At 65.4% G+C, this 57,671-nt stretch carries 47 protein-coding genes and 1 pseudogene (1 of these 48 running past the window's edge); 27 read left to right on the plus strand and 21 right to left on the minus strand.

Annotation, left to right across the window (positions count from 1 at the left end; genetic code table 11):
* Positions 1-24 precede the first annotated feature (24 nt).
* A complete protein-coding gene (locus IPK69_09310) occupies positions 25-2,529 on the plus strand; it encodes a hypothetical protein (protein ID QQS08192.1) in 2,505 nt (834 codons plus the stop codon).
* Between the two features lie 164 nt (positions 2,530-2,693).
* Here IPK69_09310 and IPK69_09315 read toward each other — a convergent pair whose 3' ends face one another.
* Complete coding sequence (locus tag IPK69_09315; GenBank protein ID QQS08193.1) at positions 2,694-3,437, minus strand: hypothetical protein; 744 nt, start codon at positions 3,435-3,437, stop codon at positions 2,694-2,696.
* Positions 3,438-4,059: 622 nt separating this feature from the next.
* Between IPK69_09315 and IPK69_09320 the strand changes: the two genes are divergently transcribed.
* The 12 genes from IPK69_09320 (at position 4,060) to IPK69_09375 (ending at position 22,344) form a co-directional block, all read left to right on the plus strand.
* Positions 4,060-6,576, plus strand: a complete 2,517-nt coding sequence (locus IPK69_09320; GenBank protein ID QQS08194.1) for a hypothetical protein — start codon at positions 4,060-4,062, stop codon at positions 6,574-6,576.
* Positions 6,577-6,873: 297 nt separating this feature from the next.
* Complete coding sequence (locus tag IPK69_09325) at positions 6,874-7,902, plus strand: prepilin-type N-terminal cleavage/methylation domain-containing protein (GenBank protein QQS08195.1); 1,029 nt, start codon at positions 6,874-6,876, stop codon at positions 7,900-7,902.
* Between the two features lie 159 nt (positions 7,903-8,061).
* The gene (locus IPK69_09330) at positions 8,062-10,794 is read left to right on the plus strand and encodes a hypothetical protein (protein QQS08196.1); all 2,733 of its coding nucleotides are present in this window, start codon (positions 8,062-8,064) and stop codon (positions 10,792-10,794) included.
* 201 nt (positions 10,795-10,995) lie between these two features.
* Positions 10,996-13,794: a PQQ-dependent sugar dehydrogenase gene (locus tag IPK69_09335; protein QQS08197.1), complete on the plus strand. Its 2,799-nt coding sequence runs from the start codon at positions 10,996-10,998 to the stop codon at positions 13,792-13,794.
* Between the two features lie 175 nt (positions 13,795-13,969).
* Positions 13,970-15,754 carry an alkaline phosphatase family protein gene (locus tag IPK69_09340; GenBank protein QQS08198.1) on the plus strand — a complete coding sequence of 595 codons (1,785 nt, stop codon included), beginning with the start codon at positions 13,970-13,972 and terminating at the stop codon, positions 15,752-15,754.
* Between the two features lie 244 nt (positions 15,755-15,998).
* Entirely contained in the window at positions 15,999-17,375 is a 1,377-nt protein-coding gene (locus IPK69_09345; GenBank protein ID QQS08199.1) for a VCBS repeat-containing protein, read from the plus strand.
* Positions 17,376-17,574: 199 nt separating this feature from the next.
* Positions 17,575-18,612: a hypothetical protein gene (locus tag IPK69_09350; GenBank protein ID QQS08200.1), complete on the plus strand. Its 1,038-nt coding sequence runs from the start codon at positions 17,575-17,577 to the stop codon at positions 18,610-18,612.
* Positions 18,613-18,786: 174 nt separating this feature from the next.
* On the plus strand, positions 18,787-19,701 hold the full coding sequence (locus IPK69_09355) for a hypothetical protein (protein QQS08201.1): 915 nt from the start codon (positions 18,787-18,789) through the stop codon (positions 19,699-19,701).
* A gap of 138 nt (positions 19,702-19,839) precedes the next feature.
* Entirely contained in the window at positions 19,840-20,853 is a 1,014-nt protein-coding gene (locus IPK69_09360) for an NAD-dependent epimerase/dehydratase family protein (GenBank protein QQS08202.1), read from the plus strand.
* A 3-nt stretch (positions 20,854-20,856) separates the two neighbouring features.
* Positions 20,857-21,066 carry a hypothetical protein gene (locus tag IPK69_09365; GenBank protein QQS08203.1) on the plus strand — a complete coding sequence of 70 codons (210 nt, stop codon included), beginning with the start codon at positions 20,857-20,859 and terminating at the stop codon, positions 21,064-21,066.
* A 76-nt stretch (positions 21,067-21,142) separates the two neighbouring features.
* Positions 21,143-21,439: a hypothetical protein gene (locus IPK69_09370; protein QQS08204.1), complete on the plus strand. Its 297-nt coding sequence runs from the start codon at positions 21,143-21,145 to the stop codon at positions 21,437-21,439.
* A complete protein-coding gene (locus tag IPK69_09375; protein QQS08205.1) occupies positions 21,436-22,344 on the plus strand; it encodes a uracil-DNA glycosylase in 909 nt (302 codons plus the stop codon). Before IPK69_09370 ends, IPK69_09375 begins: the two co-directional genes overlap by 4 nt.
* Before the next feature lie 26 nt (positions 22,345-22,370).
* Here IPK69_09375 and IPK69_09380 read toward each other — a convergent pair whose 3' ends face one another.
* From IPK69_09380 to IPK69_09405, 6 genes are all read right to left on the minus strand, one after another.
* The gene (locus IPK69_09380) at positions 22,371-23,279 is read right to left on the minus strand and encodes a metallophosphoesterase (protein ID QQS08206.1); all 909 of its coding nucleotides are present in this window, start codon (positions 23,277-23,279) and stop codon (positions 22,371-22,373) included.
* Between the two features lie 119 nt (positions 23,280-23,398).
* The gene (locus IPK69_09385; protein QQS08207.1) at positions 23,399-24,316 is read right to left on the minus strand and encodes a serine/threonine protein kinase; all 918 of its coding nucleotides are present in this window, start codon (positions 24,314-24,316) and stop codon (positions 23,399-23,401) included.
* Between the two features lie 432 nt (positions 24,317-24,748).
* A complete protein-coding gene (locus IPK69_09390; protein QQS08208.1) occupies positions 24,749-25,363 on the minus strand; it encodes an N-acetylmuramoyl-L-alanine amidase in 615 nt (204 codons plus the stop codon).
* A gap of 262 nt (positions 25,364-25,625) precedes the next feature.
* Positions 25,626-25,799, minus strand: a complete 174-nt coding sequence (locus IPK69_09395; GenBank protein QQS08209.1) for a hypothetical protein — start codon at positions 25,797-25,799, stop codon at positions 25,626-25,628.
* A 245-nt stretch (positions 25,800-26,044) separates the two neighbouring features.
* On the minus strand, positions 26,045-26,554 hold the full coding sequence (locus IPK69_09400; protein QQS08210.1) for a tRNA (cytidine(34)-2'-O)-methyltransferase: 510 nt from the start codon (positions 26,552-26,554) through the stop codon (positions 26,045-26,047).
* 82 nt (positions 26,555-26,636) lie between these two features.
* Positions 26,637-27,983 (minus strand): hypothetical protein, encoded by a 1,347-nt coding sequence (locus IPK69_09405; protein QQS08211.1) that lies wholly within the window; start codon positions 27,981-27,983, stop codon positions 26,637-26,639.
* A gap of 282 nt (positions 27,984-28,265) precedes the next feature.
* On the opposite strand from IPK69_09405, the gene IPK69_09410 reads away from it, so the two are divergent.
* Both IPK69_09410 and IPK69_09415 read left to right on the plus strand, forming a co-directional pair.
* Positions 28,266-29,444 (plus strand): hypothetical protein, encoded by a 1,179-nt coding sequence (locus IPK69_09410; protein ID QQS08212.1) that lies wholly within the window; start codon positions 28,266-28,268, stop codon positions 29,442-29,444.
* Between the two features lie 75 nt (positions 29,445-29,519).
* Positions 29,520-29,801 carry a hypothetical protein gene (locus IPK69_09415; protein ID QQS08213.1) on the plus strand — a complete coding sequence of 94 codons (282 nt, stop codon included), beginning with the start codon at positions 29,520-29,522 and terminating at the stop codon, positions 29,799-29,801.
* Positions 29,802-30,558: 757 nt separating this feature from the next.
* Here the strand turns inward: IPK69_09415 and msrB are convergent.
* From msrB to IPK69_09430, 3 genes and pseudogenes are all read right to left on the minus strand, one after another.
* A pseudogene (gene msrB / locus IPK69_09420) lies at positions 30,559-31,165 on the minus strand (peptide-methionine (R)-S-oxide reductase MsrB).
* A 297-nt stretch (positions 31,166-31,462) separates the two neighbouring features.
* Positions 31,463-32,764, minus strand: coding sequence for a phosphoglycerate dehydrogenase (serA, locus tag IPK69_09425; GenBank protein QQS08214.1), 1,302 nt, complete (start codon positions 32,762-32,764; stop codon positions 31,463-31,465).
* A gap of 45 nt (positions 32,765-32,809) precedes the next feature.
* Entirely contained in the window at positions 32,810-33,766 is a 957-nt protein-coding gene (locus IPK69_09430; GenBank protein QQS10459.1) for an undecaprenyl-diphosphate phosphatase, read from the minus strand.
* Between the two features lie 220 nt (positions 33,767-33,986).
* Here IPK69_09430 and IPK69_09435 point away from each other — a divergent pair, with 220 nt between their 5' ends.
* Together IPK69_09435 and IPK69_09440 are read left to right on the plus strand one after the other, a co-directional pair.
* Positions 33,987-34,838 carry an RNA methyltransferase gene (locus tag IPK69_09435; GenBank protein QQS08215.1) on the plus strand — a complete coding sequence of 284 codons (852 nt, stop codon included), beginning with the start codon at positions 33,987-33,989 and terminating at the stop codon, positions 34,836-34,838.
* A gap of 230 nt (positions 34,839-35,068) precedes the next feature.
* Positions 35,069-35,434, plus strand: coding sequence for a hypothetical protein (locus tag IPK69_09440; protein ID QQS08216.1), 366 nt, complete (start codon positions 35,069-35,071; stop codon positions 35,432-35,434).
* A gap of 249 nt (positions 35,435-35,683) precedes the next feature.
* Here the strand turns inward: IPK69_09440 and IPK69_09445 are convergent, their stop codons facing one another.
* The gene (locus IPK69_09445) at positions 35,684-35,974 is read right to left on the minus strand and encodes a hypothetical protein (GenBank protein QQS08217.1); all 291 of its coding nucleotides are present in this window, start codon (positions 35,972-35,974) and stop codon (positions 35,684-35,686) included.
* Here IPK69_09445 and IPK69_09450 point away from each other — a divergent pair.
* On the plus strand, positions 35,973-36,257 hold the full coding sequence (locus IPK69_09450; GenBank protein ID QQS08218.1) for a hypothetical protein: 285 nt from the start codon (positions 35,973-35,975) through the stop codon (positions 36,255-36,257). The genes IPK69_09445 and IPK69_09450 overlap by 2 nt on opposite strands.
* A 135-nt stretch (positions 36,258-36,392) precedes the next feature.
* Here IPK69_09450 and IPK69_09455 read toward each other — a convergent pair whose 3' ends face one another.
* Positions 36,393-36,713 carry a hypothetical protein gene (locus tag IPK69_09455; GenBank protein QQS08219.1) on the minus strand — a complete coding sequence of 107 codons (321 nt, stop codon included), beginning with the start codon at positions 36,711-36,713 and terminating at the stop codon, positions 36,393-36,395.
* A gap of 186 nt (positions 36,714-36,899) precedes the next feature.
* Here IPK69_09455 and amrB point away from each other — a divergent pair, with 186 nt between their 5' ends.
* The gene (gene amrB / locus IPK69_09460) at positions 36,900-38,336 is read left to right on the plus strand and encodes an AmmeMemoRadiSam system protein B (protein QQS08220.1); all 1,437 of its coding nucleotides are present in this window, start codon (positions 36,900-36,902) and stop codon (positions 38,334-38,336) included.
* Between the two features lie 38 nt (positions 38,337-38,374).
* On the opposite strand, the gene IPK69_09465 is transcribed toward amrB, so the two are convergent.
* From IPK69_09465 to IPK69_09475, 3 genes are all read right to left on the minus strand, one after another.
* Positions 38,375-39,136, minus strand: a complete 762-nt coding sequence (locus tag IPK69_09465) for an HAD hydrolase family protein (GenBank protein QQS08221.1) — start codon at positions 39,134-39,136, stop codon at positions 38,375-38,377.
* Positions 39,137-39,138: 2 nt separating this feature from the next.
* Complete coding sequence (locus IPK69_09470; protein QQS08222.1) at positions 39,139-39,720, minus strand: hypothetical protein; 582 nt, start codon at positions 39,718-39,720, stop codon at positions 39,139-39,141.
* A 70-nt stretch (positions 39,721-39,790) separates the two neighbouring features.
* Entirely contained in the window at positions 39,791-41,146 is a 1,356-nt protein-coding gene (locus tag IPK69_09475; GenBank protein ID QQS08223.1) for a tRNA-dihydrouridine synthase, read from the minus strand.
* A gap of 271 nt (positions 41,147-41,417) precedes the next feature.
* Between IPK69_09475 and IPK69_09480 the strand changes: the two genes are divergently transcribed.
* From IPK69_09480 to IPK69_09500, 5 genes are all read left to right on the plus strand, one after another.
* Positions 41,418-42,644, plus strand: coding sequence for a DUF1573 domain-containing protein (locus IPK69_09480; protein QQS08224.1), 1,227 nt, complete (start codon positions 41,418-41,420; stop codon positions 42,642-42,644).
* Between the two features lie 140 nt (positions 42,645-42,784).
* Positions 42,785-43,369, plus strand: a complete 585-nt coding sequence (locus IPK69_09485) for a rhodanese-like domain-containing protein (GenBank protein ID QQS08225.1) — start codon at positions 42,785-42,787, stop codon at positions 43,367-43,369.
* Positions 43,370-43,395: 26 nt separating this feature from the next.
* Positions 43,396-43,911, plus strand: coding sequence for a DoxX family protein (locus IPK69_09490; GenBank protein ID QQS08226.1), 516 nt, complete (start codon positions 43,396-43,398; stop codon positions 43,909-43,911).
* Between the two features lie 146 nt (positions 43,912-44,057).
* A complete protein-coding gene (locus IPK69_09495) occupies positions 44,058-44,300 on the plus strand; it encodes a 30S ribosomal protein S18 (protein ID QQS08227.1) in 243 nt (80 codons plus the stop codon).
* Between the two features lie 27 nt (positions 44,301-44,327).
* Entirely contained in the window at positions 44,328-44,828 is a 501-nt protein-coding gene (locus IPK69_09500; GenBank protein ID QQS08228.1) for a hypothetical protein, read from the plus strand.
* Between the two features lie 62 nt (positions 44,829-44,890).
* On the opposite strand, the gene IPK69_09505 is transcribed toward IPK69_09500, so the two are convergent.
* Complete coding sequence (locus IPK69_09505) at positions 44,891-45,631, minus strand: RluA family pseudouridine synthase (protein ID QQS08229.1); 741 nt, start codon at positions 45,629-45,631, stop codon at positions 44,891-44,893.
* A gap of 69 nt (positions 45,632-45,700) precedes the next feature.
* Here IPK69_09505 and IPK69_09510 point away from each other — a divergent pair, with 69 nt between their 5' ends.
* Positions 45,701-46,987, plus strand: a complete 1,287-nt coding sequence (locus IPK69_09510) for a PD40 domain-containing protein (protein ID QQS08230.1) — start codon at positions 45,701-45,703, stop codon at positions 46,985-46,987.
* Positions 46,988-47,091: 104 nt separating this feature from the next.
* Here the strand turns inward: IPK69_09510 and IPK69_09515 are convergent, their stop codons facing one another.
* The 5 genes from IPK69_09515 to IPK69_09535 all read right to left on the minus strand — a co-directional run bounded on the left by IPK69_09515 (position 47,092) and on the right by IPK69_09535 (position 54,945).
* On the minus strand, positions 47,092-48,939 hold the full coding sequence (locus tag IPK69_09515; GenBank protein QQS08231.1) for a hypothetical protein: 1,848 nt from the start codon (positions 48,937-48,939) through the stop codon (positions 47,092-47,094).
* Positions 48,940-49,047: 108 nt separating this feature from the next.
* On the minus strand, positions 49,048-50,904 hold the full coding sequence (locus IPK69_09520; protein ID QQS08232.1) for a hypothetical protein: 1,857 nt from the start codon (positions 50,902-50,904) through the stop codon (positions 49,048-49,050).
* A 1,798-nt stretch (positions 50,905-52,702) separates the two neighbouring features.
* Positions 52,703-53,194 (minus strand): transcriptional repressor NrdR, encoded by a 492-nt coding sequence (nrdR, locus tag IPK69_09525; protein ID QQS08233.1) that lies wholly within the window; start codon positions 53,192-53,194, stop codon positions 52,703-52,705.
* A 42-nt stretch (positions 53,195-53,236) separates the two neighbouring features.
* Positions 53,237-54,592: a hypothetical protein gene (locus tag IPK69_09530; protein ID QQS08234.1), complete on the minus strand. Its 1,356-nt coding sequence runs from the start codon at positions 54,590-54,592 to the stop codon at positions 53,237-53,239.
* Entirely contained in the window at positions 54,589-54,945 is a 357-nt protein-coding gene (locus tag IPK69_09535) for a PadR family transcriptional regulator (protein QQS08235.1), read from the minus strand. The genes IPK69_09530 and IPK69_09535 overlap by 4 nt, the downstream gene beginning before the upstream one ends.
* Positions 54,946-55,415: 470 nt before the next feature.
* Between IPK69_09535 and IPK69_09540 the strand changes: the two genes are divergently transcribed.
* Both IPK69_09540 and thrS read left to right on the plus strand, forming a co-directional pair.
* Positions 55,416-55,649: a hypothetical protein gene (locus IPK69_09540; protein QQS08236.1), complete on the plus strand. Its 234-nt coding sequence runs from the start codon at positions 55,416-55,418 to the stop codon at positions 55,647-55,649.
* A gap of 112 nt (positions 55,650-55,761) precedes the next feature.
* Positions 55,762-57,671 carry the 5' portion of a threonine--tRNA ligase gene (gene thrS, locus IPK69_09545; protein QQS08237.1) on the plus strand. It continues 328 nt past the right edge of the window, so 1,910 of the gene's 2,238 nt are visible here — the first part of the coding sequence; it begins with the start codon at positions 55,762-55,764; the stop codon falls past the right edge of the window.

A 57,671-nucleotide genomic window follows, 5' to 3' on the forward strand; every position in this document is an offset into this window, starting at 1 on the left:
CCGATCCTTAAGGGAGATCCCCCGATGCGACTCCGCCCGTTCCCGATCCGGCCCGTCCTCGCGGTGCTGTCGATCCTGCTCTCGCTCGTCGCGCCCGCGATGGCCCAGGACGCCGGCCCGACCTGCACGGAGCGGTGGCGGCCGATGGCCGAGGTGCCCGGTGTCGCGGGCGTCGTGCGCGCCACCGTGTGGTGGGACCGCGACGGCGACGGGCCTGGGGAGCCGTGGGCGCTGGTGGGGGGCGTCTTCCACGGGGCGGGGGGCGTGCCCGCCGACGCCATCGCCGCGTGGGATCCGGCGACGGGCCGCTGGTCGGCGCTCGTCGCCGACACCGACCTGGATCCGCGCGGGGCGATCGACGGCGAGGTCGACGCGATCGCGATCGGCCCTTCGGGCGAGGTCTACGCGGGCGGGTACTTCGCGGTGCGGGGCGTGAGCGGCGTCTTCAACCTCGCGCGCTGGGATGGGACGCGCTGGACGGGCGTGGGCGGGTCGCCGAACTTCCGTGTCACGTCCCTGCACGTCTCTCCCGCGGGCGATCTCTACGCGTCGGGGACCTTCACCAGCATCGGCTCGGTCGCGTGCGCGGGGATCGCGCGCTTCGACGGGTCGACATGGTCCCGCTTGGGCTCGGGGCTGCCCCAGACGTTCAACTACATGGCCGCCATGCTCACGCTCGACGACGGCTCGCTCCTGGTCGGGGGCCGCTTCTCGAGCGTGGGCGGAGTCTCCGCCTTCAATCTCGCCCGATGGGACGGCGTGGCGTGGCACGCGATCCCGCAGGTCTCCATCGGACAGGTCTTCGGCCTCACGCGCCTCGAGAACGGCGACATCGCCGTCGCGCACTACGCCGGGGTTGGCCTGCTCCACAACGGGACCTGGTCGAGCCTCCCCGATCCACCCGTCACGACGACCCTGGGATTCACGGCGTATGGCGTGGCCGCAACAGGTGGGGAGGGGCTGGTCGCGGTGGGGATCGCCGAGGATCCTGTGAGCCCGTCATTCAGCCTGTCATGGATTCTCACCTGGGACGGCTCGGCCTGGTCGGGCGTGCAGACGGACCGGACTCCCTACGCCGTCGCCGCGACGCGCGTCGATGGTGGGGGCGTCGGCGGGGGTGAGGGGCACGTCCGCGTGGTCGCGGGCGGTTCGCTCCAGCGTGTGGACGACCGCGTTGCGTACGGGACCGTGCTCGTCGAGGACGGCGTCTCGCGCGCCATGGGCGAGGGCTTCTCCGGCGCGTTCGCCGCCGCCGTCGCGGCGCGGTGGGCCGGCTCGAGTCCCGGTTGGCTCGTGGCCGGCGGGGACGTGGTGGCCACCGAGTCGTTCGCGTCGAGCGGGATCGCGCTCTGGGATGGGAGCGCATGGCGCGGGCTTGAGAGTGGGGTGATCGGTCGCGCGACCGCGCTCGCCGAGGGGCCCGACGGCTCGATCTATGCCGGCGGCTTCTTCACCCGGACCGAGACCGGGCAGCACGAGGCCGTCCTCCGATACGACGGGTCCATGTGGTGGTCCCTCCCGGGCGGACCCGGGGTGGGCGGGGGCGGTCGTCGCGTAGAGGCGATCGCGGCCCTTCCAAACGGCGACCTTCTGGTGGGGGGCGCGTTCTCGACGGCCGCATCGGGAGAGACCGAGGCCTCGGTCGCGCGCTGGAACGGCTCGACGTGGGACTTTGTCGGCGGCGGCCTGCCCATCTCCACCCTCGCGTCGCGCGTGCACGATCTGGCCGTCCTCGATGGCACGCGAGTCGCGGCCGTTGGCCACTTCGACGACCCCGAGACCGCCGGTGGCACGGCTGTCGCCGCGATCCTGGAGGACGAGACCTGGGCGATCATCGCCCGCACGCTCACCTCGCGCGACGCGATCACGCCCTCGATCTCCGCCGCGGCCGCGCTCTTGAACGGCGACCTCGTCGTCGGCGGCGTGTTCGACTCGATCGAGGGCGTCCCGGCCGCAAACCTCGCCCGGTTCGACGGCGTCTCGTGGCACGCGATGGGCGAGGGGCTCCCCGCGATCTCTGTCGTGTCCCTTCTCACGCTGGAGAACGGCGACATCCTCGCGGGCGGGGGCGTGAGGGGCGGCTCCACCAGCGGGGGCGCCGTCGCGGCGCGCTGGAACGGCTCGGCGTGGCGGATGGTGGCGGGGGGTGGGGTCGCGACCACGGGGTGGCCGTACGGGTCCCCCGCGATCACCGCCCTGGCGCGCGTGCCATCGCCCACGGGCGACGGCGAGGACGACGTGATCGCCGTGGGGGCGTTCGCCACCCTCGACGGCGTCGCCACGCGCGACGTCGCCCGCCTCATCATGGACGCGAGCTCGTGCTGCCTCGCCGACATGGACGACGGGACGATGGCGGGGGCCCGCGACGGCGCGGTGACCGTGGACGATCTGGTCTATTACATCGCCCTCTTCGAGGCGGGCGCGACCCGGGCCGACGTCGACGACGGCTCCATGGCGGGCGTTCGCGACGGGGCGGTGACGATGGACGACCTCTTGTATTACCTCGCCCGCTTCAACGCGGGGTGCTGAAGAAGAGGGAATGGGGAATGGGCCATAGGCCATGGCGGATGGGGCATGACGCTGGTGGTGGTCGGCGTGGGGTGTGTGGTGGGGGGTGAGTGCGCGGGGTGTTGGGGTGTGTGGGTGTTCATTTGGGGCGGGCGCGGGGGGGTCGCGTCCGCGGGCGATTGTGTTCAGGCGGCGTGGCCCCTGATCGCGGGGGCGCCGGTCGCGCGGGCGGATGTGGTTCGAGAGTTTGTGCCGCGTCCGACCCCGAACTGGACGACGATCGGGGGGCTGTCGTCGCCGAGGTGCGTGCCCCGGGCGGGGCGCACGAGGTAGACGGCCCCGCCGTGCGCCGCCTCGGGCGGGATCGTCGTGTCGGTGAAGGTGATGCGGCGGCTCCTGGCCGTGGTCCCGGGGGTGGCGCCGACGACGATATAAGAAACCTCGCCCAGCGCGGGGATCTTCCTTCGGATCTCGAAGCGCACGCCGTCGCTGGTCGCGGCGTGGTCGGCGATGAAGGAGAGCGTGACGCTCCCGTCGCCGTTGAGGGCCGCCGAGAGATCGCGCGGCGTCGATGGAGGGATGGTCTCGCCGCGCGTGGTCCGGCTCGTGGGGAGCGCCGCGGCGGCGAGGACCGCGTCGGGATCGGAGGCGAGCGCCGCGTGGGCCTTGATCGCCTGGACCAGGACCAAAGCCCGCTCGCGCAGGGCGCGCTGGGCCTGGTTGGACTCGCTCGTCGCGGTGATTGCCGCGAGCCGGGCCGCCTCGGCGGCGTGCCTCGCCTCGATCGCCGCGTTGGTGAGCGATTGTAACTCCGCGACCTGCGATGGCGTGATCCCGATGGACCCCTGCGTCGCCGCCACCTCCCACACGGGCGCGTGCGTGCCGCAGAACTCGAGGGTCCCGTCCACCGACTTGGGGATGACGCGCATGGAACTTCCTTTCGCTCGCGCCCGAGTCGGGCGCGCGCCGCCGTGGGTCGTGCATCGGCGTGCCGGGGGCTCCACTTCAGTTGAATGGGAGGCAAGTCCAGTCGGAAGGCAAGAAACTCCCCGCGGCCCATCACCACCCCCACCCGCCCGGCTCGCGAGCCCTCCCGTCCAGTTCGTGAGCCCTCCCGTCCAGTTCGCGAACACGCCCGCCAGTTTCGGCCCCCCGCGTGGCCCGGTCGCGATTCCCCGTGCCACGATGGCCGGGGCACGGGGCGGGTTCGCCATGCCGCCCACAGCCCCGGGGCGCACGCCCCCAACGTGGGCCCCGGGCCCCTCGAATGAAAGAAACGCCGCCCGCAACCGTTCCCGGACGTCGTCCGTAGACTCTGTGGTCCACGCGAACGCCGATTTCGCCCGCGCGATTCTCGCGCCGGTTCCCGCTGACGAAACAACAATCCGCTCGACCACGCGGCCCTCCGCCCAACGAGTGATCCATCCCGCCCCGATCCCGCGCGAAAGGACCCCCGCGATGCGCCACGCCCGCCCGACTCGTTCGAACGCGTCCCCATCGACCTCGCTCGCGGGCCACGGTCTCTGTCTCGTGGGTCACAGGCTCTGTCTCGTGGGTCACAGGCTCCGCCTGGCGGGCGGCACGGTTCACATGAGGGCGATCGTCGCCGCGCTCGTCCTCGTGTCTCTCGTCCTCTCGCCCCGCGCCGTCGCGCAGTCGCCCTGCGGCGAGCCCGGCGGGTGGGAGAGCCTGAACACCCTCCCGGGGATCGACGGCCATGTCTCCGCCATGATCCGCTTCGACCCCGACGATGGCGGCCCGCGCGGCGCGTGTGTCGTGGTCGGCGGCGCGTTCACCGCGGCGAGAGACATCCTCGCGAGCAACATCGTCCTCTATGACCCGATGGACGACACCTTCGAGACGCTCGGGGCGGGGCTCAACGGGATGGTCTCCGACCTCGCCGTGCTCCAAGACGGGAATCTGCTCGCCGCGGGCTCGTTCACGCGCAGCGGGGATGCGACCACGCGATCGATGGCCGTGTGGGACGTGCGCACGCGCACGTGGAGCGAGTTCGCGGGCGGGGCCGACTCGGGTGTGGGCAGTGTCGAGCGTCTCGCGAACGGAGACATCGCGATCGGGGGAGGATTCACCCACGTCGGGATGGGGATCGACGCGGGCGGGCCGGGGGTGGGGGTCGAGGTGTTCCGCCGCGCGATCTTCGACGGCACGACGTGGCGTCATCTGGGCGATCGTGCGACCGACATGGCCCTCTCCATCACGGTGTGGGACCTCAAGGCGGCGCCGACGGGCGATCTCTACGCGAGGGTCCACGTGCGCAACGTCGTCGAGACTCCAAACTACCGGCTCTCGCGCTGGGACGGCATGGCGTGGCACGATCTCCCCGACGTGCCGTCGCTGACCTTCAACTCCACGATCGCCGTCACGCCCGACGGACGCCTCATCGTGCGCGGCGTCTTCACGACCCTCGTCACCACGCCCTCGGGGAATATCGCCATCTGGACGCCCACGGGTGTCGGGGACCAGGGCGCGTGGTCCACGCTCGGGAGCGGCCTCGAGGGCGGGTGCTTTGGGATCGCGGTGGACGACGCGGGCGCGATCCTCGCCGTGGGACTCAAGAACTCGGGCTCGGGAACCGTGAGGCCGAGCCTCTTCCGATGGGAAGAAGACGAGCCCGGCTCGGGCGCGGGCGAGTGGATCGTCGTGGCGCCCGAGATCGGCGGCACCACGCCCTACGAGATTCTCCCGTGGGACGACGGCGGGTTCTTTGTCGGTGAGTCGTTCACGACCTCGTCGAGACAGAGGATCGTCCGGTTCGGGCGCTTCGTCCCCACGGGCGGGAGCGAGGGGCAGGGGGCGTACATGAGCCTGGGCGGGGGAATCGTCGGGACGGTGTACGACACGATCACGCTGGAGAACAGCGACATCCTCGCGGGCGGAGACTTCGGCGAGGCGAACGGGGCGTTCGCCTATCTCGCGCGGCGGGTGAGCGCGACGGGAACGTGGGAGCGCGTCGGCGGAGCGCTCGACCAACAGGTGTTTGCCCTCACACGCGCCCTCGACGGGAGCGTGATCGTGGGCGGCGGGTTCCAGCACGCGGGCGCGATGTCCGCCAGGACCATCGCCCGGCTCGATCCAGTGACCAACGAGTGGTCCACCTTTGGAGACGTGCTCTCATCGAACGTGGCCGCGCTCGCGATCCTTCCCGATGGGAGCGTGCTCGCCACGGGTGGGCTCGCGCTCGGCGGACCGGCGGGCCTCACCAGGGTGGCGCGCTGGACCGGCACCGCGTGGGAGGGCGTGGGCGCGGGGATGAGCCAGTATCCCGGAGCGCTTGCGATCGATGCCCAGGGGAATCCGCTCCTGGGACAGCCGACCTCGAACAACGGCGGGGTGCCGAATCCCGCGATCGCGCGCCTGGAGGGCACGACGTGGACCGCGGTGGGCGGGATCACCGCCTCCCAGGTCAACGACCTCGCCCTCGCGCCCAACGGCGACATCCTCGCCGCCGGGTCCCTCACCATCCCCGGCGTCAGCGGCACGCAGGCGGTCGCGCGCTTCGACGGCACGGCGTGGAACGCCATCGGCGGCGGCGTCACTGGCACGGGCCAGGCCATCCTCGCGCGCGACAACGGCGATCTCATCCTCGGCGGGTCCACGCTCGTCGCGGGCGGGCCCACCACACCCGGCGGCGCGGTCGCGCTCGGAGGGCTTGCGTCCTTCAACGCCTCGGCCCCGTCCGGCATGAGCCCGTGGAGCACCCTCGGCACAGGCATTTCGTACGGCGTGTTTACGCTCACGCTCGATCGCGAAGGCAACCTCATCGCCGGCGGGACGTTCTCGATCGCGGGCGGCGTCATCTCGCCGAGCATGGCGCGATACCGGTTCGCGACCCCCGCGTGCTGCCCCGCCGATCTCGACGACGGGAGCGCCACCGGCACGCGCGACGCCGCCGTCACCATCGACGATCTCCTGTTCTTCATCGATCGATACGCGACCGGCGACGACGCGGCCGACCTCGACGACGGCTCGGGCGATGGCACGAGTGACGGGGCCGTCACCATCGACGACCTGCTCTTCTTCGTGACGCGCTTCGCCCAGGGGTGCTGAAGAGGGGCGGCATCCGTGTCAAGCCTCGCCGCGACCGGACGACGAGGCGATCGCTCTGTCGTCGCGTGACGCGGGTCTGCTCACGAGAACTTCACGAGCCACACACATCATGTTCGGATCACCCACGAACGCCGCGTGAAGATGCCGCGCAGGTCGTGCGCGGTGTGTTTGCGCAGTCTTCGAGGAACCATAAAGGAAGTCGGCGGGTGGATCTCTCTAGCGTTTGCCGCTCGAACGAAGAGATCAGCGATCGGTCTCTCCAAGAGCGTCACTCCAAGCAAGGGAGAAGCCTCGGACATGGACCGAAACCGCACTGTTTCACGACGAAACACCGCCTTCACGCTCATCGAACTCCTCGTGGTCATCGCGATCATCGCGCTGCTGATCGGGCTTCTCCTCCCCTCGCTCGCCGCGGCGCGCGAGGCGGCCCGCCAGGTCACCACGCTCTCGAACGCCCGCTCGGTGACGCAGGGCGTCGCGATCTACAACGCGTCGAACAAGGAGTACTTCCCCCCGCACTACGTCTACGCCTCGACCCAGAACGGCTTCGACTGGCAGTTCCAGGATCAGCAGACCTCCAACCCCAATCCGCAGAACGGGTACATCCACTGGAGCGGGGCGCTCTTCTCGGGTGATGGCGGCTCCCTTCCCGAGGGGGCGTTCTCCTGTCCCTCGGTGGCCAAGGGCGGCGCCCCGCGGACCAATCCGGGTCCCGATGCGTCCGACTGGGATCCGGGACAAGTCAACGACCAGGGCAACGCGTCGCCCTCGAACTTTCCCAAGGACCGCCAGGTGAAGCGCATCGCCTTCGGCGGGAACGCGGCCCTCTTCCCGCGGAACAAGTTCTACACCTCGCCGGGGAGCGCCCGACTCAATCGCCTCGTGAAGGACGCCGAGGTGATCAACGCCAGCAGCACGATTATGGTCAGCGAGTTCCACTCCGCGAATGGCTACGAGGGACTTCGCACCGACCAGGGCCTGGTCAAGAGCCACCGCCCGATCACGCCATTCTCGGGCATCTCCGCCGGCGCCGATGTCTACAGCGAGCCTGTGAACGGCGAACTCCCACGATTCCGATATCCCGACCAGGGCGACATCCTCAATGAGCGACTGATCCCTCCGGGCGCCATCGACGGCGGGACCGAGTTCGCGATCAACATGGTTGGACGCCACCACAAGGGCAAGAAGGACCAGTTCGGCGGCGGCGCGATCTTCGGCTACACCGACGGGCACGCCGAGTTCGACGTGCTCTGGAACACGATCCAGAACCGCCGCTGGGGCGATCGCTTCTACAGCCTGACGGGACCCAACAAGGTTCGTCCATGACTTCGACGCGTCGCGCGGGAAACCGCTCGACGCGATTTCGTTCGAGGCCGGTCAGTGGTTGAGTGGCAACGGGCGGCACAGGTGCCCGGGCGCAGTGGTTGCGCGCGGGATTGATGGACATGTGTGATCTGGACTTTGGATACCTTGGGAGAGGATCAAATGAGAAACGTGAAGACTTCGGCTCTGTTGGCGATCGCGGCGGGAACGTGCGCGGCGGTCGGTATGGCGAACGCGCAGACGGTGATCAACATCTCCGGCGCGACGCTCCTCGAGAACTACGTGAAGGCCCCGGCCTCCACCAACGACTTCATCGATTGCGACAACGACGGCGTCGCGGGCAGCCTCGGCAGCCTCTCGATCGACCAGCTCGCTCCCACCACCCCGGGCGTCAGCGACTGGGTCGTCCAGTATCGCTCGGTCGGTTCGGTCAACGGGTTCAACGAGCTCACCCGATTCGGCGATCCCACCTGCGCCACCGGTGATCACAACAACGCGGCCGGCATCCTCGGTCAGCCCACGACCTCCGGCGGCACGCCGTCCGGTGTGGCGAGCGCTGCCTACATGAACCGCACGCTGTATATCAACGGCGGCCTCGCCGTCGGCGCCTACGACTCGACCAACCCCGGTGGCGCGCCATTCACCAGCGCCGGCGATGTCATCTGCATCGACATCGCGCCCCTCGACGTCGCCACCAAGTGGGCGACCCGCAAGGTCGGCGGCACGTCCAACTGGGACAAGACGCCCCTCGCCGTCGGCTATGGCACCAACCCCGTCATCTCGGTCAACAAGACCGGTGGCGCTTCGGGCGCTGGGCTTTCCAACCAGCTCGTCGATCTCAACGGGCGCAACCACTTCGACCCCTCCAACCCCGGCCTCGCCGACTCCAACACCATCTTCGACAACGAACTCGCCTTCGCTCCCATCGCCCCGGTCGTGAACTTCGGCACGGGCATCACCCAGGTCAAGATGTCCGAACTCCAGCACCTCTTCAGCACCGGTCGCGCCATCACCGGCGAGAACCTCATCACCCACACGCGCGACGTCGGTTCGGGCACACGCAACGCCTTCATGAACTCCATCGGCGTCGACCCCTCCTTCGGGCGCGGCGAGAACATCGGGTCCATCATCACCTCCTCCTCACAGAGCCTCGTCGGCCCCAACTTCTTCCCTTCCAACAAGGGCTCCAACGGCCGGATGGAAGAGACCATCCGCAACACCCGCCTCGGCATCGGCTATGTCGGGACCGAGCGCGGCGTGACCGGCTCCGGCTCCGGCTCGTGGCTCTCCTCCGGCGCCCTCGAGATCGCCGACACCATGGGTGATATCTACGGGCAGACCACCTACATCCGCCCCACGACCTCCAAACTCGTCCACAACACCATCGGTGACGCGACCCATGGTGACGGCTGGCTGATCGGTGGCCAGGCCGTCCTTGCCACCATTGGCGATCCCCTCGCCGAGTCCATCGCCGACGGCGGCCTCGGCGCCTCCACCCCCCAGATGGCTAATCCCGCCGCGGCCTGCTACATGAACAACATCCGCCAGAGCATCGCGGCCTTCATCAGCGTTCCGACGGATCCCGAGAACTTCGGCATGCCCGGCGAGTTCGCCGCAACCCAGTTCTTCCTTATCTCCGCGCTCGATAACCTCCACGATCAGGTCAGCCCCACGACCATGGTCACCAACACCGGGTTTGCCTCGGGCGTTCAGGCCTACACGCTTGCCAACAACGTCCACAACAACGCGGCGTTCAACTCCTTCAACACCTCCTCGGCCGGCCGCGTGCCCACCCGCACCACCGGCGTCACCTACACCGACGGCGTCGTTGGTGGCGGCAACTACCTCAGCCAGGGTGGCGCCAACGTCGCCTACGGTGCGGTCCTCACCCTCCGCAACAAGATCGCCGGCGACTTCAACGGCAACGGCGCCCGCGACGCCGGCGACATCGCCGAGATGCTCAAGGCCTTCCGCCAGCGCAACGCCGGCCCGGCCTGGGTTGCCCCCGCCGGCTCCGGCCCCCTCGCCGGCGCTCCCGGAACCGATGCGATCATCGAAGTCCTCGGCGACCACAACGCCGACGGCAACTTCGATGCCGCCGATGTCCGCTACACCGCGGACGGCCTCTACCTCGTCGGTGGAAACCTCGACCGAAAGGCCGGGTTCACCGCCGTCGACACCGAGTGGAACACCCTCACGGGCTCCAGCAACTTCTTCGCCACGACCAAGGCCACCAGCGCACCCTACGCCGCCGGTGACGCCCGTGGCGACATCGCCAAGGCCTCGGGCGAGGTCGCTCGCGGCTGGGCTCCCGTCGGGTTCGACGGCGTCATCAACGCCTTCGACATCGACTACGTCTACGCCCAGTTCAAGAAGAACGCCAACATCCTCGATGGCGCGGCCAACTGGTCCAACCTCGACGAGGCCATCCACTTCGATCTCTCCGCCGACATCAACGGCGACCTCGTCGTCGACCAGGCCGACGTCTGCGAACTCGTCACCGGCATCCTCGGCACGAGCCTCGGCGACGTGAACCTCGACGGCACGGTTGACGGCCTCGACATCGGCATCATCAACTCCAACCTCGGCAACGCCGGCACCTGGGCCACCGGCGACGTCAGCGGCGATGGTCAGGTCACCAGCGACGACCTCGACATCGCCACCGGCGTCACCGACCCCTGCCTCGTCTGCGTCGCCGACGTCGACGACGGGACCGGCACAGGCACCCCCGACGGCGGCGTCACCATCGACGACCTCCTCTACTACCTCAACATCTTCAACCTCGGCAGCATCGCGGCCGACGTCGATGACGGCAGCGGCACCGGCACCACCGACGGCGGCGTCACCATCGACGACCTCCTCTACTACCTCGCCCGCTTCAACGCCGGCTGCTAATCACGCTGTGTGACGGGACATGAAGTCCCGACCTTCCCTTGCCGCCCCGGTGTCCTTCTGGACACCGGGGCGTTTCTGTGTACGTGGTCAACTCTCTATAAATGCTCGATGTTTGGCACATGAGCGGATCGATCTTTTCGGGCAATCGTGCTAGGCTGTGCCCCAATAGAAACCCCGGGCCCACGCCCAACGGAGTACGACATGCGTCCATGCCGATCGATCGCGTACCTTGCGGCGAGCCTCTCGCTGCTCATCGCCGCCCCGACTCTCGCCCAGATCACCGCGACGCCCATCGCCACGGGCCTCAGCCAGCCCGTCGGGTTCTATCACGTCCCCGCCGACGCGACGCGCGGCTTCATCGTCGAACAAAGCGGCCGCATCCGCATCTATGACATGATCGCCGGCACGGTCCTCCCCACGCCCTATCTCGACATCTCCACGATCATCTCCTCCGGTGGCGAACGTGGCCTCCTCGGCCTCGCCTTCCACCCCGACTTCCAGTCCAACGGCTTCTTCTACATCAACTACACCAACACCGTCGGCAACACGGTCATCGCCCGATACACCGCGACCACGCCAGCCGCCAACACCGCCAATCCGGCCTCGGCCTTGATCCTCCGCACGATCACCCAGGACTTCGCCAATCACAACGGCGGACACCTCGCCTTCGGACCCGATGGCATGCTCTACGTCGCAATGGGCGACGGTGGGAGCGCCAACGACCCCAACGCCCGCGCCCAGAACAACGCCTCGCTTCTCGGAAAAATCCTCAGGCTCGATGTCAACGACCTCTCTGCCACCGATGGCGATGCCACCTGCATCCCCGACAACAACCCCTTCCGCGGCGCGGGCGATCCCCTCGATGAGATCTGGGCCAAGGGCATGCGCAACCCCTGGAAGTTCTCCTTCGATCGCGCCAATGGCAACCTGTGGATCGGGGACGTCGGACAGGCCGCCTTCGAAGAGATCGACTTCCAGCCCGCCGTCCAACTCGCCAATCCCGCGGATGGAAACAGCACCATCCTGAATGCCGCAACCGTCGCGGGACGAAACTACGGCTGGCGCTGCATGGAAGGAAACTCGTGCACGGGCCTCAGTGGCTGCATCTGTGGCGACACCGCACTCACCGGCCCGATTCATGCCGTCTCTCACGCCGGCGGCGTTTGTTCCATCACCGGTGGCATCGTCTATCGAGGCTCGGCCATCCCCGCGATACAGGGACAGTACTTCTACGCCGACTACTGCGCCAACTGGGTCCGCTCCTTCCCCGCGACGGGGGCTGTCCCCACCGCGGGCGACATCACCGACTGGACCAGCCTCCTCACCGGCGTCGGCAGCATCGTCGCCTTCGGTGAGGACCTCGCCGGAGAGATGTACATCGTGAGCATCGCGGGGACCATCTACAAGGTCGAGCCCCCGCCGCCTCCCGCATGCGGCTGCCCGTGCGAGATCACCGCCGCCGACGTGCTTGTCTTGAGCGATAACTTCCAGGCCAACTCGGGCTGGGCGCTCCAGGCTTCTTCGGCGGTCGATGGTCTCTGGCAACGCGGCACGCCCGTCGCCTCGCCTTCATACGCCTTCGACCCCACCTCCGACTCCGATGGCTCGGGCCTGTGCTGGGTCACCGAGAACTCCGATCCTGGCTCGCTCACAACGTCCGACGTCGACGGCGGTTCCACGGTCCTCGTCTCGCCCCTCTTCGATCTCATCACCATCGGCGGCGGCACGCCCGGCGGCGACATCACGCTCTGCTACGACTACTTCAACAATCTCTCCATCCCCGACGGCCAGGATGGCCTCTTCCTCGAGATCTCGAGCAACGGAGCCGCCGGCCCGTGGACACGTGTCGCCTCACACGCCGTCTCGAACGCTCTCGCCTGGACGCCCCATGCCGTCACACAGGCCGACCTCATCACCGCTGGCGTGAGCATCTCCTCCACCATGCAACTCCGATTCCTCGCGATTGACGCGGGCACTGCCTCGATCGTCGAGTGCGGCGTGGACAACTTCAAGATCTACCGCCACATCCCCATCACCGACTGCAACACCAACGGCATCGACGACACCCAGGACATCCTCAATGCGACCTCCGACGATTGCAACAACAACGGCATCCCCGACGAGTGCGACATCGCCTCGGGGTTCAGCGAGGACTTCGACGGCGGTCCCACCGGCATCCGCGCCGCGGGCGATATCTTCTTCAATACCAGTTGCGTCGGCTGCCACGGACCCAACGGCACAGGCGACGTCGGACCCAACCTCCGCAACAAGAGCCGCACGACGATCCGAAACCGCCTCACCTTCTCCATCCCGCACCCCGGCGGAGTCTTCCCCAACGCCACCGATCAGGACTTCGCCGACCTCGAGGCCTACCTCGCCGACGCTGGCAGCCGCGCCCGACCGGATCGCATCCCCGACGAGTGCCAGACGCTCCCCGATTGCGACAACGACGGCATCAACGACGGCAAGGAACTCGAACTCGCCACCCAGATCGATAGCGATTACAACGGTCTTCCCGATTCCTGCGAGTGCTCTGCCTCGCCGACGATCACGACCGAGCCGATCGCCCAATCGATCCTGCCGGGCGAAACGCTGAATCTGAGCATCGCCGCAACCTCAACCGCACCCATCACCTACCAATGGCGCAAGAACTCGGCCAACATCACAGGCGAAACCACGCCATCCCTGGTCATTCTCAACGCCCAGTTCTCGGACTCAGGGCTGTACGATGCCACCGCCACCAATGTCTGCGGCACGTCATTTAGCACGCAGGTTCAGGTCGTCGTGAAGTGCCCCTCCGATGTTGATGACGGAAGCGCCACCGGCACGCCCGACGGCGGCACGACCATCGACGATCTTCTCTACTTCCTCGCCAGGTTTGATGCGGGGGATTCCGCCGTCGCCGACCTCGACGATGGAACAGGAACCGGCACCCCCGACGGCGGCGTCACCATCGACGACCTTCTCTACTATCTCACCCGATTCAATCTGGGTTGCTGAATCTTGCAGATCGAGCTCGACCCGGTCCATGGAATGTCAGGGATCAGACGACCAATCTCGCAAGAATCGAATGGTGATTTTTCTTGAAGCAAGTTAACATCAATTTGAGTCTTTGTTCGCTAGCGGTCACCAATGAAGCCCGTTCGTACCGCCGTATCTTTGGAGCCATACACGAATGAAATCCGAGTCTTGCCCTGTTGGTCTGGTCTCACTCTCGTCGGTCGTCATGGCGCTTGGGCTTGTCATGACCAGCGGCCTGGCCTTCGGTGTCGAGCGCAAGGTGCTCATCGTGGGGATCGATGGCATGCGCGCCGATTGTCTAATCGCCGCCAACACACCGAATATCGACGCGATCATCGCCGATGGAGCCGTCGATTGGACGTGCCAGGCCGAGGACATCACGATCAGCGGTCCGTGCTGGTCGTCGATCCTTACCGGCGTGCATCGCGCCAAGCATCTCGTGACGGGCAACTCGTTCGTTCCCAACGATTACCAGCACTACCCGCACTTGTATTCACGAATCCGTGAGCAGTGCAGCACCGTGCGAACCGCGTCGATCGTTCACTGGACTCCGGTGAACACGCAGATCCTCCAGGGAAACGCCGATCTCATCCTGTCGGGACTCACCGACGATCAGGTCCGAGACGCGTGCGTGACCGCCGTTTCTCAAGATGCCGCCGACGTGATCTTTCTCCACTTCGACGACGTCGATCACGCGGGTCATGGCTTCGGGTTCTCGCCGACTGTTCCGGAATACATCGCCACCATCGAAGCGACCGACGCCCGCGTCGGCGCGGTGATGGCGGCGATCCAGGCACGACCCACCTACGCAAACGAAGACTGGCTCGTGATTGTGGTGAGCGATCACGGCGGGAGCGGCACCTCGCACGGAGCCAACATCCCGGAGCATCGAACTGTTGCGCTTGTTGTCTCGGGCGATTCGACCGACTCCGGCACCACCATCCCGACGCCAACAACCATCGCCGACGTCTCGCCCACGGTCATGGCCTTTCTCGGATTGACCGTCGATCCCGCGTGGGGGTGGGATGGGCAAGCCGTCGGGCTTGACTTGGCAAACTCACCCTCGGTCCCTCTCTCGTGCCCCTCGATCGTCCCGCTCTTCTTCGAAGGGTTCGAGGCCGTCCCGCTTGGACCCAGCGTCAACGAACCCGTTGCCCAGGGAGTGTGGAGCGGCACACCGCCAATAGGCTGGTCGGTCGATGACACAGGTGTCCCTGGATTCAACGATCCCAACGTCGGCGTCACCGAGTGGGAAGGCTGGGCGTTCACGAACAATGACTGGTGGGTTTCTGTTGCCGCCGATCAGAATCGCTCGCAGTTCACACGTGGTCTGGGAGCGATCGCCGTTGCTGATCCAGACGAGTGGGACGATCGTGGCGCGCCATCCGCACTCGGCACCTATAACGCCCATCTGATCACGCCAGAGATCTCTCTCGCGGGCGTCAGGCCCGGAAGCGTTCGCGTCGAGTTCGATTCGAGTTGGCGCTTCGAGGGACTCCAGCGGGCGGAACTGACGGCCCGTTTCGATGGTGGAAGCCCCGTGACGCTCCTCGATTGGCGGTCCCAGGCGGGGACGAACTTCAAGCCCGACGCGACCAACGAAGCAGTCGCCATTACGGTCGACAATCCCCAGGGTGCGTCTTCGATGATACTCGATTTCGCACTCCTCGACGCCGGGAATAACTGGTGGTGGGCTATCGACAACCTCCAAGTGTTTGGGGAAGCATCGCTGTGCGTCGCCGATGTCGACGATGGCTCCACCTCGGGCACACCCGACGGCGGAGTCACCATCGATGATCTCCTCTTCTACCTGCTCATATTCAATCTGGGTGCCACTCGCGCCGACATCGACAACGGCACAAGCACAGGCATCCCCGACGGCGGCGTCACCATCGACGACCTGCTCTACTTCATCTCGAGATTCAATGCCGGTTGCTAAAAACTACTACACAAGTCAGGATTTTCAAATATCCGCGCCTGCAGACATCGCACGGTAACTTTGGGGTGTTGTACCCACGCAGCCATCTCACAAACACCGAATGCTGGCGTGAATTCACACATCTTTCGTGACAATTCCCGAATCGGCGGTACCATCGGCCCATCCAAAGGCCGGCGAACCTTGTGTTTCGTCGGCATGGCCGCGGCATGTCAAATCATGTGCCCGCGTGGTTGGAACCGTACGAATGAAGATCGTCAACCAGATACGGACCAGTGGAGTGTCACTCTCGAGCCTTGCGTGCCTCGCCACTTGGAGCGCGATCGCGCCGATCGCTCGCGCCCAGGAAGTGCCCACGTTCGAGCGCATCATCGTCGATCCCAACACCGCCGGTGATTGCAAAATGGTCGCCGACTTCGATGGCGACGGCTATCTCGATGGTGCCGTAGGCGGCAGCACCAGCGAGCACCTCAACTGGTACCACTATCCCACCTGGCAGCGCACCATAATCGCCACGCCGAATGTCGAGTTCTCCACAGATGGCGAGGCCGCCGACATCGATGGCGATGGCGACATGGACATTGTCCTGGGTGACGGTCCGACGGGCAACAACCTCATCTGGTTCGAAAATCCTCTCCTTCCCGATGGTGACCCCTTCGTTGGTTCCCAGTGGACCCGACACGTCATCGGCTCGCCCGGTTGGTGGGTCAAGGACGTCGAGCCCCACGACTTCGACGGCGATGGATTGATGGACGTCGCGATCCGCACCGAGACCGAGGCCGTGGTCTATTACCAGAAGGCCGGACTCGACTGGTCGCGATACAGCGTGGAGACCGGCCTGACCGGTGAGGGCATGTTCAGCGGCGACATCGATGGCGATGGTGATTTCGATCTGATTCTCCCCACGCATTGGCGAGAGAACCCCGGCGCACGCTCGACGACGTGGCCGACACGCGTCATCGATCCAAACATGATCGATGAGATCAAGGCCGTCGTCGCCGATCTCGACGGCGATGGAAACAACGAGATCGTTGTGACCTGCTCGGAATGCACCGCCGACGCCGTGTACTACACGCGCAGCGATCCGGGGAATCCGTACGGCTCGTGGACGCGCCGCGTTATTGTCGCAGGACTCGCGCGCGGGCACACGCTCCAGGCCGGAGACATCGACCTCGATGGGCACTTGGACCTGCTCATCGGCCAGATGCACACCTCCCAGGCGCGCGAGATCGCCATGTTCCTGAACCCCACGGGCGATGCCCTCCAGTGGGACCGCCACGTCATCGACACCATCGGGATGCACAACGGCGTCCTCGCCGACTTCGGCCGCGATGGCGACCTCGACCTCTTCGGCTCCAACTGGACTGGGAACGAGCCGATCCGTTTCTACGAGAACCAGACGCCCCAGACTCCGTTCTGCGTCGCCGATCAGGACGACGGCACAGGCACCGGCACCCGTGACGGCGGCGTCACCATCGACGACCTTCTCTATTACGTCCAGCTCTTCGGCCAGGGAGGCATCCGGGCCGACATCGACGACGGCACTGCCACTGGCCGGCCCGACGGCGGGGTCACTATCGACGATCTTCTCTACTACCTCGATCGATTCAACATCGGGTGCTAGTCCAAACTTCTCGGACGTTGAGTGGGGGCATCTGTGCCCTCGGGCATGCGCTTCCCGAGAAAATCCGCATCTTTTGCGCCCGATATTCCGCACTTTGCTGGCATTGCTGCGATCTTGGTGTACGTTCCCCGATGAGAGCACGGAGGATGTCCGTCCCGACGTGCGACGAATCCTAACACACACCGAGTGAGGGTGCATCATGATGCGTGGAGCAGTTCGTAACGGAGTAGTTGTCGCCGCAGCGTTTATCGCGAGCAGCGGCATGGCCCAGAATATCAACCTGTGTCAGAACAACAGTTTCGAGGTGCCCGGCATCGGGACCGACACCTTCCGATACCTGACCGGAGCCGATGCGACCCTGATGACCGGTTGGTCACTGGTCCACGACAACGTCGGCGAGGCGTCATACCTCTTCTCTCGGAACCTCTATCCCGTGTACAACGGCGACTACGCCGTCGCGCTGAATGACGGCGACGCGCTCGAGACCACCATCCAGACGTTCGGTGGCCTCCCGCACCTCGTCCGAGTCTATTTCGATCCCGCCGCGGGGTCGCCGATCCTCGTCCAGTGCGACACGCTCAGTCAGACCTTTGATCCCAACACCCAGGGCGAACTCACCCGGGCACCGGCCGCGGGCGAGCGTCAGTGGAAGAAGATCGATCTCCCCTTCATCGCTTCGGTCCCATCCCAGGGCGCCACGCTTCGCATCTCCAACCCGCCCGACGGGCAGGCCTTCGGCGGCGTGGGCATCGACAACATCGTCGTGTACAACTGCGTCTGGGCCTCGCGCGAGCCCCAGGGTGGCACCGCCCTCGTCGGCTCCACGTTCACGCTCTCGATCGAGCCCGCCGGGTCCGCGCCCTTTGGGTATGTCTGGCGGAAGAACGGCGTGGACATCCCGGGCGCCAATGGTCAGCAACTGATCCTGGCTGACATCCAGCCCGCAGACGCCGGTGATTACTCCTGCGTCATCACCTCGCCCTGTGAGAACTACTACTCCGAGTTCGCCCGCGTCGTCGTCAGCACCGCCTGCCCCGCCGACATCGATGACGGAACCGGCACGGGCACGCCCGACGGCGGCGTGAACGTCGACGACCTCCTCTACTTCTTCGAACTCTTCAACGCCGGCGACATCGCCGCGGATCTCGACGACGGCAACGGCCTGGGCACCCAGGACGGCGCCGTCACCATCGACGACCTGCTCTTCTTCATCTCCCGCTGGCGCGCGGGCTGCTAAGCAAAACCATCCACCATCGCGGCCTTAACTGGCCGCGTTGGTTTTCTGGAACGGAATCCACCCATGACCCCGCGCTCCGTGTCTCGTGCCCTTGTTCTATGCGCGCTCTCGGTTTCACCCGCAGCGATCGCAGGGGCCGGCGTGGGCAATGGGTCCTTCGAGATCCCGGGATTCTTGCCCTCGCCAAACTATCGCTATCTCGTTGCCGACGACCTGGCTCTGCTGGACGGGTGGTCGATCACAACCGACGCGAGCGGCGAGGCGTCCTATCTCTACCACAAATCACGCTACGGCGTGCTCGACGGCGACTTCGCCCTCGCCCTCAACTCCGGCGACGCGATCTCGCAGCCCGTCACGCTCATGCCGGGCGTGCCGAACCTGGTTCGACTCCATCTCGACTCGGCCGCGGGGAGCGACCTTCGCGTCCAGTGCCTCAACATCGACTCGACCTTCGAGACGCCCAACGCCGGCGTCTCCACCGGCGTGCGCGCCAGCGGCGATCGGCCCTGGCGCCGAGTCGATTTCACCCTCACGCCCACCGTCGCCGACGCCACGCTCACGATCTCCAACCTCGGCACCACCGAGTTCGGTGTCGTCGGCTTGGACCAGATCTCCGTCCAGTCCTGCCTCTGGATCAATCGCGAGCCCATCGGTGGCGTCGCTTTCGTCGGCGCGTCCTATACGTTGAGCGTCGAGACCGGTGGCACGACACCCACCGCGTACCAGTGGCGCAAGAACGCCACGCCGATCGATGGCGCCACCGGCGCGATGCTCGTTCTCGCCGACGCGCAGCAAAGCGACCAGGCGGACTATGACTGCGTGATCACCGCGTCCTGCGGCACGACCACGACACGAGTCGCCCGAGTCCTCGTAGACACCTCCTGCCCCGCCGACGTCGATGATGGCAGCGGCACGGGCACACCCGACGACGGCGTCACCGTCGACGATGTCCTCTACTACGTCGAGATCTTCCAGTTGGGCGATGTCGCCGCCGATCTCGACGACGGCACCAGCACGGGCACGCCCGACGGCGGGGTCACCGTGGACGATCTGCTCTTCTTTCTCCTGCGTTTCCAGGCCGGCTGCTAAGGACTCCCGCAGCGTGCCGAGGCCCAGACCACGCCATACCATGCCCCGTGCCATCGTGGGGATGTGCCCCCACGCAACGAGTCGGCATGGAACCAAATTCGTGGTCACACCACGCGGCGACAGGGGTGAGCGTCCCGCATGAAACTCCCGGCGGATCGAGTCCACCAACTCCGCAAGCACTACGAGGGCAAGCCCGTCTGCGTCACCGGCGGCGCGGGCTTCATCGGCGGACACCTCGTCGATGTCCTCCTCTCCATCGGCGCCAAGGTCACCGTCATCGACGACCTCTGCAACTCCACACTCGAGAACCTCGCCCCGCTCATCGAACTCGAGCCAGAGCGAGTCCGCTTCGTCCATGGCTCGATCCTCGACGACGAGGCCCTCCACGACGCCTGTGAGGACGCCCGGGTTATTTTTCATCTTGCGGCCCTCGGCTCGGTTCCGCGCTCGGTCGAGGAACCGCAGCGAACCTGGAGCGTGAACGCGACCGGCACGCTCCGTGTCCTCGAAGCCGCTCGCAAGGCCAAGTCCGACCGAGTGGTCTTCGCCGCATCGTCCTCGGCGTATGGCGACCAGCCGAATCTCCCCAAGGTCGAGACCCAGCCCTCGCAGCCACTCTCCCCCTACGCCACCAGCAAACTCGCGGGCGAGGAGTTGTGCTACACCTGGTCGCAGTGCTATGGCCTGTCCACGGCGTGCCTCCGTTACTTCAACATCTTCGGGCCACGCCAGTCCGCCGATAGTGCCTACGCCGCGGTCATCGCCGCTTTCGCCAAGAGGCTCCTCTCGGGCGAGGCGCCGACGATCTTCGGCGACGGTGAGCAGACCCGCGACTTCACCTTCGTCGCCAACGCCGTCCTCGCCACCCTCCTCGCCGGGTCGGCCCCCAAGCCCCTCAAGGGGAACGTGATGAACATCGGGACGGCCAGACGCGTGAGCCTGAACGAACTCGCCGCGGTCATGATGAAGTTGACCGAGAGCCAGCCCCACCTCACGCCCACGCACGCGCCGGTCCGCGCCGGCGACGTCCGCCACTCGCTCGCCGACATCACCGTCGCGAGGGAGTTGATCGGGTACGAGCCATTCGCGACGCTCGAATCGGGCCTCGCCGAGACCATCGAGTGGTACCGCCGGGCCTTCGCGGGGACCTGAGCCATGATCCTCCGAGGCCTCTGGGAGACGAGCGCCGGCGTGCTGGAGTTGCTCCGCCTGGGCTTTCTTTCTCGATTCCGCTTCCGCGGGGCCTACTGGTCCTGGCGGATGCACACCGCCTTTGGTCGGGGTCTGCCCGCGTCAAGGTGGGAAGTCGTACGGGCGGCGATCGACTATGGCCGCTGGATCCACGCGATCCGACGACTTCGATAATGCCCCGGTAGCGTGGCCCGTGTACCCTTCAATCCACTCTTGATCCTCAAGTCTCGACCGTGTGGAGCGAACGACCATGGAACAGCCGTCCACTGCCCCCTCGCCCATGATGAAGTTCTTTCTTCCAGGCCTCGCCATCGGGTTCGTCGTCGGAGCACTCATCGGCGCCTTCGGGGCTCCAATGCTCTTCGAAAGCAGCGGTATCGAGGGTGTGAAGCCGCCCGCCGACACTCGCCCGACCACCAAGCCCACCGGCTCCAATCGAGAGGCGCTCCCAATCGAGCCGACAACGCCCACCGAGACCACGCCCGTGTCCGGCGCCGGCAGCACGCCGAGCGAGAATCCCGCGCCCTCCACCACGCACACGCCGTGAACGCCCACGACCAACTCGCCACGCTCGTCCGCCAGCACGCGCGCACGGCCCAGTTGCTCGGCGTCGACTTCGTTCCCGCCTATGGAACCGGAGGCACTCCACTATCGCCCGCGGAGTCTGCCGAAGATCCCGCAACCGGCTCGATGGTCGAGCCCAAGCCGGAGCGCCCTTCAACCACCCGCACTCGCCCCGAAGCCAAGCCGAGTGCTCCATCACGATCGGCCCCCGCCGCGAGCGAGGCCGTGTTCATGGCTCCCGCACGCCCCGTAACGCTCGAGGCTCGTGAGGGGCGGAAGGCCAAGGACATCCAGAAGCGCCTCGACGCCCTCCGCGCACGATACGAGCAGGACGCCCCGCACAAGGCCTTCGAGAACCACTCGCACAACATCGTCTTTGGCGAGGGCGACCCGCTCGCCTCCATCATGTTCATCGGCGAGGCGCCGGGCGAAGAGGAGGACCGCACAGGCCGTCCCTTCGTCGGGCGCGCCGGGCAACTCCTCGACAAGATGATCGTCGCGATGGGTCTCGCGCGAGCCGACGTCTACATCTGCAACGTCCTCAAGACGCGCCCGCCCAACAACGCCACGCCCACCATCCAGGAAGCCGCGGCGTGCGAGCCGTATCTCCTCGAGCAGGTCTCGATCGTCCTCCCCCTCGCGATCGTGACCCTCGGCAAGAGTGCCGCCCAGTGCGTGCTCCACACCACCGAAACTATGACCGCGATGCGTGGCTCGTGGCGCGAACTCGTCCTCCCCGACGGGACCGGCATCCCCGTCATGCCGACGTACCACCCCGCGTTCCTCCTGCGCAGTTACACACCGGAGAATCGCCAGAAGGTGTGGAGCGACCTCAAGAAGGTGCTCGAGCGCGTCGGGATCACGCCGCCCGCGAAATCCTCGACCTGAGACGTGCGTGCTTCAGCGATGCTGAATCAGAAACCCAATGGGACGGCCTGCTCGAGAAGATCATCGATGCTCGTCCACGTCTCGAGATCGATGGGCAGGTACACGCCGCGCTCGTGGTCGCTGTTGAGCACGATCGCGTTCGGCGGGACATAGCGGATCCCCGACTCAACCTTCTCGTGCCCCAGGATAAAGACGTTGACGCCCCAGCACTCGACGAGGTCCTCGAGGAGTTCCGCGTCATAGCCGCGCCCCCACGTCATGAGGTGGGCCGAGCCGGTGCGGGGTTCATAGTCCTCTCGCGTGAGTTCGCGGAAGAGGATCGAGGGGTCGAATCGTGCCATCGCCGCGGGTGGCGGCAGGCTGTGGGTCACCAGCAGGTGCCCCCTGGGCGTCACGCAGCGCAGCCCGATCGGGAGCGACCGAATGAACTCGTTGATCGCCTCCTCCACACGCTCAGTCTCAGAGCCAAAGACATAGTCGAGCCCGGCGCGGAAAGCGTCGACCGAGCGCACGCCATCCTTCACGATCGCCGTGTTCATCATCTGCGCCAGTTCGTGGTTGCCCAGGAGCATGTGGACCCGGTCGGGGTGCTCGGTCTTGAGGGCGGCGACGCGGGCGAGGACGCGGTAACTGAAGTCCATCCCGTTGATCAGGCGATCGGGGTGGATGATCTCGTGGAGCACCAGATGCACCGGCGCGGCGTGTCGCGGGGCCTCGGCACCCTCAGCGAGGCCCGACACCTGCAAGAGCCGCTCCATGTGCATCGGATTATCGTGCAGGTCGCCCGTCGCGATCAACGTCCCCGGCGACTCGATCTGGTCGATGGATCCCTTGCGCCCGGGCGCGGTGCGATTGGCGCGTGCCCCGCTCAGCAGGCACTCGCACACACTCGTCGCGTCCTGGAGATTCACCACCGATTCCACAAAGGTCTCCATGAAAGCCAAGGATCCGAGCCCGATCGACGATTCATTATGGGCCACTCGCGTCCAATCGAGCGGAGGGAGAGAACAGACGACAGCAGGCGATCGAGACACCTGCTCGGGAAGCGGAAGACCTAACGCCCGACGGGCGACTGGTCGGCGGCGTCGGTCGCGTTCCCCCTGGGGGCGGCGGCTCGGGCGCGGATCATGCCATGCATCAGATTCAACTGGTCGGCGACCCAGTTCATGCTCTCGGGACGCTTGTCTGGGTCGACCTCGACGCACCGCATGATGAGGTCGCTCAGTCGCTGCGGGATAGCCGGGTTCACCTGGCTCGCGGGCTTGGCCTTGCGAACCAGCGAGTCGTCCAAGCGGCTGACGAGCGAGTCCCCCTTGGCCAGAGCCGTGGGGATGTACTCCCCCGTCAGAACCCAGTACATCGTCGCGCCGAGGTTATAGATGTCGGTCTTGGGAGTGATCGGCCGGCGGTGCACCTGCTCGGGGGCGATGTAGTCCGGCGTCCCCTGGATTCGCGGCTTGATCGTCCCGCCGGCGCACGACTGCCCGAGGTCGATGATCTTCACCACCCGGTTCTCGCAGATGATGATGTTGTTCGGCTTCATGTCCGCGTGGATGTACCCGCGCGTGTGCATGTGGGCGAGGGCCTCGGCCGTCTGGTGGAAGAGGTCCAGCGCCAACTCGAGGTTCTGCCGTGGAGGCTGGCGCTCCATGCTGATCCCATCCACGAACTCCATCACGAGAAAGACCGCCGCGAGGCTCACCAGCGCCCGCTTCTTCTTGATGCAGCGCACGATCTTGCGGATGTTGGGGTGGTCCAGTTTCTCCGCGATCCCCGCCTCGGCGATCGCCTGGTCCAGGAACCGAGTGTCCTTGTTCTCGTGCTTCTCGACGTGCTTGAGCGCCCAGATCTCCTTGGACTTGGGATCCTGCACGAGATAGATGATCGAGGCCGCACCGGTCCCCATCATCTCCATGACCCGGTATCCCTCGACCAGATCTCCAGGCTTGTACTCGGTGACCGGTAGCGCCATGAGTCGACGAACGTCGCCGTCCTTCTCCCGTTGATTCCTGCCGTTCCCACGAAGCACCGAAAGACCGGCACCCGCGACTCCATCCGCTGCGTTCTTGCTCCCGTCTGCTCCTGATCAGAACCCGATCACGCCGATGCCCTCGGCCTCGTCGATCGTTGAACGAAGAGCCGGGGAACCCCGGATCCCATGCAAGGGACAAGGATACGCCGCTCGCGCTCACCAACCAGCGTTGGACGTGTCGAAGCCCCTTCCAAATCCCGATAGACCGGCGGCGCACCCTCACCGCGAACCCGGACTCGGGTTGTTTCCGATACCGGGAAAGACGCGTGTCGGTTGCAGGTGTCGCGATGATTGGATGAAGTTCGCTGATCCACGATCACGAATCTCGCCCAGACCGCCATCAAAGGGCGTGCGAGCGCCAAGATCGGACGTTCAGCGTGTGGTCTGGGCCGCGAGTTCCTCGCGGAACAGGGCCGTCGGGAAGAACGACCCCGGATCGGTCGTCGGGGCGACGTCGCTGTGGAGATAGACGCGCTCGGCAGGGATCCCCAACTCGCGGCAGAGCGAGGTGGTCAGTTCCATGAGGCGGTCCCACTGGGCCTGCGAGATCGTGTCGCGATTGAGGTTGCCGATGAGGCAGATCCCGATGGAGTAGGTGTTGAGCCAGTCGGCGTTCTCGCCGCCGGCGTGGGCGCCGGGGGTCTGGTCGATCCATCGACGGGAGATGTGGAGTTCGCCATCGCCGATGCCCTTGCCGTTCCCGATGACGAACTGGTAGCCGAGCCCCTTGAGGTTCTGGGCGAGGGCCTGGGACTCAAGAGACGCGGGCGTCCCGACGGGCGAGCCGCTGTGGTGGATGACGATCGCCTGCCAGCGGCCCTTCTCGATGCCCGCCTTGGGCGCGGAGAAGACGGCCTCCATGGTTCGCGGCGAGCCCGTGGCAAGCAGCGGGGGGAGCGAGAGCCCGCCAAGGTTGGCGCTGGGCGCACGATCAAAGGCGAGGAGGAGCCCGCCGACGACGGTCATCGCGCCGACGAGCGAGGCCATGACCACGTGGGGGCGGCGGATCGCGCGCGTGGCGACCTTCCGCGTCGGGGCGGGGCGCTTCGTAGCGGAGCGCGTGGTTGTGCGGGTACGGCGAGCCAGAATTCACCCCATCCGTGGAGAGTTCGTCGCAAAGTTGTGCGGAAGCGACTCGAACGTCGCGGCACCCCAAAGGGCACCACGTCATCGGCTCGCTCGCTCTTTCTCGTTGAAATGTAGCGCGTGACTTCGCTATTGTCGCGCGCACGTCCGAGATCGAGTTGAATCAAGTGCCGTGCTCGAGCAACAAGCCGCGCAAGTTCGGGCGTTTTCTCCCGAACTCGTCGAAGTACGACTCGGCGGGAATCTCATCGCGGGCCGCATCGAAACGGTCGAACTGGCTGCGCGGCGCGCGCGGATCGAAGACCGGCGTGTTGCACGCCGACAGGATCCAGGGCACCACAAGCAGGACCCCAAAAGCAGCGTACCGCCCCAAGGTGTCGTGCCCAGTTCCGGAAGATCCGGGTCGGGCCGACCGGGGGCGGTCGCTGCGAGGAGAGAGAGTCGTGTTCCCGTCGGAGGTCTGGTGTGCCATGGCCTCCATGATTGTTCTACTCCCAACGGGCTTTATGGGTTCACCTGTTCAAGACAATTTTCGGACTTTCTTTGGGCACTCACAGCCGATCGGAATGCGAACACGACGGCTCACCTGGAGATCGAGGTCCGGAAGTCGGTCGCCCGGAAGACCTCGGCCTCGGGGTCGCGCCTGGCGAGGGCCTGGCGGATGCCCTCATAGACCACGGCACAAACGGCCGTCGCCAGGTTCAGCGATCGCTCGCCGGGCACCATGGGCAGGCGCAAGAGCGAATCGGCGTGGGCGGCCAGGGTTGAGTCGGGCAGCCCTCGTGTCTCCGAGCCGAAGACCAGGTGATCGCCTGGCCTCAAGTCGGCGTCAAAGACCAGCCGAGGGGCCTTGGTCGTGAAGAGCCACCGGCGACGTGGGGGGGGCGATTCGATGTACTCACCCCACGATGGATGCTCGACAAGCCTGAGCCTTGGCCAGTAGTCCAGCCCCGCGCGCCGGCAGGCTTTCTCGGAGATATCAAACGCGATCGGGTGGACCAGGTGCAGCGAGCAGCCCGTGGCGACGCAGGTCCTGCCGATGTTTCCCGTGTTGTTGGGGATCTCGGGCGTGACGAGGACGACGTCGAACACGGTGCTGAGCCTCGGGCGCGGGTGAACGACAAAGTCGCCGGGAGGGGGGGAGTGGGGAGAGTGGGGTGTGGGTGGAGGGGAGTTACTTTCCACCCTTGAGGATGTACTCCTGCTCGACCTTCCGGCGCGCCTGGACGCCGGGATCGACGCGGAGCATCTTGTCGATCGCGACCAGGGGCTGGATGTAGTCGGACGTCAGCCACCAGCGCAGATTGCCGTCGCTGCTGGCGATCGCGAGATAGGGGAAGGGGACCTCGTTCTGGGTCTCCTGGATGGACTTGTAGAGGATGCCCGAGGAGTCCACGAGGAAGTACAACTGGGGCTGGTGGAGTTTCTCGTGGAGTTCCTTCATGCGCTTGGTGATGCGCTCGGGGTCGCGCTGCTCCTTGGTGATCTTCTCGCCATACAGCGTGTTGAAGGAGTCGAGATCGACGACCACGACGAAGATGACGTCTCGGCCATAGGTGCGCTGGAGGTTGTTGAGTATCCCGAGCGACGTCTCGCCGCTGAAGTAGTCGGGGTGCCAGAAGTAGTAGAACGTGATGCGTCCCTTGAGGTTCGGCTTCCCGGGGATCCACCCGTCGTCGGGAACATTGGCGGGCTTCACCCCGATCTCGGCGACCTCGTCGGTCTTGTTCCGGTCCCGCGGGCGCGGCGGCCACTTGGCGTTCGTGTACTCGTCCTCGCTGGGGGTCTTGAAGGGGATCTCGGGGAGATTCGTGTAGTCGGCCTTGTTGTTCACGTTGGCGAAGTCCACGACCGGCCCGCCCGGCCCGGCGATGAACTTGGCTTTGGCGGCCTTGGCGTCGTCGGCGGATTCATCGAGCAGTTGCTTCACGCCCTCCTCGACCGAGGCGGTGGTGATGTCGGCGAACCGCAGGGACCCCGCGCGATCGATGAGGTAGAAATCGGGATCGCCATCCGAGAAGAGCGCCTTGCGGAGGGCGTTGTCGGTGTCACGGGCCACGCGGAGGGCGCCGCCTTCGACGCTGGGCTTGGTCGCCTCGGCCCAGCCGCGCGAGTCGTGGGCGAGGATGACGATCAGTCCCTTGCTGCCCGACTCCTTCGCGAGTTTCTCGGCGGTCTTGGCGGCGGTCTTGGCGGCGGGGATGAAGTCGTTCCAGAAGGCCAGGAGGACGACCTTCCCCTCGATCTCGCCCTGGGTCAGCGCCGGGCCGCCGGTCCAGTCGGTGAGCATCGCGAGGCGGGCGTTGTCGAAGGCGGAGAACTCGAGTTTCTTCGTCTCGGCCTGGTGTGTCGAGGACCCCTCACGCTGCGGGTCGAAGGACGTCGGCGCGAGCGGGGCGGCACGAGGCGCGACGAGCGGGGCGGCCGTCGCCACGGGAATGCCGAGGTTGACGCCCCCCAAGGACCCGAGCGTCGCGATCACGCAGAGTCCAGCGAGCACGGCAGAAGCACGAATCTTCATCGGAACCTCCAGCAGAACGCCCCAAAGGCAGAGAGACCAGCCCGATCCAAGGCCGCGAGCGCGCACCTCGACCCGATCCAGACACCCTCATTCGACGCACGAGACGGCGAGCGGTTCATGGTAGGGATGGGAAACTGGGGAAACGGCCCTGGAGGTGGCCCAGGAGGTGGCCCAGCAGGGGTCCGGCCAGCGGCAGATTCCCAAGAAACTCTCCCCACTTTGGTTGGCATTCTGGAAAGCATGGCGCACATTCTCCGTAGTGGGGCGATCGGAGGCGGCCAGATGCGAAGCGACCATCAAGATCGGACGGGCCCGTCGGCGAACCGGGCGAAGTCGTCCAACTGGGTTCGGGCGGCGGTTGGGGGTTTGGTTGTACTCGCGGGTTTGACCACGCCGTCCACATCCGCCCACGCCCAGACGCCGATGATCGAGTTCATCCAGCCCTCGGCGGGGTTCACGTTTGTCTCGATCCGCGACATCGCCGACGACGGGACCATCGTGGCCATGTCCTACAACGGGTCGGCTCCCACGACGAGTCCGATCCTTCGTTACTCGCCCGGCGGCGGACGCCAGGAACTCGCCGTCGGAAGCGGGCCGCGTATATCCGGCGACGGGAATGTGATCGGGTTCAACTCCGCGTCAGATAGTCTCCACCCGAATCTTCTCTACTCGAATGGCACGCAGCATCCCGTGCCCGGCATCATCTATCGTGGACAACTCCAGACCGGCGGCGTGTTCACCCATCTCAATCACGACGGCTCGGTCGCGATGTTACAGACCGCGACGTCTGTCTCGGATCGAACGGCCTTCCGCTGGACGCAATCGAACAACGCCGTGCGGCTTCCGCCGATCCCCGGCGGGAGCACGTGGAACCAGACGTACGGCATGTCGAGCGACGGGAGCATCGTCGTGGGCGCGGGGGCGCCGAACTCGTCCTTCCCGGACACGCCCTGGTCGTGGACGGATGGGGGTCCATCGCTCGATACCGTGCTCGATCCCAACGGCCAGGCGATCTTCAACGGCCGACTCACCGCGATCAGCGGAGACGGCACCAGGCGATACGGCTGGTACTCGCCCGACAACAACGCGCAGGTCCCCATCATGATCACCGGCGGCGTCGCCACACCGATCATCTGGGATGGCGTGCTGACGGGTGGGAACAACGCGCCCACGGGTGCTTCATTCGATGGCGGCGTGCTTGTGGGCCAGTATGGCGGCGATTCCTGGATCTGGACCGAAGCGACTGGTGCGATGCGTGCCGCAGAGTTCTTCATAACCAAGGGACTCGTGGTTGACTCTGAGATGAGTTTCTCAAGGATTCGAGTCTCCAACGACGGCCTGCACTTCGCCGCCGAGACCGGCCCCACGCGCGGCGTGCTGGTCACCATCCCCGCGCCCGGCGCGATGGGTTCACTGATTCTTGCCGGAACCCTCGCAACCACGCGGCGGCGGCGACGGTAGACCTTAAGACGTTCGATCGGTTTCCCCCACCCGGCTCATTTTGTTTGGGAGCCATGGCACCAAAGGAGTGTGTGTATGCGCCCTCGTTCTGTTCCCAACGTCTTGTTGATGTGGTCCATCGCCACCATGGCCGGCCTCGCGATGCCCGGCCTGGCCCAGCAGGCCTTCTACCCGCGCGTGAATGTCACGGGATGGCCCTTGTTGACGGGGCACTCCGACACGGATCCCAACCGGTACGCGTACCCCTTCTGGCCGAGCGACGAGCGGTTCGGCGTCGTCGTCCAGGTCTTCACCAACAGCCGGGTTGAGACGCCCCCCGGCGTGTACCGGTACTACACGCCGGGAGCGTGGCACTGAAGTCCGGTTCCTCCGGACTTCAGTGTTCGGCCGGGTGCCCCGACACGAGGTTTGGGCCGGTGGCATGGCTTGATCCTGCATTGGGTGCCCTCCGTCGTCCGCACCTCACAGTGGGCGGAGGAGTCGATTGGTGTGTGGGGCCCATGTCCGCAGGGGGGGCGGGGGCGGGGCACCGAACCCCGGGTCCCGTGCCACGAAAAGTCCGCCACCCCGTCCCCACGCCTCCCCCGCCACCCGCCTGTGGCGCTCCGACTTTGGGCTGCGGCGCTCCGACTTTGGGCTGCGGCGCTCCGACTTTGGTCTGCGGCGCTCCGACTTTGGTCTGCGGCGCTCCAACTTTGGTCTGCGGCGCTCCAACTTTGGTCTGTGGCGCTCCAACTTTGGTCTGTGGCGGAACAAAAGTTGGGGTTATGCGACGTTCATTCCATTCAAAGGACGGACAATGGGCACACAGCGACCGAACATGTCGGTGAGGGTGCGAGTAGAGATCGAACGGCGACGGCGAACAGGTGAACAGGTGAACAGGTGAACAGGTGAACAGGTGAAGAGGTGAAGAGGTGAAGAGGTGAAGAGGTGAAGAGGTGAAGAGGTGAAGAGGTGAAGAGGTGAAGAGGTGAAGAGGGCATTCCTTGCGCGTGGGGGGACAATCACCTGCTCACCTGCTCACCTGCTCACCTGCTCACCTGCTCACCTGCTCACCTGCTCACCTGCTCACCTGCTCACCTGCTCACCTGCTCACCTGCTCACCCCCTTCCCCTCACTTCGTCTCTTCCTCTCCTTCTGCCTTCATGTCGCTCGCCTTCTTCAGTTCGATCGACGCGGAGTTGATGCAATATCGCAGGCCGGTAGGATGGTCGGGGTGGGGGGGGGGCGTCGTCGAAGACGTGGCCGAGGTGCCCGCCGCAGCGCGAGCAGACGACCTCGATGCGGCGCATGCCGTGGGACGTGTCGAGATTCTGTTCCACGGGGTTGTCGGCGCTCTCCGTGCCGCCCTTGGGCTCATAGAAACTCGGCCAGCCGCAGCCCGAGTCGAACTTGCTCTGCGCGAGGAAGAGCACCTGCCCGCACCCGGCACAGACATAGACCGACTCGTCGCCCGCGGCGTGCGTGGTCTTCCAGTACTTCCCGGTGAAGGCCCGCTCGGTCCCCTTCTCGCGGAGGACGCGGTACTGCTCGGGCGTCAGGATCCTCTTCCATTCCGCGTCGGTCTTGCTGGACCAGTCGATGGGGGTGGCGGTGAGGGCGGGGGTGGAGGGAGCGGCATTCGTGGTTCGGGATTCGGCATTCGTGGTAGGGGATGACGACGAGCCGGGCGTGGTCGGATTGGGCGAGTTTGGATCGGACGGTGCAGAGCCGTTGGACATCGCGGACTCCTTGGTGGGAGTGGGGATTGTGGATGAGGAAGGCGTGGCCTGCTGGCGGCAGGCGGCGAGGGCCAGCGTGCCGGCCACGAGGATTTGACAGGCGAGCACAACGCGGCGTGTGGACATGGCAAGGCTCCGTGCGGGTGGCGGTGATGGGCTGATGGATCGTTGGATGCCGCGGAACACTGGGCGTGGCGATGTCCTTGCCACGCACCAGTCAACGCTCAGAGCGCGTTGATTGCTGGCACCTCGACCTGCTCACTTCGTCTCTCCGGAACTCCGACTCTTCGTCTCTTTCTACCACAGAATCCGCAGCCGCACCGTCTCGGGGATCTCGCGGAGTTTCTCGAGGACCTTCGTGCTCTTGCCGCCGCCACTCGTCGGATCGACGTCGAGGATCACGTACCCCAGGTCGCCCTCGGTGCGCAGGTGCTCGGCGGAGATGTTCGCGCCGACCTCGGCGATGACGCGGTGGACCGAGCCCAGCACGCCGGGGACGTTCCTGTGGAAGTAGAGGATGCGGTGGGGACGCGGTGGGGGCGGGGGGGGTGGGGGCGTGCCCGCTCCGGCGGTGGCGACCGGGGTGGGGTGGGGAGTGGGCTGCTCGGCGAGGTCCACCTGCGGCACGTTCACCGCGCCCGTCGTCGCGCCGACGTTGATGAACCGCACGAGTTTCTCGGCGACGTCGAGGCCGATCGCCTCCTGGGCTTCTTCGGTGCTGCCGCCGATGTGGGGCGTGAGAAGGACGTTGGGCAGGCCCCGGAGTTCGCTCTCGAAGGGCTCGTCCTTGGCGGAGGGCTCGCTGGGGAAGACGTCGAACGCCGCGCCCGCGAGGTGCCCGGATTTGATCGCGTCGGCGACGGCGGGGATGTCCACGACCGCCCCCCTCGCGTTGTTGATGAGGATCGAGCCGCGTTTCATCTTCTTGAGGTGGGCGGTGGTGATGAGTTTCCGCGTGGACGGCTCGTCGGGGACGTGGAGCGTGACGACGTCGGCCTCTTTCAGGAGATCGGCGAGCGAGCGGACAGGCCGGGCATTGCCGAGCGCGAGTTTGGGAACGACATCGTGGAAGATCACGCGCATGCCGATCGCCTCGGCGAGGACGGAGACCTGGGCGCCGATATGCCCATAGCCGACGATGCCCAGCGTGCGCCCGCGGACCTCGTGGGCGCCGCTCGCGGACTTGTCCCACGTCCCCGCGTGCATGGCGATGTTCTTGACGGGGATGCGCCGGTGCAGCGCGATGATCTCGGCGAGGGTGAGTTCGGCGACGCTGCGCGTGTTGGAGAAGGGGGAGTTGAAGACCGCGACGCCCGCGCCACGGGCCGAGAGGAGATCGACCTGGTCGGTCCCGATGCAGAAGCACCCGATGGCGAGCAGTCGCGGGGCCGACGCGAGGTGCTCGGCGAGGACGCTGGTCTTGCTGCGGATGCCCAGGACGTGGGCGCTACCGAGGAGCGCGCGGAGTTTCGCGGAGGATGGCGCGCCCGCGATCGTCTCGACGGCGAAGCCCTCGTCTTTCAGGCGATCGACGGCGGCGGCGTGCACGCCCTCGGCGAGAACGACGCGGATCTTGTCTTTGGGGTAGGAGGTTTTCATGCGGATCGTGGGGGAGAGGGAGTTGAGGGCGTTGGCGAGCGAAATCTATCGTGCGGGCGACTCGGAGAGTGGCACGACCTTCTGGATCGGCTCGACGGTGGTGCTGCCGGAGAGTGTCTCGCGGGTCTCGCTCTGGACGACGCCAGACGAGATCAACGCGAGAAGGATGGCGCAGAGCGCGAGGCGGTACCACCCAAAGGGCGTGAGCCCGTGGCGGGTGAGGAAACCGACAAGCCAGCGCACCGCGAGGGCGGCCGAGATCGCGGCGACGACGATCCCCACGACCGAGGGGACGATGCCGAGCGCCTCGAAGACGTTCGGCACGTGCTCCTTGCGCGCGTGGAGAATGTTCTTCGTGAGTTTGTACCCCGTGGCGGCAAGAAGCGTGGGGAGGCCAAGCAGGAAACTGAACTCCGCGGCCTGCCTGGGTTTCAGGCCCACGATCACGCCGCCGGTGATCGTCATCATCGATCGGCTCGTCCCCGGCCAGAGGGCGGCGCACTGCAGAATCCCGATCCACAACGCCTGCACGGGCGTGACGGTGTCGATGGTGGTGTCGGTGTCGTGGAAGCGCTGCAGGCCGAAGCGGCCGTTGCGCCACTGCTCGATCACGATCATGTAGATCGCGCCGACGACGAGCGCCCACAGCACCGGGCCCATGCCGAAGAGCCGGCGCTCGATCCAGTCGTCGAGCAGCAATCCCACGGCGGCGGAAGGAATGAACGCGATCACGAGATTCACGAAGAGGCGGAAGCCCGCGGCGTCGCGCCCGATCAGTCCCTTGAGCATCTGCACGCAGCGGGGCCAATAGAGCCCGACAACCGCAAGGATCGCCCCGCCCTGGATGATGATGGAGAAATCGTCGGTCGCCTTTCGCATCTCAGCCGTGGCGTTGAGCCCCATCAGGCTCTTGGCGAGGATGAGATGCCCGGTCGACGAGATCGGGAGGTACTCGGTGATCCCCTCAACGAGGCCAAGCACAACGGCCTTCCAGAGTTCCAGTTGCATGCGGGTTCTCGGCGAGGTTTGGCGATAGGTGGGTATGGGGCGGTGGTGGGAGCCTGGGGATGGCGTCGCGAGTCGCCGGGCGGCACTCGGTTCTCGCGGGCCGACTTTAGGAGAGGTGGAGCGCGGAGCCGAAGGATCGAGCCGCGCGTGCGAGCGGGCGATGCGTTGGTGCACACTCCCGACGGATCCGCCCACTATTGTCGGATCGCCCCGCATGCCCGACGCCGTGCCCATCATCGACCTCGACGAGCGCACCATCCGCGAGGAGGCGCGGCTGGCCCCCTTGCACGCGCTGCGCGACAAGCATCTGGGCACCGACGCCGGGTCGCCCTTCGTCATCGAGGGGGAACTCGTCCTGGCGCGGGCGCTGGCGAGCGAGGTCGAGATCGAGGCCATCCTCGCGACGCCGACTCGATTGGACGCGCTCCGGCCGAGGATCATGGCGATGGACGCGGGACGCCGATCGCGCCTCGCGGTCTTCCGGGCCGAGGCGGGCGCGATCGAGTCCATCGCGGGCTTCCACGTGCATCGCGGCGTGCTCGCGGTGGCGAGGCGGGGCGCGCTCGCCCCACCATCAGAACTCGCGGCCCGCGCGCCGATGCTCATCCTCCTCGAGTCGATCGCCAACATCGACAACATGGGCTCGATCTTCCGCAATGTCGCGGCGCTGGCGCCGAATGGGACGGCCATCGTGCTCAGCCCCGACTGCTGCGATCCCTTGTATCGCAAGGCCATGCGCGTCTCGATCGGGAACGTGCTGCACGTGCCGTGGACGAGGTGCGCGGACGACGCGGCGTGGCGCGGGTTCGTGGAAGGTCTCCGCACCCACGAGCGCGTCGCGCTCACGCCGGAACCGGCCGCGATTACGCTCGACGACTTCGCCGCGCGTCGCCATGCAGGTGGACCATCGCGCGATCGCGCAGCATTGATGGTCGGTGCCGAGGGCCCCGGCCTGTCGGCGTGGGCGATGAACGCCGCCGACGTGCGCGTCCGCATCCCCCAGCACCAGGACGCCGACTCCCTCAACGTCGCCACGGCCCTCGCGGTCGCCCTCGCCGGAGTGTGAGATTGTGTCCTTGGTGGCACCGCTCTCCAGAGCGGTGTCCGTGTGTGTGCACGCACGGTGCCCCGAGACGATGGCGGCTCTGGGCCATCACCTCTCGGGCTAACGCTCAATCGTGGGGCAGGCGAGGCGCCCGTCCCACGGCACCCGGCACTTGGGAAGAACTGACCTAAGATCAAAGGAACGCATTGATTAGGTCAGGTGCCGTTGATCATCGCGGGAGACCCAACGAGATGACAGAACAGCTAAAGTACATTGAACCGGAATGGGCAAGTAGGCAGCAGGCACTGAGTAACATATTACATCGAGTTCACTTTGAAGAAAATATTGTGTCTCTTGCACTGAATGACCAAGATGCCGCATTTCTTGAGGCATTCATGCTGGGGTTTCTGGTCACCACAGACAATCAGCAGCATAAAAAGCTAGCCCTGGTTACTCTCGGGCACATTGCTCGGTTACACAGACGCATATCGTACGAAGAGACCAGACGTGCTGTTGAAGCGACTCGCGAAGATCCTTACTGTAAAGGTACTGCGGAAGACACCTTAGATGATTTTGAGATATTCGTTGATCGTCAGCGCAACTCCGATCACATTTAGTCTTCCTGAGCAAATGTTCATCCTGCCAGATTCGGCGGGAACGTAGCACTGACGACCGCTCCTCTAAACCTCAGTGACAGGTACGTCTGGACTTGGTACAGATCTGGGTCTTCGGGCCATTCTTGCGCAACGTGTGATTGGGGAGGGGGTGGGCGTTTGGGGGCCTCGTGCGATCGGCTGTGGCCCACATCGAGTCGCCCGTGGTCCGTGAGCAGCCGTTTCACGTCCACCAGAAACGACTGTTCGTCCTCAGAAAATCATTTCTCGACCACCAAAAGTCGTTTTTGCACCACCAGAAATCATTTCCGCACCACGAGAAACTGTTTTTGCACCTGAGGAAACCATTTCTTTAATGGGAAGAACTGTTTCTGCACCACGAGAAATCGTTTGTCTCATTGGAGAAATGATTTCTGCACCAAGAAAACTCCTCCGCGAGGGGCGATTTGTCTGAAATATGTTTGGGAATGTGGCGATACCAGTGAAATAATCAACGCGGACGTGTGACCGATACTTCTGTGCACATTCTTTGGAGTACAGCATGGAGTACATTCGGTCACACTGGAAACATGATTCTCCGGACGATCCTGTGGTGATGTACTACGAGATAGGAAACGAACGAATAGTCCTTCGTGTGATCGAGGTGTTTCCGGATGGCTCAACCGGGTATGCAGACCGTGCGAGAAAAGTCGAAGTAGGCGGCACACATCTAGGTGAAGGTGCTGTGCCTGCATTTGATGAGATAAAGCAAGTCACAGGCATCGAATCTGTTCTGATAACCAAATCAGAGTTTGAAGATGCATGGCGGCGGGCGGTTGATGAATAACTGCTTAGTGCCCCAAGACGGTCGCATGAGCCACCCTCTCGAACCACCAAAGAAGAAGGCACGAGCCAATCGCCCGTGCCTTGAAGAATCTCGATGTGATCGAGCCCGATCGCGTGATCGAGATCGGCCTTTCTTTTACTTCGCCTTGACGCCCACGAACCCCTCGAGGTTCTTGAGGTCGCTGATCTTGTCCACGGTGAAGACCATGGTCCACGACGCGCCCACCTCGGCGCGGACGACGACGGCCGGGTGCTCGCGGCTGACCCAGTCGCGGTTGCCGCGGTTGTACACGTTCAGCCGCTGCTGACGCATGCGGTGGGCCGTGCGGAGGGCGCGGCGGTTCTCGGGGTCGTTGCGCATCAGGCGGCTGATCGTCGAGACGCGGTCGTCGGTCCGCGGGTGCTTGAGGACGGTGCAGACGACGGTCGTGCCGGGCTTGATCGTGGCGAGGTCCATGGACAGTGACTCCAAATCTGAGGCCCACCCGGCTCGGCCAGACGCCGACCGGAAATGGGTCGAGATGGTAGGCGACGGGAGCAGGCCCGCCAAATTGGAGGCTCCTGGGTCGTCGGCCACGCCAAAGCACGCCCCAACTCGCCGTTTCGCCGACGAACAATCGCCTTTCTTTCCCTACACTGGGGCATGTCCGACCCGAACACCCCCCCCTCCCCCCAATCCCCCGCCCCCTTCGACGCCAACAAGCCCCACATGGCCGTGCCGAAACTGCGCCCGGTCCGCCTCTTCCCCGCCCAGTCCGCTCCGGACGCCCAGGGGAATGTCCAGCAGGCCATTGGCATCGCCGACGCCCGCCAGATCTCCGATCGCGTGGTCTTTGCCGCCCCGGCCGTGCAACTGATCCTCCCCATGCTCGACGGGGAGAAGACCCTCGACGAGATCGTCGCCGCCGTGGGCCGGGGGCTGACCCGCCCGACGCTCGAGCAGTTCGTCGCCCAACTCGACGACGCCTCGCTCTTGAATGGACCGACCTTCGACGCCCTGCTCTCAAAGATCCGCGCCGACTTTGACTCCTCCGACACGCTCCCGCCCGCCGCGACGGCCGCCTTCGCCGAGCAACTGGGCGCCAGCGAGATGGGCGAAGAGGCGGCCCAGTCCACGAGCGACGAGCGCTACGAGCGTGGGGCCGCGCGATTGCCCTCGCTCATGGACCAGTGGATCGACGAGGTGCTCAAGAACACCGATCGCCCGAGTTTCGACACCCTCCCGCGCGCCGTCATGGCCCCGCACATCGACTATGGCCGCGGCTGGATGAACTACGCCAGCGTCTGGGGACGCATGCGCGTCGTCGATCGCCCGGCCCGCGTCGTGATCCTCGGCACCAACCACTTCGGGACGTCCACCGGCGTCTGCCTCTGCGACAAGGGCTACGAGACGCCCCTGGGCACAAGCCCGCTCGCCAGGGACCTCTTCGACGCGCTGAAGAAGCACCTGGGCCAGGAGAACGCGGCCCGCGCCCTCGCCAATCGCTACGACCACGAGCGCGAGCACTCCGTCGAGTTGCAGGTGCCGTGGATCCAGCACTGCCTTGGCCAGAGTGACAACGGAAGTTATGTCCCCGTGCTCGGCATCCTCGTCCACGACCCCAGCGTCGCCAGCGGCGCGTCGTACGACGGCCAGGGGCTCGATTTCGACTCCTTCATCAAGGCCCTGCGTGCCGCGATCGCCGACCTCGAAAAGGCCGGAATGGGCAAGACGCTCCTCGTCGCGAGCGTCGATCTCTCCCACGTCGGCACGGTCTTCGGCGACGAGGGCACCCTCGCCGGCGACGAGCAAGAGCAGCAGCAGAAACGCGACAAGGTCCTGAACCACGACCGAGAGATGCTCCAACTCTTCGAGCAAGGCAAGATCGACGAGATGCTCGCCTCGATGGCGTGGCAGCAGAACCCGACGCGATGGTGCTCCCTCGGCGCTATGGCCGCGACGCTCAAGACGCTGGGCATCGCCTCCAAGGCCGACGGCGCCGACGCGACCACGGGCGGTGTGCGTCTGCTCAACTACGTCGCCGCGATGGACGACCAGGGCCTGAGCCTCGTCAGCCACGCCGCCGCCGTGATCGAATGAGCGTGAGCGATCCTCGGTGAGCACGGGATCGATCGGCATCAACCGTCGAGTGAGATTCTCGTCAACCGCTCGACAATGTCCAAGACTCCCGCGATCTCGGCATCGGGAGAGACGTAATCCGCGTGCTCCTTGAGCCGCTCGTCGGCGTTGGAGGGGCACGCGAACCACGCGACGTGCGTGCGGATCGCCATGTCGCTGAGCGAGTCGCCGATCCCCGCGAGCGCGGGCTTGGTGAGGCCCGTGACACGCATGAATCGGTCGATGCCCGTGGACTTGCTGACGTGCTCAAGGTCGCAGTTGATCCAGCGCACGGTGTTCGAAACACGTAGGCGCCAGCCCTCGCGCGTGAACCGCGCCTTGAGTTCGTCGCGCAGGCCCAGCAGCGTCGGCGTGTCGTCGTGATAGAGCGAGATCGACGCCGTCTTCCCGGGTTGGATGACCACACCGCGAGGCACGAGGTCGCGCCGGATGTACGCCGTGGCCTCCGCCACCATCCGCAAATGATCATCGCTGATCGCCGGGTCGAGCATGAACGCGCTCGTCGCCGGGTGAAAGAGCCACACGCCGTTCTCCGCCACGACCGGCATCGTCGTGTTCGCGAGCGTTCGGCACAACGCCTCGGCAAACGGCTGCGGACGACCCGAGCACAACGTGAGCAACGGGCCTACGGACGGATCACTCTCGGCCCGACGATTGTGCTCGGCGATTCGCGAGAGCCCGGCGATGTCCAGCGGATGCGACGACTCGGGCCCGAGGCAGCCGTCGATGTCGCAAAGAATGGCGGCGAACGTTCTCGACATGATCAACGCGTCTCGCGGTTCACGACCACATACGGCGTCTTCCGTTCACCCATGTCGTCCGTCACGCAGTCCGCGGTATACCACGACACGTCGTCGACGTGCTGGGCATCGGGTGGATACTCAAACCCAACCGAGAACGAGGCCACAAAGTGACCCTTGGGATCGTGGTCCACAAACACCGGCTTCTCCGGAAAAACCAGATCACCAAACTCGCCGGTCCAGGCGCTGTCCAGAAGAACGAGCCATGGACCCTTCGCTCCTTCGGCCCGCACGAGGAGCCACTTTGGATCGCCCGCCTGTTCCGCGTCATCCTTCGAAAAGATCGCGAGTGTCTCGAGTCGGTCCTTCCCGTCGATGACGATGTCGAACACTGTGTAGGTCGGCTCGCCGTGCCCGCAGAAGATCCCCTTCTTCAACTCCGCCGCCGACGAGGAGGTCGTGGACTCGCGCGAGACGCCCGCGATGAATCGAGGAGGCACGGCACCACCGATCGGGCCCCTGGGCTTACCCAGACGCGAGAGCGGCGCGGTGATGTCGGGCGTGAGGAACGTGTGCTTGCCGAGCGTGAATCCCGTTGAGGCCATCGACCCACTCCTGAGTGGTGCGTCACGAATCGATTCAGAAGATCGTAATCAGTCGGGCATTCGCGAGGAGCTACGCCGATGTGATGTCCACGTCCTCTGAATCGTGCAGATCGCGCAACCGTCCTTCGAGAAACTCATCCAGAGCCCCGTGCACCCCCGCCGGGTCCGCCGCCGTGCGCACCGCCTCGCGAAGCGGCCTCACGCCCAGCATCCGCCCCGTCTCCGGGTCGCGTTCGACCAGCCGCTTCGCGAACCAACTGATCCGCCGCCGAATCTGGAACATCGCGTATCGTTCGTCACGCTGCTCGAGCATGAGCGTGAAGAACCGCCGGATCGTCGCGACGCGCTCGCCAAGACTGGGCATAGAGAGCACCTCGCCCGTCGCGAGATAGTGCGAGACGTCCCGGAAAATCCAGGGCGTCGAGAGCGCGCCCCGCCCGATCATCACGCCGTCACACCCCGTCACACGCAGCATCCGCTCGGCATCGACCGGGTCGCGAACATCGCCATTCCCGATGACCGGGATCCGTCCGTTCACGGCATCCACCACGCGCGCGATCCCGCCCAGGCGAACCTCGCCCATGAACTTGTCCTCGGTGGTGCGCCCATGCACGGTGACGCCGACAACGCCAAGGTCCGCGAGCATCGCCGCGAGATGGGGCGAGCACGCCCGTCCCGCCTCGAAGTCCGCCGTGTGCCAGCACAGCCGAATCTTGCACGTGAGCGGGATGCAAAGAGACGAAGTTCCGGAGTTCCGAAGAGACGAAGGAGAAGTGGTATTCTGACTCGCGCTCTCCCTGATGCCCGACGCCCGATCCCCGATGCCTCTCTCCTGAACCCCCTGGCGTCGCGCCCACTCCTCCTCGCTGATGGGGCACGCCTCGAGCGTCCGCACCACGCGCTCCACGATCCGCCGCGTGCGTTCGAGATCCGTCAGGAGTTTGCTCCCGCCATCCTTCTTCGTCACCTTGTCCACCGGACATCCCATATTGATGTCCACGACGCTCGCCCCATGCTCGACAGCCCACCGCGCGCCCTCGGCCATGATGTCGGGATCACTCCCATACAACTGCATCCCCACGGGCTTGTCGAAGTCGTTGGTCTTGGCAAGATCAAGGCTCGTCGCCGTCCCGCGCAAGAGGCCCTGCGGCGAGAGCAGATCGGTGCACGCCAGCCCCACGCCGCCCCACTCGCGGCAGACGGTGCGAAAGGCGAGGTCGCAATACCCCGCGATCGGGGCGAGCAGCAGATTGGTCTGAAGCCGCACGCCCCCAAGGAACAACCCACGCAAACCCGACGCTCGTGCCGTGATCGGACCCTGATCAGGAATAAGCCGTACGCCGCCAGTGACCACCACACCCGGGTTTGCGGCGTCCGTCAGGGTCCCGAGGCCAGAATGGGCCTCGGCAGGCAAGTTGGGATTCACAGCGGGATTCAAAATGGGTCTTTATCCAAACAACTCACGAAAAATGTGCCAGAAGTCAACTCGAAGCGCATAATAGAGTATCGAGGTCCGTCCTCGCGCCAACCGTGGTGGTGGGGCGAGCGTACAGGCTTCGGTCCAATGAACGGGGAACGTCGCGTCCCCATGGGGTTTGAGATCTCGGCATTCATCAATGTTGCCATCCGCGCCGGCATCATCGTCGGCATGATCCATCGACACCGCGATTGACACCGCTATGCACACAGGGAAAGCCATGAAGAAGACAACCGCTCTCGTCGCCATCGTTGCCGGCATTGCTGTTTCCATCACCGCCCATGCGCAAGCGCAGATCGGCGTCGTCCCCGGGATCGATGACGTCCCCAACTCGCTCGTCGTCACGCCCGAGATCACATTGATCGAGTCCAAGCATGACTTTGGTACGATCGACGACAGCACACCGGTCAAGGCCACCATCCGATTCAAGAACACCGGAACCGCGACGCTCCTCCTTCAGCAGCCCAAAGGCTCTTGCGGCTGCACCGTCCCCCAACTCGCCAAGACCGACTACGCACCCGGCGAAGAAGGCTCCATCGAGGTCACCTTCAACCCCACGGGAAAGCAGAAGGGAATCTCCAAGCAGACCGTCACCATCCCCAGCAATGACCCGCTGCACGCCACCGTTGTCTGGGAGTTGCAGGCGATGGTCCAACCCAAGACCTGGATCGAGCCGCAGATGGTCTCGCTCGGGCAGTTCAATCGCCACCAGGGCACCAAGAGTCCGCTGAAGATCCACAGCGTCCTCCCCAACTTCGCCGTCACCGAGGTCACGTCGAACCTCCCCGAGAAGATCAAGCCCACCATTCAGGGATCGGCGACCGAACTCGGCGCCAGTGGTGAGAACGTCACGGTGGTCACCATCCTCGTGGACATCCTCCCGGGCATCGATGCCGGCCAGACCAACGGCATCCTCACCATCCGTTTGAGCGATGGCACCGTGAAGAACGTCTCGATCTTCGGCGAGGCCGTCGGCTCGCTCATGGCCGAGCCGGGGTCGATCGCGCTCCAGGCGATCCCTGTTGGCCAGCCCGTCGCCGCCAAGACCACCGTCAGGCGTCGCGATGGCGGGGTCTTCAAGATCACCGCCGCCCACGACCAGCCACTCTCGAATCCTGCCGCCGAGCGTGAGCCGTTCACCGTGAAGTTCACGCCCAACGACGAGGCGAATCCCACGTCGTACTCGCTGGAAATCACGGGCACCGCTCCCGACAAACCCATGGGCCTCCAAGGCGACATCGTGGTGAACACCAATATCGCCAGCGACCAGATCTTCACCATCAAGTACTATGGCTTCACGCGTGACAATCCCGCCCCCAACGCCGCACTTCCCAATGGCCAGGTCCCCATCCAGCCCGTGAAGGGCAGCATCACGCCCAACCCGCTCGGCTCCACGACCACCATGCCCGTGCCCACCACCAAGACCTCGACCAACAAGGGCGGCTGATCGGCCAGGATTCCGGTTGTCGGTTCGATTGCATCTGTCCTACCCAATCTCGTGGGGCAGGCGGCCCGCCTGCCTCTACTTCTTCTACAAACCCTGCTTCACCTGTAGTTGCGTGATTCGCTGTGAAAGGACGCCAAGCCATGGCGCAGTCATTCCTCGGCCGCTGGGCCATGATCGTTGTCCTCGCGGTCGTCGCGGGGGGCATCCATTCATGGCTGCGCCCCATCGTCAAGTCGATCGACCCCAACAAACTCACGCCCACCATCGTGAACGGCGCCACACCCACCGGAACTACACCTGCACCATCGACACCCAACGACACGTCGCCCGCGGGAACAACTCCGTCGCCAACGCCGGGCACACATGAAAACCCAGGAACGAACGACTCGGGCCCGCGCGCCCTCGGGCTTGAGATCACCAGCGCCGACGCCAAGATCCTCTTTGATCGAGGCGTTCCCTTCCTCGATGCGCGCCGCCATGACGAGTTCGATCTCGGGCACGTCCCCCAGGCCGTCGTCATGCCCCCCGACGAGTTCCCAAGCCGCGCCGCCGAGGTCATGGTCTACAGCCCCGGGCCCGTCGTGATCTACTGCGACGGCGGGCAGTGCGACGCCTCGCACAACCTCGCGAAACTCATGCAGTCCGTCGGCTTCACCCAGATCCACATCATGACCGATGGCCTCCCCGGGTGGAAGAACGCCGGGTTCCCGACAGAATCGAAGTAGCCCCACGCTCGACCTAAACTGCCGCGATGCCGCCACGCGACGACACCTTCGACACCCGCTTTCGCCACTGGCTCCTCGCGATCCTGCGCGTGGGCCTGGGCGGTCTCTTCATTTTCGCGGCGTCCATGAAACTCTCGAACCCGCAGGCGGCCTTCGACGCCGTCAACGCCTTCAAGTTCGAGATCGCCGGCCGCCCCTTGCCCGAGCATCTCGCCCATCTCGCCGCGTTCGCCCTCCCCTGGGCCGAACTCATCGCCGGCGTCTGTCTGATCGTTGGCCTCTGGACCCGCGCTGCCGCCGCGACCATTCTCGTGCTTCTCGGACTCTTCACCTTCCTGATCGTCTCGGCCCTCTCGCGTGGGCTTGATGTGAAGTGCTCCTGCTTCGGCAAGGTCGAGTTCCCCTGCACCGGCGGCATCGGCACCTGCCACATCATCCGCAACTCGGTCCTGATCCTCTGGACGCTGATCGTGCTGGGCTTCGGGGCCGGGGCGGCATCGATCGACCGGTCGACCGCCCGCCGGGCCGCGGAACGTGATTGAAAAGTCACATGTTTCGACACCGCGATTGGTGGATGTTCGGTCTATGATCTCGACCCGTCGCCCGAGGGTGGCCTGGCGTATCCAGGCCGCGGCACCTCGGGCCGAACCGACCACGACGGAGCCCGCCAGCGAGCGGGACGAGTTCCATGAGCAAGTTCACGCGTTTCACGCCCACCCAGAAGTCCCGCATCGCCCACACCTCCACCGAGGGCACCGCCTTCGTGGACTGGAAGGATGTCGAGGGCCTGCGGAAGTTCATGAGCCCCAACGGCAAGATCCTCGGTCGCAAGCGCAACAGCGCCTCGGCCCGCGAGCAGCGGATGCTCAGCCAGGCCGTCAAGCGGGCGCGCTTCATGGCCCTCCTGCCGTACACCTCGGCGACGCTCTAAGCCTTTCCGTTCGGCGATCGCACGCCGATGCGCGCGCACAGCGAATATCCAGCCCTTATTGACGTGGCCAGGGCCGCACGCCCGGTCTCGCGCGGGGACGCTATGCGCCTGGTGGTGGACCTGCTCTGGCGCGCGTTCGGCGGCGAGTCGCGCTGGTCGTGGGTCGGTTTCTATGAGCGAGCGCCCGGCGGCGAGGCGGAGATGGTGCTCGTCTGCCGAGAGCCCAAGCCCGCGTGCTCGCCGATCGGGTTGCATGGCATGTGCGGCAAGGGGCTCCTGACGAAACACGCGCTCGTGATCGATGACGTGCGCACGCTGGGCGAGAACTATGTCGCGTGCGATCCGCGGGATCTGTCGGAGTTGGTCGTGCCGGTGATCGGGGCGGATGGCGCGTGCGATGCCGTGCTTGATGCGGACTCGTTCGAGGTGGGCGCGTTCACGCGGGAGGACGCGGCCGGGTGCTGGGCGCTGATGCACGCGGCGGGATTGGTCGCTGGCGAGAGGCCCGAGATCGAGCGGGTGTATTGATGTAGAAAGTAGTAGGCACAGGCGGGACGCTCCCCTCCCTGTGCCACAAGAGCAAGTAGGTTTCAGAAGTCCGGCGGCGATTCGATGGTTACTCGTTCCGTTGTTGTGGGATCGGTGAACTCCAGGCGCGTGGCGTGGAGGTGCAATCGTGGCGCGGGATCGGCGGGGTTGTAGAGGCGATCGCCGACGATGGGCGTGCCGAGGCCGCCGGGGCTCCAATGTTCAGTATTAGGCATGTCTGAGAGTGCATCACGCGCGAAGGCGCAGTGGACGCGGAGTTGGTGCGACCTGCCGGTGATCGGGCGGAGTTCGAGGCGTGTGTGTGGACTTCCGAAGGAAGACTCTTCGCCGATCGTTCGCCAGAGGGTGATGGATTCCTTTCCATGGATGGGATCGATGATCTGGCGCGGGCGGTGGTCGATGTCGGGGCGGATGGGGAGCCGGATCTCGTTCCAGTCGATGTCGGCTCGGTTGTTGTCGCTCACGTCGTGCGGCTTCGGTGTGCCATGGACGAGGGCGATGTAGCGCTTATTGGTCTCGCGGCGTTCGAACTGGGCGGAGAGGGCGCGCTGGGATTCTGGGGTGAGCGCCACGAGAAGGATGCCCGAGGTCTCCATGTCGAGGCGGTGGACGGTGAGGGGGCCGGTTGCGTGCGGGAAGTGAGCGCGGACGCGTTCGACGGCACAATCGGCGATGGTCTTGCCAGGGACGCTAAGCAGACCCGGCGGTTTGTTGATGGCCACCCACGCGGGGGTTTGCCAGGGGTCGAGGGCGAGGACTCGGATCGGTTGCGGCGTGGTCATGGGCGGAAAAACGTGGGGTCGAACGGGAGATTGTGTGGTCCTGATCGCGTGGACCACGCATAATTGGGGATGAAGACACGGATGATTGTCGCCGTCCTCGCGGGGACGTGCGTGGGCCGAGCCGCGTTGTCGCAGCTTTCTTCGGAGGGTGCGCCTCCCGCACCGACGGTTGATTGGCGCCAGGCCGAGAGCGCGATGCTCGGCGAGCCGGTGCAGTTGACATTTCCGGAGCGATTTGCCAAGGCCGGTGAGGCGTACTTCTCGCCGGATGGCCGACGCGTGATCTTCCAGGCGGTGGCGGCACCCAAGGAGGGTGAAACAGCCGATCCGTTCTATGCGATGTACGTCGCGGACCTTTCGCGGAACGTCGAGGGCAGGGCCTTCGCGCTCGAGAACATCCGGCGCGTGAGTCCGGCCGGCTCGGCGAACACGTGCGGGTGGTTCGATCCGGTGCGTCCCGACGAGGTGATCTTCGGGAGCACGCTCGTCAAGCCCAGCGACGATCAGAAATCGGGATTCCAGGTTGGGACGCGCAAGTACCAGTGGATGTTTCCGTCGGAGATGGAGATCGTGCTGGCGCACCTGACGGCGGACGACGCGCCGGTGGCGACGCCGACTGCGATGTTCGCGCTTCCCAACTATGACGCGGAGTGCTCGTTCTCGAGCGATGGGCGATTTGTGCTGTACACGCACGTGGAGGACGCGCCGAAGGATTTGCCCGAGGGGACGCCCCATCGCTCGGATGGAAATATTTATATCTATGACACGGTGACACGTGTGCAGCACCCGATCGTGGTGGCGCCGGGGTACGACGGCGGGCCATTCTTTTCGCCCGATGGGAAGTCGATCTGCTATCGCTCGGATCGCGCGGGGAATGACCTCCTGCAAATCTATGTCGCGGACCTGAAGTTCGAGAAGGACGCGGGCGGGAGCCTGATCCCCGTGGGCGTTGAGCGTGAGTATCAACTGACGAACAACGAGCACGTGAACTGGTGCCCGTACTGGCACCCGAGCGGGAAGTACCTTGTGTATGGCACGAGCGAGGTGGGGCACTTCAACTATGAGGTGTTCGCGATCGGCGTGGACCGCGAGGCGATGGCGAAGGCCGCGGAAACGACGATCGAGGGGCAGACGGTGGACGCGACGAGCGCGTGGCACGCGCGTGTGACGCACGCGCCGGGGGCGGACATCCTGCCGGCGTTCTCGACGGATGGGACGCTCATGATGTGGACGGCGCAGCGCGGGGCGGATGGGAAGGGGCACCCCTCGAGCCAGTTGTGGATCGCGCGGTGGCGCGTGCCGAGTTCGTTGACGCCTCGAGATGTGCTGCGGGATGCGTCACTGGGTGGGCATTGAGTGGTGAGCGCGGCGTGGAGCCGTATGTTGAAAGAAGTAGAAAAAAGAGGCACAGGCGGTACGCCTGTGCCACGAGTGGTGGTAGATTGCGCGATGCGATCGGCTCAGCAGCCGGTTGAGAATGAGCCGAGGTAGTAGAGCAGATCGTCGATGGTGACGCCGCCGTCGGGGGTGCCGGTGGTGGTGCCGTTGTCGATGTCGGCGATGGTGGTGCCGGCACTGAAGGCGCCGAGGAAGTAGAGGAGGTCGTCGATGGTGGTGCCGCCATCGGGGATTCCGGCTCCGGAGCCATTGTCCATGTCGGCGACGCAGGCGGGCGGGCACCCGAGATCGCCGCAGAAGAGGACGGCTCTCGCGGGCGCGGAGCGGGCGAGGCCGGCGGTCGCGCCTGGGTCTTCGATTTCCCATTGGAAGAAGTACTCGGTTCCCAAGAGTCGGCCGTTGGGCGCGATGGGCCAGTGGACGGTGCCGACGCCGGCGTTGTCGCCGGTTGCGGGCAGGGTGATGGAGCCGAGCGTGTCGTCGGCGTCGATGATGCCGGCGATCGGAGGTTTGGTGGAGATGAGGAGTCGCGCGGTGGCGCCGGGGAGCGCGCCGGAGAGGCCGATCTTGAAATCGCTGTTGCCGACGAAGGGTGGCGTGGCGGCGATGATGGTGGGGATGCCGCCGGTGCCCGCGGTGCCGCCGGCGAGGATCTGGACGCGCTCCTGCGGGCGCTCTGACCAGAGCGAGGCGGAGTCGAAGGGGAAGATTCCATCGCGGACGCGGGCGTCGGTGAGTCCGTTCTGGAGGAAGTCCTGGATGGCGGGGGCGACCTGGGGCGGGACGTTGACCTGCTGCATGAGCGGGTCCTGGTTGTTTTGGAACTGGGGCGCGGCGCCAGGGGCGCGGGCGTAGAACTGGATGACCTGGGTGAGGTTGGTGAACTGCCCGTTGTGCATGAGGCTGGTGCGCAGGCCGACGTTCCGGAGGCTGGGGACCTTGAACTTGCCCCGGTCGGCGGGGTTGTTGGTGGTGTTCTGGAGGCCGAGGTCTTCGGCGTTGGGTCGGAGGCCGATGTTTCGGAAGCCGTTGCCGGTGAACTGGGGGGCGGGGTGGCAGGCGGCGCAGCCCGAGGTGGCGAAGGCGCCGACGCCTTGGCGCTGCTGGGGTGTGAGGGCGTTGGTGTCGCCGTCGCGGAAGCGGTCCCAGGGCGTGTCGTCGGGGTAGAGCGTGCGCTCGTAGGTGGCGATGGCCATGGCGATGCGTGCGGGTGTGATGGCGGCGTCGTTGAAGGCATTGGCGAAGAGCGCGGGGTAGGTTGGATGGGTCGCGAGCGCGGTAGCGACATCGGACTGGAGATTGCGGGCGATCGCGAGCGGGCGCGACGAGGCGAGTTTGGTGGCGACCGCCGACCAGTCGCGGTTCTGGTGGGCCATCTCGATGGTGTTGACGATCGGGCCGACGGCCTGGCTTTCTAGGGCGCCGCCGGTGGGGATAAGGACCTGATTGGTGAGGGGATCGAGGAAGGTGTTGGAGGCTCGGCCGTCCCAGAAGGTTTGTGGGGCGAAGGCGGCGGTGATGAAGGACATCGACGAGCGCCCGGTGACCTGGGGATTCAGGTCGAAGTCGGGGCTGCGCTCGTAGTCGTCGCTGCTGTCGGCGTTGATGACGCCGGGCGAGCCGAAGACGTCGTCGGGGGTGTTGGGGAGGTTGTCGAGGCCGGGCGTGCGGACGCGGCGCGCGTCGATGCCGCCCTGGGAGAAGGAGTGGCAGGTGGCGCAGGCGACGGTGTTGTCGGAGGAGAGTTGCTCATCCCAGAAGAGGACCTTGCCGAGGATCCGCTTGGCCTCGGTGATGGGGTTCTGGGCGGGAACGGGGACTGGTGGGAGGGCCGGCGGCTGGGGCTGGGCGAGTGCGCTCGTGGCGACGAAGAGGGCGAGCGCGACGGCGTGGCGCGAATGGAAAGGCATCCTTTGCTCCTCGATTGGGGCGCGAGAACGTTCTGTCCCCACGCATATTGGGGGCGGAACGCCTTCGGGGACAATCGATTTCAAGGCCGGGAGAGAATTTTCGCGGGATCAGCACCCGGCGGAGAAACGATCGATGAAGAAGAGAAGATCGTCGATGGTGACGGCCTGGTCGGGCGTGCCCAGGTTGCTCCCGTCGTCGAGGTCGGCGTCGAGCGAGCCTTCGCTAAAGACCTGGAGGTAGTAGAGCAGGTCGTCGATGTTGACGGCACCATCGGGGAAACCCCCACCCCCCCCTCCAAGGCCGTCATCGAGGTCGGCGAAGCAGGCGGTGGGACAACCTATGTCGCCACAGAAGAACGTGGCGGCGGCGGGTGCGGATCGGGCGATGCCGCCGGGAGCGGTGGGGTCGGTGATGGCCCATTGGAAGTAGACAGTCTTGCCGAGGAGTGCGCCGTTGGCGGCGATGGGCCAGGTGATGGTGGTGATGCCATCGGTTGGCGCTGTGCCAGGGAGCGTGATGGGGCCGAGAGTGCGATCGGCGGTGAGGACACCGGCGATGGGCGCGTGGCGTGAGATGAAGAGCGTGGCTTCGCTGCCGCCGCGTGCGTTGGCGAGGCCGAGGGTGAACTCAGAGTTTCCGACGAGGGGTGGGGCGGGGGCGATCATGGTGGGGAGGCCACCCGCGCCGGCGACGCCGCCGGGGAGCGATTGCACGTGGTCCTCGAGGCGCGTCGACCAGAGCGTGGCGGAGTCGAAGGGGGGAAGACCATCGCGTACGCGCGGGTCGATGAGGCCGTTGGTCAGGAAGTCGGTGATGGAGGCGACGAACTCGGTAGGGACGATGACGAAGTCCATGAAGACGTCCTGGTTCTCGGTGAACTGGGGCGCGGCGCCCTCGGCCCTGGCGTAGAAGGCGATGACGTCGTCGAGGGTTTCGAGGTTGCCGTTGTGCATGAAGTTGGATCGGAGGCCAGCGTTTCGGAGGCTGGGCGTGCGGAACTTGCCGTGGTCGGCGGCGTTGCCGTTGACTCCGCCGACGCCGAGGTCTTCGGTGGGCGGGCGGAAGCCGATGGCGTGGAAGTCGTTGTCGGTGAACTCCGGGGCGAAGTGGCAGAGGGTGCAGCCGACGGCATCGAAGTTGGTCCAGCCCTCGGCCTGTTGGGGCGTGAGGGCATCGAGGTTGCCGTCGTTGAAGGCATCCCAGGGCGTTTCGTCGGGATAGAGCGTGCGCTCGTAGGTGGCGATGGCCATGCCGATGCGGGCGGGAGTGATCGCGCCGTCGCCGAATGCCGTGGCAAAGAGTTGGGGGTAGTCCTGGACTCCGGTGAGTGCGGCGGCGACGTCGGGCTGGATGTTCCGAGCGAGGGCGAGGGGGCGAGCGGCGGCGAGTTTGGTCGCGACCTCGACCCAGTTGCGATTCTCGTGGGCCATCTCGATGGGGTTCATGACGGGGCCGACGGCCTGGCTCTCGAGTGCGCCGCCGACGGGGATGAGCGTTTGCAATGTGAGGGGGTCGGTGAAGGACGTCTTGGCGCGGCCATCCCAGAAGATGCGCGGGGCGTAGGAGGCGGTGAGGAAGGAGATGGAGGCTCGTGCGCCGGATTGCGGGCCGACGCCATAGACGGGATCGACCTCGTACTGGCCCTCGGCGTCGATGCGGACGATGCCGGGCGAGCCGAAGGTGTCGTCGTCGGTGTTGAGGATGTGGTCCGGGCCGGGAGATTGGACGCGGCGCGAGTCGACGCCGGCGTGCGAGGGCGAGTGGCAGGTGGCGCAGGCGACGGTGCTGTTGCTGGAGAGTTGCTCATCCCAGAAGAGGACCTTGCCGAGGACGCGCTTGGCCTCGGTGAAGGGATTCTCGGACGGGAAGGGGACGGGCGGGAGGGGGCTGACAAACTGGGCGTGCGCGGCCGAGGCGGCGAGCATGGCGGCGGCGCACGCGAGGCGGAGGGGACGAATCTTCATCGTGGCAACTGCTTTCGGGCCGATCGGCTGATTGGTGAAATCAACGGACGTGGTGGTCATCTGGACCATACACCATTCGTGCGGATGCACAAGGTGTTCGGGGGAATTCCGCGGGAAGAACCGCGGTCCACACGGGTTGAGTGGCAGGGATTTCCCAGCCTGACGCGGCGATGGTTGTTGGGACGGGGATTGGGGGGTGGCAAAGGGTCGGGGCTTCGATCAGTTCCCCGATGGCGTTCATCGCGCGAGGCGTTGGCTCATCTCGGCCACCATCTCGTGACGCACGGCCACTGGTAGCCCTGTCCGCCCACTGCGGGCGCGGCCAGACTGTTGGCCCCTGTGACATCAGGCCATGCGTTCCACCGGCTATCCCCTATTGATGTTCGTGGTGCCGAGATCGAGACCCGTTTCCGGGCTTCTCGGGGCGTTGTCCATCGAAAATCAGGCCGTTCCTGCGCCCGAACGGGTTCCGAGTAGGGGATGCTCCATTTCGCCGGGAAGAGTTCCAGTCGCGACCGGAAGCGTTCCGGTCACTACCGCGGGGCCTCCGGTCGCGACCGTGGGGCGTGCGGTCACCACCGTCGGGGCTCCGGTCGCGACCCGAAGGGGGCCGGTCGCGACTGGAAGAGATCCGCTCGCGACCGGACGAGTTCCGGTCACGACCGATGTCGCTCTGGTCGCGAGTGGACGAGCCCCGGCCGCGACCTGATGTGTTCCGGTCGCGATACCCGGAGTTGGGGTCGTGAGTCTTTGCGTGCTGCGCGAGAGTCGCCTCGCCCGTCCACCCACGGGGAGCGTGGCGTCCGTCGTCGGGCGAGGCCCGGCATCGGTTGGCCCTATCCGCCCACCGCAGGTGCGGCCAACCGATGGCACCCAAGACAGGGGTCAAGCCATGCCACCCGCCCCTCGGCGTCGAGGGGGAGCGGCTCGGTGATGACCTCCTGGATGCGCCGGAAGCCGTCATAGAAGTACCGCTCGGCGACCGCCCAGCCGGGACCATCTCAATCATGTCTGCGATCACAACCATCGCGAACGATGTGGTCAGGGAACAGTCTCGATCTTCGTGTAAGTGCAACCGGTGGTCTTCATCCGTTGCAGTGCGAGTCGAAGTCGATTGCCGATATAGAGGATATAAAAATCGTCGACGATACGAAAGATACAGACATTTGAAGGGACTCTACTCTGGATAATTACAGGCCTTACTACTCCACCAGACGGTAGGAAGTGTGTTCTCGTTCTGTCCAAACAGTCCACAGTATGTAGGACGTGGAGGACCCAGTACTTGAGATCCAGATCGATTCCCTCATGCCGAAGTTGAATCGGATAGTACCGGCAGTTGCCCGGTGACTCTTGCTCAAGAACAACGCGAACACGCTCCGAAACAACAAACGGGCCATATATAGGCCATGGACAGTCATCAATGCTCTTGCGATACTCGATATCTGCTACAAATGGTACGGACCGGACGGGATCTATCAGACTGTCGGCGTGCGATATGCGGCGCAGCAACTCGTAGTCTGCGCGATCGAACGTTATGTGAGTCCGTGCGCTCTCATGGCTGGAACCAGCCCCTTTCCAGTTCGACCAATGCCAGAATGGTGTCTCTCGCTTCATGGCGCGAACCACTTCTCTGGATTCCGCTGCACATCAATCGCGATCTCCCGTAATCGCTTCTCGAACGGCGGGTGGCGTGTGTTTCTCCGGCCTGGGTGCCCTCAGTCGGTTGCTCTGAACCGACTGATGCTCTCTCGATCAGTGTAGGAGTTGTGGCGTCCGCGCTCGTCTTGGGGCACCCGACTTACTCGAAGAGTTTGACCTGGGCCTTGGCGTCCTTGATTCGGCCGTCCAGGAGTTCGAGTTGGCGTTTGAGTTCGTCGACGCTTCGGAACTGGTAGTACTCGGAGGCGAAGCGGATGTAGGCGACCTCGTCGATGTCGCGGAGGCGGACCATGACGCGTTCGCCGACGACGCGGCTGTTGACCTCGCGGTCGAACTCGCGGTGGAGGGCTTCTTCGATCTCGTCGGCGAGTTGTTCCTTGACGGCCTCGGCGATTGGGCGCTTGCCGCAGGCCGCGTGGATGCCGGAGATGATCTTCTGGCGGTCGAAGGGCTGGTGGGTGCCGTCGCGTTTGATGACGACGAGGCGGGCGGTCTGCTCGACGCGTTCGTAGGTGGTGAAACGTCGGTTGCAGGCGACGCACTCTCGGCGCCTACGGATGGACTTGCCGGCGTCGCTGGCGCGGCTGTCGATCACCTTGTCGTTGTCGGCGCTGCAGAACGGGCAGATCACGCGGGAAGGGTAGCCGGAGGGAGTGGCTGGGCCGGGGCGGGCCTAGTGGACGGCGGGCGCGGCGTTCTCGGGCGGATTGGGCTCGGCGGAGCGGATGGTGACGTTGCCGTTCTCGCTGGTGATGATGAGGAGGTGGGGGGCCGACCCATCGGTGGCGGGCGCGGTGAGGACGAATCGCCTGGCGGTGAGGGCGTTTTCGATGGGGAGCCTGTCGTCGGCGCTGCGGAGCAGGCCGTCGATGACGACGGAGTCGGCGCGGACGGCGGGTTGGAGATTGAGTTCGATGGCGTCGTTCACGAGGCGCGGGTCGCGGGTGAGGTTGCCCTCGACGATGGGGACGTCTTTGAGCACTGGCGAGCGGTCCACGATCGGAAGGTCCTTGAGGATCGGTACGCGGGCGGCCTTGGCGTGGTCATTGTCGGCGGGCTGATTGGGATTGAGTTTGGCGACGATCCACTGGATCTGTTCGATGTAGCGTGGCGGGGCCTTGACGAAGAGGACGTTGCCGACGATGGAGAGGCGGGCGGTTGTGCCGCCGTTGTCTGCCCAACCTTCCGGCTCGACGAGTTCGGTAATGAGATTGTGGAATCTGACCTGATCCTGGATTGACTTGCCCGCGAGGAAGTCACCGGCGTCGATGCTGACGAGTCGTGTCTCGCGAGCGTCGAAGAAGCCGCGTGTGGCGACTTCGAGGACGCCGTCGTGCACGCGATAGTCGAGTTCGCTTTTGGTGAGGCCACGGGCGTCGCGGATCTCGTCGAAGGCGTCGGCGACGTCGGCTGCCTTGAGAGTGACGCGGACAGACTCGGCGAGGTCGATGCCCTGCTCGCCCAGGGGCGCGATGCGTGTGATGAGATTGAGGCTGGCCCGCTTGGCGACGCGTTCGAGCGCCTCGGTGAGGGACATCGGGCCTTCGATGGGTGTTGATTGCTCGGCGAGCACGGCCGTGGCTTTGGGCGCGGGGACATAGGCCTCGGTGGCGAGCGGGCGCGTGGCGCCGGGCTGGGTGACGGCCGGCTGAGTAACAGCAAACAGGCTGGTGATGAGGGCGATTCCTGAGGCGGCAATGATGGCGCTGTTCATGGCGAGTCTCCTGAAAGGGGCGCGGCGCGCCCGGGCGAGGCTTCGTGTGAAAACGGCGGGGTTTCCGAACTCCTGGAGGGCGCGGGCGAGGGCGTGGTGCTCGTTCTCGCCGGCGAGGGTCAACTCTCGGACGCGCTCGGTGATGTGGTCCTCGATCTCGTTCTGGATCGCGTCGCGATGGGACGTCGGGAGTGCTGCGACGGCGGCGCTGAGCCAGGTCTGGAGGATGGAATCCGTGGACGGCTCAAGGGACGTTGCGTCGTCCGAGTCGGTAGGTTTGTGCGGCACGAGTTTGAGTCGCTCGGCGGTGCTCATGCGGGGTGCTCTGAGTTAGTGCGCGTGCCGAGGAACGCGTTCATCATGGCGGTGTAGGCACGGTGGGCATCGACGCGGCGGGCGAGGCGTTTTCGGCCTTTGGGGGAGATCTTGTACCACTTGCGTTTTCGTCCGGCGCCCGAGTCGTCGTCGCGCGAGACGGCGCGGACTTCTTCCCACGAGCCGGTGATGAGGCCTGAGGCCTCGAGTTCCTGGAGGAGGGGGTAGAGGACGCCTGGCGTGAGTCGAAGGGCGCCGTCGGTCTTGGCTTTGGCCTCTTTGGTGAGGAGATAGCCGTATTTCGGGCCATCGGCGAGGAGGGAGAGGACCACGAGTTCGAATCGATCGTCCATGGGTTGATCCTGCGGCGGGTCGCGGGAGGTGTCCACGGTCCGCGGCGTGTTCAATATATCGGCAATAGATATATCGAGTCAAGAGAAATATCCGAGAATCTCGCGCAAGAACCGGTTCTGATTTCGTGGCCTGTCCGCATGCGTGTCGGGCTTGGCGACAACGAGTAGACGTGGTAGACACAGACGGGATGCCAGTGCCACGAGATGAGGGAGGTTCGACAGAGTGCTTCCCGCTGAATCGGGGTGTGGATGGCACGAATGAGATTCAATCTCGACTGGGTTCGGGATATGATCTGGCATGTTCTCGACCACCACGACCACGAGCCGAACGACGAGCACCCTTGATCGCGGGTGAGGCCGGGACACACGCGACGTTGATCGAAGCGCCCGGCGAACCACGTCGGGCGTTGTTGTTGATGGGCCGGGAGTTGGTGTTGAGCGGGGCCACCCTTTGTGATGGAGATCGATCGATGGCGAAGAAGCCGATGTGTTTGGTCTGCCAGAAGGAGATGGAGAAGGGGTTCATCACGGAGATGGGGGACGGCGGCGTGGCCGTGCACATGCCGAGGTGGTGCGCGGGAGAGCCCAAGCGCACTCAGTACGTCGGCGAGGTGGACTCGAGCCAGCACATGAAGGGCCTGGCACTGACGGCGTATCGATGCCCGGAGTGTGAGGCGATCCGGTTGTACGCCCCGTCGAAATGAACGAACCCTTGACTGCAATCGGACTCATGTCTTCCTTGTCCTTCAGGTGTCTCTCACTGAACTCAACTTTGGTAATTTGACCATTTAACTATTTGGAAATTTGGATCTCCACATGCCCACCATCACTCTTCCCAACGGCGACACCAAGTCTTTCGACAAGCCCGTGAGCGGGCGCGACGTCGCGGCGTCCATCGGCGCGGGGCTCGCGAAGGCGGCCCTGGCGTGCAAGGTCGATGGCGAGACGAGGGATCTCTCCTTCGTCATCGATCATGATGCGCGCCTCGAGATCATCACCGCGCCCAGGCCCGGGCAGGCACCGAGCAAGGACGCGCTTACGTTGATCCGGCACTCGGCGGCTCACGTGATGGCCGAGGCGATCCAGGATGTTGCGGGGAAGCAGATCCAACTCGCGTATGGCCCGCCGACGGAGACGGGGTTCTTCTACGACATGTTTATTCCCGAGGGCGTGAAGTTATCGAGCGATCTGTTCGAGGCGATCAACGCGCGCATGGCGGCGATCATCAAGGAGGATCGCGCGTTCACCCGCTATGAGTGCGAGGCGAACGAGGGGCTGAAGAAGTTGTGGGCCGAGGAGAACAAGTACAAGATCGATAATGCCGAGCGGGCGCTAGGGATGGTGTCGTCGGTGTATCGCGGGGCGAAGGCGGCGTCGGGTGATTCTGGTAGTACGGCTGTTCAGAGCGGCGGGAGCACCGGTCTGGAGACCGGTGCCACCAAGAGGCTCTCGTTCTATGCGACGGGTGAGCCCGGGAAGAACTGGGAGGACTTGTGTCGCGGGCCGCACGTGCCGAGCACGGGGCGGATCGGGGCGGCGCGGGTAATGTCGCTCGCGTCGTCGTATTGGCACGGCGACGAGACTTCGGACCGGCTCATTCGCGTCTATGGCACGGCCTTCCCTTCGCAGAAAGAACTCGACGAGTATCTGAATCAGTTGGAGGAAGCGAAGAAACGCGACCACCGCGTGATCGGCAAGGCGCTGCGACTGTTTCACATCGATGAGGACGTCGGGCAGGGGCTGATCCTGTGGACGCCCAATGGTTCGGTAATCCGGCAGGAGTTGATGACGTTCATCTCGGATGAACTGCGCAAGCAGGGGTACCACCAGGTTTTCACGCCGCACATCGGGCGGCTGGAGTTGTACAAGACCAGCGGGCACTTTCCGTACTACAAGGACTCGCAGTATGCCCCGATCGTGGAGCGCGAGGCGATCGAGATGCTGTCGGCGCAGGGGTGCTCGTGCGCGGAGATGATGAACCGCGTGGAGGGCGTCTCGGCGCGCCTCGTTAAGGAGATCAACGAGCGCACGCACGCCTCGACCATCGGCAAGGAGCGGATCCTTCCCGACGAGAAACTCGTCGAGGGGTATCTGCTCAAGCCGATGAACTGCCCGCACCACGTGAAGATCTTCAAGAGCGCGCCGCACTCGTACCGCGACATGCCCGTGCGCCTCGCGGAGTTCGGCACGGTCTATCGCTGGGAGCAGTCGGGCGAACTCAACGGCATGACCCGCGTGCGCGGCTTTACCCAGGACGACGCGCACCTGTTCTGCACCGAGGACCAGGTCGGCGCGGAGGTGCAGGGGTGCCTGAGCCTCGTGAAGATCATCTTCGCGACGCTGGGGATGAAGGACTATCGCGTGCGGGTGGGCTTGCGCGATCCCGACGGGACCAAGTACACCGGGACGAAGGAGAACTGGGACAAGGCCGAGGCCGCGTGCATCGCGGCGGCGGAGTCGCTCGGTGTTTCGTTCAGCAAGGAGCCCGGTGAGGCGGCGTTCTATGGGCCGAAGATCGACTTCGTCGTGAAAGATGTGATCGGTCGCGAGTGGCAACTCGGCACGGTGCAGGTGGATTACAACCTGCCCGTGCGGTTTGATCTGTCGTACATCGGGCCTGATAACAAGCCGCATCGGCCGGTGATGATCCACCGCGCGCCGTTCGGGAGCATGGAGCGGTTCTGTGGCGTGCTCATCGAGCACTTCGCGGGCGCGTTCCCGTCGTG

The sequence above is a fragment of the Phycisphaerales bacterium genome (assembly GCA_016699835.1).
GTDB lineage: Bacteria > Planctomycetota > Phycisphaerae > Phycisphaerales > UBA1924.

Excerpts from the sequence above, each read along its gene's own strand:
- IPK69_09310 (QQS08192.1), top strand. The coding sequence starts at position 25 with ATGCGACTCCGCCCGTTCCCGATCCGGCCCGTCCTCGCGGTGCTGTCG.
- IPK69_09315 (QQS08193.1), bottom strand. The coding sequence starts at position 3,437 with ATGCGCGTCATCCCCAAGTCGGTGGACGGGACCCTCGAGTTCTGCGGC.
- IPK69_09325 (QQS08195.1), top strand. The coding sequence starts at position 6,874 with ATGGACCGAAACCGCACTGTTTCACGACGAAACACCGCCTTCACGCTC.
- IPK69_09330 (QQS08196.1), top strand. The coding sequence starts at position 8,062 with ATGAGAAACGTGAAGACTTCGGCTCTGTTGGCGATCGCGGCGGGAACG.
- IPK69_09335 (QQS08197.1), top strand. The coding sequence starts at position 10,996 with ATGCGTCCATGCCGATCGATCGCGTACCTTGCGGCGAGCCTCTCGCTG.
- IPK69_09340 (QQS08198.1), top strand. The coding sequence starts at position 13,970 with ATGAAATCCGAGTCTTGCCCTGTTGGTCTGGTCTCACTCTCGTCGGTC.
- IPK69_09345 (QQS08199.1), top strand. The coding sequence starts at position 15,999 with ATGAAGATCGTCAACCAGATACGGACCAGTGGAGTGTCACTCTCGAGC.
- IPK69_09350 (QQS08200.1), top strand. The coding sequence starts at position 17,575 with ATGATGCGTGGAGCAGTTCGTAACGGAGTAGTTGTCGCCGCAGCGTTT.
- IPK69_09360 (QQS08202.1), top strand. The coding sequence starts at position 19,840 with ATGAAACTCCCGGCGGATCGAGTCCACCAACTCCGCAAGCACTACGAG.
- IPK69_09365 (QQS08203.1), top strand. The coding sequence starts at position 20,857 with ATGATCCTCCGAGGCCTCTGGGAGACGAGCGCCGGCGTGCTGGAGTTG.
- IPK69_09370 (QQS08204.1), top strand. The coding sequence starts at position 21,143 with ATGGAACAGCCGTCCACTGCCCCCTCGCCCATGATGAAGTTCTTTCTT.
- IPK69_09380 (QQS08206.1), bottom strand. The coding sequence starts at position 23,279 with ATGGAGACCTTTGTGGAATCGGTGGTGAATCTCCAGGACGCGACGAGT.
- IPK69_09385 (QQS08207.1), bottom strand. The coding sequence starts at position 24,316 with ATGGCGCTACCGGTCACCGAGTACAAGCCTGGAGATCTGGTCGAGGGA.
- IPK69_09390 (QQS08208.1), bottom strand. The coding sequence starts at position 25,363 with ATGGCCTCGCTCGTCGGCGCGATGACCGTCGTCGGCGGGCTCCTCCTC.
- IPK69_09405 (QQS08211.1), bottom strand. The coding sequence starts at position 27,983 with ATGAAGATTCGTGCTTCTGCCGTGCTCGCTGGACTCTGCGTGATCGCG.
- IPK69_09410 (QQS08212.1), top strand. The coding sequence starts at position 28,266 with ATGCGAAGCGACCATCAAGATCGGACGGGCCCGTCGGCGAACCGGGCG.
- IPK69_09415 (QQS08213.1), top strand. The coding sequence starts at position 29,520 with ATGCGCCCTCGTTCTGTTCCCAACGTCTTGTTGATGTGGTCCATCGCC.
- serA (QQS08214.1), bottom strand. The coding sequence starts at position 32,764 with ATGAAAACCTCCTACCCCAAAGACAAGATCCGCGTCGTTCTCGCCGAG.
- IPK69_09435 (QQS08215.1), top strand. The coding sequence starts at position 33,987 with ATGCCCGACGCCGTGCCCATCATCGACCTCGACGAGCGCACCATCCGC.
- IPK69_09440 (QQS08216.1), top strand. The coding sequence starts at position 35,069 with ATGACAGAACAGCTAAAGTACATTGAACCGGAATGGGCAAGTAGGCAG.
- IPK69_09450 (QQS08218.1), top strand. The coding sequence starts at position 35,973 with ATGGAGTACATTCGGTCACACTGGAAACATGATTCTCCGGACGATCCT.
- IPK69_09445 (QQS08217.1), bottom strand. The coding sequence starts at position 35,974 with ATGCTGTACTCCAAAGAATGTGCACAGAAGTATCGGTCACACGTCCGC.
- IPK69_09455 (QQS08219.1), bottom strand. The coding sequence starts at position 36,713 with ATGGACCTCGCCACGATCAAGCCCGGCACGACCGTCGTCTGCACCGTC.
- amrB (QQS08220.1), top strand. The coding sequence starts at position 36,900 with ATGTCCGACCCGAACACCCCCCCCTCCCCCCAATCCCCCGCCCCCTTC.
- IPK69_09465 (QQS08221.1), bottom strand. The coding sequence starts at position 39,136 with ATGTCGAGAACGTTCGCCGCCATTCTTTGCGACATCGACGGCTGCCTC.
- IPK69_09470 (QQS08222.1), bottom strand. The coding sequence starts at position 39,720 with ATGGCCTCAACGGGATTCACGCTCGGCAAGCACACGTTCCTCACGCCC.
- IPK69_09480 (QQS08224.1), top strand. The coding sequence starts at position 41,418 with ATGAAGAAGACAACCGCTCTCGTCGCCATCGTTGCCGGCATTGCTGTT.
- IPK69_09485 (QQS08225.1), top strand. The coding sequence starts at position 42,785 with ATGGCGCAGTCATTCCTCGGCCGCTGGGCCATGATCGTTGTCCTCGCG.
- IPK69_09490 (QQS08226.1), top strand. The coding sequence starts at position 43,396 with ATGCCGCCACGCGACGACACCTTCGACACCCGCTTTCGCCACTGGCTC.
- IPK69_09495 (QQS08227.1), top strand. The coding sequence starts at position 44,058 with ATGAGCAAGTTCACGCGTTTCACGCCCACCCAGAAGTCCCGCATCGCC.
- IPK69_09500 (QQS08228.1), top strand. The coding sequence starts at position 44,328 with ATGCGCGCGCACAGCGAATATCCAGCCCTTATTGACGTGGCCAGGGCC.
- IPK69_09505 (QQS08229.1), bottom strand. The coding sequence starts at position 45,631 with ATGACCACGCCGCAACCGATCCGAGTCCTCGCCCTCGACCCCTGGCAA.
- IPK69_09510 (QQS08230.1), top strand. The coding sequence starts at position 45,701 with ATGAAGACACGGATGATTGTCGCCGTCCTCGCGGGGACGTGCGTGGGC.
- IPK69_09515 (QQS08231.1), bottom strand. The coding sequence starts at position 48,939 with ATGCCTTTCCATTCGCGCCACGCCGTCGCGCTCGCCCTCTTCGTCGCC.
- IPK69_09520 (QQS08232.1), bottom strand. The coding sequence starts at position 50,904 with ATGAAGATTCGTCCCCTCCGCCTCGCGTGCGCCGCCGCCATGCTCGCC.
- IPK69_09530 (QQS08234.1), bottom strand. The coding sequence starts at position 54,592 with ATGAGCACCGCCGAGCGACTCAAACTCGTGCCGCACAAACCTACCGAC.
- IPK69_09535 (QQS08235.1), bottom strand. The coding sequence starts at position 54,945 with ATGGACGATCGATTCGAACTCGTGGTCCTCTCCCTCCTCGCCGATGGC.
- IPK69_09540 (QQS08236.1), top strand. The coding sequence starts at position 55,416 with ATGGCGAAGAAGCCGATGTGTTTGGTCTGCCAGAAGGAGATGGAGAAG.